This is a genomic window from Candidatus Marithrix sp. Canyon 246, assembly GCF_001723685.1.
In the GTDB taxonomy this organism is placed as follows: Bacteria; Pseudomonadota; Gammaproteobacteria; order Beggiatoales; family Beggiatoaceae; genus Marithrix.
The window spans coordinates 1-56,719 of record NZ_MCBX01000038.1 but is presented as its reverse complement, the minus strand read 5'-3'; the positions used below and the strand labels follow the sequence as shown (position 1 = coordinate 56,719).

Sequence of the window (56,719 nt, the reverse complement as noted above, 5' to 3'; positions counted from 1 at the left end):
TGCATTAGAAATTTTACCCATTCATCAATGCTACGCTCTTGCTTTAAAGTTTGCACTAATTCAAATAATTGATCAATTACTGCAACTAGTTTACCTAAAATAAGGGCATCATCGCCTTCAATATCATTAAATGGTAAAATACCTTCAAACATCGAATCACTTGGTAAAGCATAACCTAACAACAATCTTTTTAAACCAGCTCGCCATGTATTTTCATCAAAAGCTGGTAACTGCATATTAGTTTTATGCTGTTTATCTATGCCCCAACGTATTTCTGTTTGCTTAATCCAATGCCTAATCAGTTCTAAATCTAAAGCTACAAAATCAAATCTTTGTTGTACCGTCTCAGTTTCCAACACGGTTAAAACTTGAGTTACTGAAAAACGACTTTGCCCTAATTCTAAAATCGCAAAAAAGGCATCAACTAAGCTAGATTCAGCGCGTAAACTACGATCTGCAATACTAAAAGGGATTTTTTGAGCTTGATCTGGAATTGTATTGAATACTGCTTCAATAAAAGGAGCATAAGTTTCAATATCAGGCATCATTACCACAACATCTTTAGGCAATAAAGATCTATCTTCTTCAAATAGCGCAAGTAATTGATCATGCAAAACTTCCACTTGCCGCATTGGGCTATGACAAACATGAATTTGAATTGAATTATCAATAGGATATTTTGTATTTTCACGCAAATGTAAAATATCAGATTGAATACAACGTAATAAAGTCTTGTTACTAGGCTCCTCAAAATTTTCATGTAATTCGTGCGGATAATCAATTAACATCTCAATAAAATCACGCCCCATTTTACCCATAGAAGCTAATAAAGTTTGCCCTTTTTGCAAATGTTCTTGTTCTTCTATTGATTTATGAGCAATATCTCTATCAGAGACAATATCGCCCCAATATTCTTGACAAGGATTTAGTAAAAATATATGGACATCAATAAGGTGTGCAACTTTTTCAAAAACTTCTAAGTGAAAAGGCGGTAATGCAGGAATGCCGAAAACTGAGAACCTTTGTGGTAATCTATAAACATTCTCAGAATGCTTTAAACTCTCAAAAAAATGCCCCTTTAAATTAGCGCGATGCTTATTACCATGACGCGCCACTAATTCGCGCCATAAAATAGCTTGCCAAACAGCCTGCGGATTTTTTCGTAACTTTACAGGCTGAGCACAATCTTCCCAATCGGCAATCCATCGTGGGCGATAAATTAAATATTGATCAAAAATATCAGCAATACGCCAAGCTAATTGAAATTGTTTAATATTATGTGTATCAGCATCTAAATAAGATTTGACTTCAGCAAATTCAGGCTGAGACAAATATTTAGGTAAAATTTCCATTAAACTCCACAACATAACCTCTGGTTCAAATTTAGAAGTTTCAGAAAAGCGCGTAAACAAACGCCACAACATCAGATTAGGGAAAGGAAATGAACCATTAGCCCAAACACCTAAATGTCTAGCTAACTCCATAGAAATCCATCTTTCCATGCCTTGACTTTGCACAACCACGGTTTCTTGCGCAAAGGGGTTTGAGAGAGGATCCTTAATAACTTCAGCCAGTGCTAAAGATAAGTGTTCTAAGCGATTACTGGTGTGAATGTGTAGCATTATTGATGAATATATAAATTAATTAAATTATTAGTTTTAGCTGTACAATGAAGAATCATTGCACTATCATCACGCCAATCCCCTAGCACATAACGAGTCGCATCATGCCCATTTACAGTAATATTATGTATTGCTGGGCGATGGGTATGTCCATGAATTAGTTGATAAACATTGTATTTTTCTAGGGTTGATATTACTGCTTCTGGAGTCACATCCATTATAACTTCAGCCGTGGTTTTGGTTGTCGCTTGACTTTCACTACGCGCTTGTTGAGCTATTAGTCGTCGTTGAGCTAATGGTTGTGCTAAAAATTGTGCTTGCCATTGAGGATTGCGCACTTGTTTACGAAATGCTTGATATTTTACATCTAATGTACATAAAGTATCACCGTGCATAATCAAAGTTGGAACGCCATATAAGTCAATTACACAAGCATCATCATCTAGTAATTTACAATTTTTAATAGCGGCTTGGCTTAGTAAAAAATCTCTATTGCCGTGCATTATAAAAACTGGAACACCATTATCAGTTAAGTCATTTAAAGCTTTTAGGGTTTCTTGATCTTCATCATCACCTAAGCAAACTTCAAATAAATCACCTAATATATATAAAGCATCAGCTTGTAAGGCACGAGTTTGTAAAAATTTTAATAATTGATTAAATGGAATTGGATGTTTTGGATTCAGATGTAAATCTGAAATAAAGAATGTTTCTGACATGATATATGATTTCAACGCTTGCGCGTTGAAAGTAATTTTTAGCTAATTAGTTCTGCTTTTTCAATTTTGATCTCATCACAAGGTACATCTGAATGTGGGCTACAAGTTGTAGTTTGGACTTCTTTGATTTTATTAACAATATCGATACCTTCAACAACTTCTCCAAATACACAATAACCCCAACCTTGAGGATTTTTGCCGCTAAAATTGAGAAAAGTATTATCAGAAACATTAATGAAAAATTGGGCAGTGGCTGAATGTGGATCAGATGTTCTAGCCATAGCAAGAGTACCAATTTTATTACTTAAGCCATTATCAGCTTCATTTTCAATTGGTGGTTTAGTGGCTTTTTCTTTCATTCCTGATTCCATACCACCACCTTGAATCATAAAACCGTTAATAACACGATGAAATATAGTGTTATCATAAAATCCATCTTTGACGTAATTTACGAAGTTCTCGACGGTTTTAGGTGCCTTGTCAGAATTAAGTTCAATAATGATATCGCCTAAAGTAGTTTGCATTTTGACTTGCATAGAATTCAATTTACCTATTATCAACTTGAAAATATATAGTATAACGAAATATATAAAATATATTATAATTTTTTTACTAATTCATGGATAATAAACAAGGTAATTTTCAGTCAGGCTTATTGTTGGCAATTATAGGCACTGCCCTGTTTTCTATTAAATCAATTTTTATAAAACTAGCATACCAAGAAGGTGTGGATACAACTACCTTGCTTAGCTTACGTATGCTAATTGCCTTGCCATTTTATTTGTTAATACTTATTTGGTTGCTGAGAAAACCAGAGACTAAAAAACCGTTACCTAAAGAGTTTTTAGCTATTTTTGGCTTAGGTTTTATTGGTTATTATCTTTCTTCTTATTTAGATTTGGCAGGTTTGAATTATATTTCCGCGCAATTGGAACGTTTAACGCTTTATACTTATCCTATAATGACGGCTTTGCTGAGTTGGTTATTTTTACGTGAAGTCATTACTAAACGTCTAATGTTTGCTTTAGTATTAACTTATACTGGTGTTTTACTACTGTATTTTCATGAGTCTATGCTAACAGGAATTAATGCTAGTATAGGTGTGCTATTGGTAGCAGCCGCTGCTTTGAGTATGTCTTTTTACCTTGTTTTAAGTAAAAAAATAATTACTAAATTCGGTAGTAGGTTGTTTACCAGTATTGCTATGCTATCATCGACGGTTTTTGTATTGATTCATTTTTTGCTAACAAATGAAATTGAAAATTTATTAATCAATAATAGTGCTTGGGTATATGTATTTATGCTAGCAATTTTCAGCACTGTGCTACCTAGTTTTATGGTTAGTGAGGCAATTGCTAGAATTGGGGCGGCTAAAACCACTATTGTTGGAACCGTAGGTCCTATATTTACTGTGGTTTTGGCGGTATTTTTACTTGGTGAGCCGTTTGGTTGGATTCATTTGGCTGGTGTATTGTTGGTGATTTTTGGGGTTAGTTTGTTGGGTAAGAAGTAAATAAATAACTCATGTTACGCTTTGTAGGTTGGGCTGACGAAAGGAAGCCCAACGGGTGTGCTGGAATTGTTGGGCTTCCTTTCGTCAGCCCAACCTACAGGGTATATCAATAGAAGAACTGTTAATCCCCACCAAGATAAACCGATAATTAATCAACAACTTCCAAATCAGGCATATCTCGATACACCCCAAAATCTGCCCCCGTCTCTGGTGTCATTCCTCTTAAAAATAAATAATAAACCCCTCCAAAGTGTTGTTCATAATTATAGTTTGGTAAGCGGCTTGATAAGTAGCGGTGTAAGGCTGTTGTGTATATGCGGTATTGTAGGATGTAGTTTTCTCTGGCTATTATTTTATTTAATGCGCTGTGGTGGTAGTTGCCTAGCATGTGCGATTTGTAGTCTATTAAATAGTATCGCCCTTGGTATTCAAATACCATGTCTATATAGCCTTTCATAAATCCACGTTCTGGTAATGTTGGATAGAAAAATTCTAGTTCGTTTAGTCGTTTGTCGCGGCTGATTTTTGATAATGTTAAATCATTATCTGGTATTAGCGGCGTGTTTGTTACATTGTTTATTAGCTTTATTATTGTGTCTTGCCATTGTTCTACTTCATAACCAAAATTGCTTAATTGGGTAGTAATGACGGTTTCGCTAGGTGCTTGAAAGTCTATATTTTCAAACAGACTGTGCATAAATTGCCCTGCTTTTGCTCCACGTGGAAAGTTGTAAATATGTGTTTTATCAGCAATTATGTCATAATTTTGTGGTTGGGTATAATTAGGCTTATTTGATAATGAGCTAAAACTAGAAATTTTCCATTCTTTATTTATTTCGCCTGAAAACTTACGATTTTTTAATTTATTATCTTTTTGTGGAGAGTCTAGTTTTGGTGGAACATCTAATGGTAAGTGTGAGATTTCTAATTTATCATTGCTTTTTAGTTGTTGCCATAGAATATTGTCTTCTACTTTTTCTACATCAATATCTGGATGTAATAAATGCGCAAGTGCTGATTTGCCTGCATCTTTAAATGCTCCCCATACTAAATAACAGCGATGTTTGGCGCGAGTTACTGCTACATAAAATAGGCGTAAATTTTCTGCTCTTTCTTCTTCTAAGGCTTGTTCACGGTGCCGCTGTTGATTTTTAGAACCTAAATCTAAGGTTAATTCATTATTTTCATCATGAAAAACAAATTGTTCATCTTTGCTATGATGTAAATAGCCATCCCAAATAAATGGACAAAATACTATCGGATATTCTAAGCCTTTGCTTTTGTGAATGGTTACAATTTTAACTCGTTTTTCATCACTTTCTAAACGTAATTGTTGTTCTTCATTATTAGTGTCTGGTTGTTGACGCTGTTGTGATAACCATTGACAAACACCACCCATACTCAGTTGTTGCTTCATAGTTAATTCTTGTAAAATTTCAGCCAGATGTAATATGTTAGTTAAGCGTCTTTCTCCATCTGGATAATTTAATAAGCGTGTTTGCACTTGTTCCTTTAATAAGAAACTATGGTACATTTGAATAAATCCAACATTTTGCCACTGATAATTATACTCTTGAAATCGACTTAGATATTGTTGCCATGCTCTATCATCATTCATCAATTGATACAATTCATTGCCAGAAACTCCTAACATATCTGTAGTCAAAGCGGCTTTAATTAAATTTTCATTACTCGGATCAGCAATAGCTTGTAATACCAATTCTATTTCAACCACCTCATCAGAAGTAAATAAATTATCGCGACTATATAAGACACTTGGTATTTGTAACTTGGTTAATACTTGTTGCATGTATCGCGCTTGTTTATTGGTGCGAACTAAGATCGCAATATCTCTAGCACGTAATGGTTCTGTTCCTATCATAGCTTGTTCTTGTTTTGCTAACATTAGTAACCTAGCTATTTCATTGGCAACAGAATTTGGAATTTGTGTATTACCCCAAGCTTTGTTTATTAATTTATTTGGCTGACAATCTATCTCGTTTCTGGAAACAAACCATAATTGTAATGGTGGTAAAGTTTGATTTTCTATTTTTAGATAAGCTACACGTTTAGATGCTTCCACTGGTTGAAAGGGTATGTCTTTAAATATAAATGCTTGCTTATTTTGTTTGAATATTTGATTTACTGCGTCAATTAAATCTGCTTGAGAACGCCAATTTTCAACTAAAGTATAACGGCGTGTTGCATCATCCTTGGCTTCTATGTAAGTAAAAATATCAGCACCCCTAAAGCTATATATAGCCTGTTTTGGATCACCAATTAAAAATAAAATACTATTATCGCTACCAAAGACTGTGTTAAATATTTCATATTGCACACGATCAGTGTCTTGAAATTCATCAATTAAAGCGGCGTTAAACTTGTTATGTATTAGGCGGGTTAAATGATGCCCATGCCCATTAGGTTCTTTTAATGCTTTATGGAGATTTGTTAATAAATCATCAAAAGATTGGAGATGAAATTGATATTTTTTCTGCGCTAAAGCTGTTTCAGCTTCTGCAAATAATTTTAGTTTTAAAGCAACCAGACGCTGTTCAAAATGAGAAGCTAATATTTGGTGGCTATCATATAATTGTTGACATAAATCAAAGAATTGATGCTGAGGTGGATTGCAATTTTTTTTGACAGCTTGAGCAATTTCACTACAAGTAAATCGAATAAAAGGATCTGGTAAATTGATAGAAATTGATCGCGCTGTTAGATATTCATTTAATTTTTGACACCAAAGTGGTATATATTTCAGTGAATATTTGTTGCGCTTTAAATCTTTACTATTGATTAATAGTTGTTCAACTTCTTGTTTAGCAGAAGCTAGCCATAGTTGTTTTACCTTGTTAAAGGATTTATAAAAAGCGGCTTCTGGTGATTTTGGTGAATCAATTGTTTCTGACTTTGGAATCTTTTTTAAAAATGGTTGGTCAATATATTGACCATAATTAATGATTTTTAATAGACTGTTAGGGTTTTTATATTTATTTTGTTGTAGATAAGTAATAAATAAACCTGAAGCAGCATAAAAGTTTTGTCGCCAAAAATCTTCTACAATTTCACGTAATAATGGAGATTGATCACCAATAAGTTCAGTTTCAAATAAGACACCACTTTCAAGAGCATAATCTTGTAACATTTGCCGACAAAAACTATGAATAGTAAAAATAGCGGCTTCATCAAAACCACGTAAAGCATTATCTAGACGAGAAATAGCTTCATCTTTATAATCAGAAAACTTATGAATTAATTCAGCTAAATCCTCATCATCATCATCAATCTCACCTGTTTTAAAAGCCTCACGAGCCTCATGCAAACGCTTACGAATACGATTACGTAATTCTTCAGTAGCGGTTTCAGTAAAAGTCACCACTAAAATTTTATCAATAGTCAAACGCTTTTCCAAAATTAGGCGTAAGACTAGAGTCGTAATTGTATGAGTCTTGCCAGTGCCTGCGCTGGCTTCTATTAGGTTTATATCTTGTAAGGGAATTGTTAGGGGTTCTAGTTTTTCTATGGTGGTGTTTTTCATTGGCTCAAATTAAAACATTATACTTTTGTCTGAATTTTTATGCTGGTTTAGCCGCTGCTTCAGTAGTGGGTAAATTGTATCATCTGCGAACAAAAGCTGTTCAAAGTTTTGGTAATCTACTTTAGTTGTGTCATTCATAATTGCCTTCGTTGAACTTGATAACCATAGCTAGCAATGTTGCCGCTTATTTATCTGACTGGCAAGTTTATCATTTTCATGATACTAGTGATACATTCAGCGCGTTGCCCCTTTCTTTCATGATTTTATTGGATGAACCTGAACTGGGTTTACATCTATATGCAATGCAATTATTGGCAGGTATGATGCGTAGCGTCGCAGATAAAACTCAGATTATCACTTGTAGTCAAAGTGTGACATTTGCTAATCAATTTGAATGGCAAGATTTAATAATTGTAGAACAACAACAAGTTTAGATCCTATTCGCAATGAACTTTCGTTTATGTTACAACATTTTATGATTTGTATGGTTTCAAGCGTCGTTCTATCAGAAGTGCAGAAGAATTAGAACAACAGATTCTTGAATTAGCAGATAAGAAACGACAACAAAGACTGATTCCATACATTCAACAGTATGAATTTGAAGTTTCAGCCGCTGCAAATAATTTTAGCACCAAAGTGGTTTGTTGTGATTTTGATGAATGAATTGTTTCTGAATTTTTATGCTGGTTTAGTAACAACTACAGAGATTGTATATAAGCAGGGATAAAAATTCTTACTTTACAATAATATCCTTACTTATACTCATTCCAGCGGCGGATGCCAACCAGCTTCAATCCAGAAACTGCGAGAATGCAATAAAACAGGGCGATTAAGTTTTAAAGCAACCACTGTCACTCGCCCTATTGGTGTTACTCCAATAATATGTATTCCATTACTATGCCAACGAAAATGCTCATTCCAGTTTTGCTTATTAGGGTTGAAAAAACGAACATTTGTACCAGTTGTAGGATCTATAGCAGCTATACGACTGCCTTTTATCAGATTACAATCCCAACAAGCTAGACATAAATTATCTAGTGTGGTAGTTCCACCCAATGATTCAGGAATAATATGTTCAACAGTTAAACTAATACCAATCAGACGTTGCTGACTTTTACAATAACAACACATATCATGCGACTGTTCTGCAACCTGTTGACGTAATTTCGCAGAAATATGACTCTTACTCATGTTTTTTGTATTAAAGGAGATACATCATAACCGCGTTTTTTTAATAACGCCGCTGCTTTAGCACGCACTAACATCATACGATTGAATAAATCTGATAATAATTGTGCTTGTTGATTTTCAGAATCAGTTAAACCAACACTTTGTTGTTTTTCAACTAGTTCTTGCATATGATCCGTCTTTTCTGATGAAACATTTATTTGAGCAGCTTGCCATAATTCACTATCACAAAATAAATCCAGTTGAGTTAATTCCTGCTCAATATCATTTGCTAATGCTTCTTTTTGCCAATATTCAGTAACAACAGCAACTAATTCTTCCGCGATTGAACGTCGCATTAATTGCGACTGCCGCTCTACATGACTATAAATAGTAGCTGGCAAATTAATAGTGATAGTTTTTGGATTAATACTATTAGCTAATTCCATCTATTACTCCTATTTTAATACTTAATTACATTATTGATATTGAGTTTATCAAATTCAATCATTCTATTTTTTTGACAAGGCATTTCATTGTCATAATGCACTCCTCACTACACACTACAGTGACTATTATTTTTAAGCATTTAAAAAATCATTTAGACTGATACTTTCTTTATAACGAAAACCGGCTAATCTTCCCATTGTTTAATGATTCACCACTAATTAATGACATCATATTTTCTCTTTCTGTACGCGCTTCAATTAACTGGTTAGCGACATCTGTTGCAATTTCCAATGTTTCCGCAATAGTGTCTCCTTGAGCAACTAAACCTTGTATGTCATCTGAAGTGGCTAAATATACACCTTCTGGTAATTTTTCTATGTGAAGCTTGATTAATTGTTCCATTTTTTTTATACATTTAAATTAATTTAATGTTTAAGAAATTGAAAATTCGTTGTATTTATTATATCAGATCAATAGTACAACTTATTAGTTTTAATTCCCACCAACTTCCAAATCCGGCATATCTCGATACACCCCAAAATATGCCCCCGTATCTGGTGTCATTGCTCTTAAAAATAAATAATAAACCCCCTCCAAAGTGTTGTTCATAGTTGTAGTTTGGTAGGCGGGTTGATAGTTGATTTACTGCGTCACACAACCTGCTTGAGAACGCCAATTTTCAACTAAAGTATAGCGGCGTGTTACATCATAACTAGCTGTCATGTAAGTAAAAATATCAGCACCCCTAAAGCTGTTTCAGCCGCTGCAAATAATTTTAGCACCAAAGTGGTATATATTTCAGTGAATATTTATTGAAGGCTTTATAAAAAGCGGCTTTTTGTGATTTTGATTTTTAAAAATGGTTGATCAATATATTGACCATTAGTTGTAATGATAAAAACCTCTTGTTTGAATCATTGTGTATAAAAACGGCGATAAATTACTTGTTAGCTGTAGTATTTCCAGCAAGTAGAAATACTCTTCCAATTAGTCATTTAAAACTCGTGCTCTTCAACTATGAAAGCTGAAGACTTTGAGTGATCAATAAAATTACTTTCATCTTCAAGCAACGCAGCACCCAACTTCTGACCTTCAGGAGAACTCATACCTTCTATAAGTACTTGTTCTGACTCAAACCAGACTTCAGCAACACCATCATATTCAGGCAGCATTCCTCTAGAAGCTCTTAAACCTTCATTCAGCGGCGTATCTAATGTGTGGGATTGAACATATTTTTTTGCCCCCATTGCATCAGCATTTTTCATAAAGAAAGGACCATGCTTATTCATCCAATAGTCTTTGAATTCTTCTCGGGATATATCTGGATGTCGAGTTAGGCACATGACAAATTTGATCATTTATTACTCCTATTGTTGTTTACTTGAATTTTTATCAATTTATTTAGAATTTTCCATTACTGTTTTTCCACTCACTACAGGGTGGAATAGCTTCTGTCGTATCCCAGTGCTCAATAATTTTTCCGCCTTTCAAATGAAAAAGATCAAAGAAGGAGGAATGAGTTTGATTAACATAACCTTCGCAAACAGATAAAACAAAGCTACCTTCTGCTAAAATACGATGGCATTTCTTATATTCAATAAAAGCAGAAGTATCATTACTAGAACGGGATAGAATGCGTTTTAATTCAACTAAATTATCCCCCAAATTTGGACTATGTTCCGTATAGTTTTCTTGATTTATGTAACCATTTAATTTATCAAAATTACCTTGAATTAATATCTCTTCAACGAACGATTTGATAAAGCTACGATTACTTTCTGTCATTTCATGATCTGTCACTTCAGTTTTACCATCAACCATTGAGTGACCAGAGCTATTAAGCTCTTTTCTTTTCTGAATATTATCCCAATGCTCAACTGCATATCCGCTTTCAAAGCGAAAAATTTCAAAACCTATATTACGTGTGGCAAAGTCATACTCAGTATGGGCGAAAACAAAATCACCATCTTCAAATACTCTGACAATATTGACTCGTGGCGATGTTTTAGAAAGACGCTTAAATAGTTCAGCTAGACCTTCACTTCCTTCATGAGTTTGAGGGTTATGCTGGATGTACTTTTCTTCGTTGACAACAGACACGGATGAAGGATCACCAGTCTCGATGCCTTTCAATAATTTGCATATTTTTTCTTTGTTATTTAAGGTCATTGATACTCGATACAGTTTATTAGACAGAGTTTGCATTCTCTACCACAAGTATGATGCTGTCCATTAATTTTTGGTGTTTTTGAAAGTTTCAGTATTAAGTGATAAAGGAGTTGTTACTAGCCATTTTCTCGGCAGATTCTTGATTTAGAGAATAAGAAGATGATGATTATTTTGACAGCTAACTACTTATTATAAGGTATATTTGCCTAGATATTAACCGACGATTCATTTAATACAGCCTTAAAGCAATATACTAATCCTATTTAACTTTTATGTCAAGCAAAAATTCTAACTTACTGGTTTTGCATCTTCTTCATTAGGACCAAAATTCCAAGCTTCCGCATAAGCGGCACCATTGCCCCATAATTTTTCTGCTAATATTAAATAACCATTTAGCGGCTCTAATACATATTATGTATTAGGCTGGATTGCAATTTCACTACGAGTAAATCGAATAAAAGTATCTGATAGATTAAAGCTTTTTGAAAAGCCTCACGCAAACTACTACGAATACGATTATGTAATTCTTCAGTAGCGGCTTTGGTAAAAGTCACAACTAGAATTTTATTAATAGTCAAACGCTTTTCCAGAATTAGGCGTAAGACTAGAGTTGTAATTGTATAGGTTTTGCCAGTGCCGGCGCTGGCTTCTATGGTGGTGTTTTTCATTATAGTTAGTTTTAATAATTTTCAGCGAGATAATAGCAAATTGATTATAATAACTATGAGTTCAAACAAACTAAAATGGAAAATAAAAAATGAGTTTTGAAATATTAATTGCAATTGCATCCGCTTTTGCTGCTATTGTCGCTTCTAGTTTAGCCCTAATAGGGCAAAATAAAGTCGCAAAAATGAATGCTACTATCGCTGAAAAACGTGATGAAAACTTACATAAACAACAAGCCAAATTAATTTTATCTAAATATCGTGAACCATTGATTAATTCAGCTTATGAATTACAATCTAGGATTTTTAATATCTTGCGTTTAAAATTTTTAGATAAGTTTTATCTAAGAGGAAATGAACGAGAAAAACAATATGCAGTAGAAAATACTATTTATGTCATTGCCCAATATTTGGGATGGATAGAAATTATTAGACGAGAAATTCAATTTTTAGATTTAGGTGAACTAGAAACTACTAAAAAACTCTCTAATCTGGAAAATCATATCTGTGAATTATTTTTAGATACCAGACTCGGAACAGTGCTAAGAATTTTTAGAGGTAATCAAAGAGCTATTGGTGAAATTATGGAGTCAAATAGTCAATGTTTAGGCTATGCTAAATTTGTGCAGAACCAAGATCCTGATTTTCAATATTGGTTTGAACCTTTAAGAGAAGATATTGAATTACTTGCAAAAGAACTAGATAAACATAATACCAGATTAATAGAACTTCAACACGCCTTAATAGATTTAATAGACTTTTTAGATCCTGATTATATCAGGTATCCGCAGCAACGAAGAGGGAAAATTTAATGACAACAGTAACCAGCAGTCAAGCTAGCACCAAACTACCAGAGTTAATTAATGAAGTTGCCAATTACCATATACCACTATTAATTACCAGCCAAACAGCAAATGCTGTATTAATTTCTGAAGAAGATTGGTCTGCGATTCAAGAAACATTGTATTTATTATCTATTCCGGGGATGCCAGAATCCATTAAAGAAGGATTAGAAACTCCAATTGAGGAATGTTCTAAGGAATTAAACTGGTGAGTTGGCAAATAGTTTTTACTAAACAAGCTCAAAAAGATGCTAAAAAATTAACTAATCCGCATTTACGTAAAACTGTAACTACTTTATTGGATATTTTAGCTAAAAATCCATTTCAAAATCCACCGCCTTATGAAAAATTAGTAGGTGATTTGAAAGGAGCTTATTCAAGAAGAATTAATATACAGCATCGCTTAGTATATCAAGTATTGATCAAAGAAAAAACAGTTAAAATTATACGAATGTGGTCACATTATGGGTAACATATAATATGTGTGGAATATGTGGCGAGTTTCGCTTTGACGCTAATAAGTCTGATCTTCAAACTCTATCTAAAATGATGGATCGTTTAGCTGCTAGAGGCCCTGATGATCATGGGTCTTTTTTTGATGGGGCTATTGGTTTAGGGCATCGGCGTTTGTCGATTATTGATTTATCAAGTCGTGCCCATCAGCCTATGTCTGATCAGGATTTAGGCTTATCCTTAGTATTTAATGGTACTATTTATAATTATCGGCAATTGCGGCGTGAATTAATTCAGTATGGTCATCAATTTGTTTCTGAAAGTGATACTGAAGTTATACTGAAATCTTATGCACAATGGGGTGAAGATTGTGTTAGTCATTTTGATGGAATGTTTGCCTTTGGTTTATGGGATAGTCATAAGCAACAATTATTATTAGCCCGTGATCGTTTAGGAATTAAGCCTTTATATTTTACTGAAAATGCAAATAGTTTACGCTTTGCATCAACATTACCAGCCTTATTAGCCGCTGGAGATGTAGATACCAGTATTGATCCCATAGCTTTACATCATCATTTAAGCCTTCATGCAGTAGTTCCAGCACCGCGAACTATTTTACAAGGTGTTCGCAAATTAGCCCCGGGTACAATTTTAATTGTTAATTCTAAGGGTAAAACTGTAAAAAGATATTGGTCATTATCCGCCAATCGCCCAGAAATTGCTTTAAGCGAATCACAATGGATTGAAGCTACACATGCCGCGCTTAAAGCAGCAGTTGATAGTCATCGCCTTGCTGCTGATGTGCCAGTTGGAGTATTATTATCTGGTGGTTTGGATTCCAGCTTATTAGTTGCTTTATTGGATCAAAATGTTAATACATTTTCAATTGGTTTTGAAGATGCTCCAAAAGAGCGTGGTAGTGAATTTGAATTTTCAGATCAAGTAGTTGCACGTTATAATACCAATCATCATCGCTACACAATTCCTAATAATCAAGTTTTAACGCGCTTACCAGAAGCCATAGCAGCAATGTCTGAACCGATGGTGGCACAAGACGCTGTAGCATTTTACTTACTAGCCGAACAAGTATCAAAAACAGTAAAAGTAGTACAAAGTGGGCAAGGAGCAGATGAAGTATTTGCAGGTTATTTCTGGTATCCACTAATGCAAGCAGCACAAGGTTCTGATTTAGAAAGATTTAAAGGCTTTTACTTTGATCGAACTCATGAAGAATTTTTACAAACAGTTAATCCAGATTATCATGGAGCAGATCATACTTCGCAACTAGTAACTGACTTATTAAAAGGCTCAGAAACATTCCTAGACAAAGTGCTGCGAATGGATGTAACCACCTTAATAGTAGATGACCCTGTAAAAAGAGTAGATAATATGACGATGGCATGGGGTTTAGAAGCGCGAGTACCATTTTTAGATCATCATCTAGTAGAACTAGCGGCAACCATGCCAGCAGAATTAAAATTAAAGGAAAATGGCAAATACCCACTAAAAGCTATCGCACGTAAATTACTACCAGCGGCAATAATAGATCGCCCCAAAGGCTACTTCCCAGTGCCAGCATTAAAATATGTACAAGGAGAATTTTTAGAAACAATGCGCGAAGTTTTGACATCACAAGCATGTCAACAGCGGCAACTATTTCAAACTGATTATATAAATAAATTACTAGCGGCACCAGAATCATATATGACTCCCTTGCAAGGGAGTAAATTATGGCACTTGGCGTTATTGGAAATGTGGTTACAGGAACATATATTGTAAGGATTAATGAGAGAAAATAAATTTTTTAAAGGAACACATGGCACCTGTTCTTCCAATGCTAAGTCAATTATTACTAATGGCTTTAAATATTCTAATATTGGTTTGAGAGGTGGAGGTATATACTTTTGGGGTTATATTTTAGATGATCTTGAAGTTTACGCAAAGACTCTAGCTATAGCTTGGTGGCGATTTGCAAAGAAAAAAGGTGATTATGCTAACGCAGTTTCGTCCAGTTGTTCGGTTATTTTTGCTGATTTTAAGGTTGATAATCAGGATATTTTAGATTTTGAAGATCAGCAAATAAAAGAACAATTTATCGTGTATTCACAAAAGGTTTACCAGAGAATTAAAGTAATAAATCCAGATGAAACAATCTCAACAATATATGATATGTTTATAAGTGATGTAGAAAAATCTATGGGAAAAACATTTAAAATAATTCACGTAAAAGTTCAAGCCCCCAAAACTTATAAGAAAGTATTACCAATGGACTTAACTGGTCAACCGTCGTGTTATGTGGTAAAAAATTTAGATTGTATTGAAATAACGAGATTCGAGGAGTTCTATGATGAACAGTAAGATTATTTTAGAATCTATAGATTCAATGTCTGATGAAGAATTACAAGCAAAATATGAAAGTCATAAACATGGATCAGTTGGAAGAGTATTTATTGAAGCTAAAGAATTTTTACCCTTTTTTATGAATCAAAGTGTTGAGGAACATATCGCGCAGGTTAATGACTTATCTATTTATTTTGATCTTAATCAACCAATTAAAACTAATACTAAATCAATTGGTAAGTGGAAAATATTTCCAGTAACTAATGATAATGTATATATGCTAGCAGTGTAATGATTAATAAAGAAAACAAACAGGGATATGAAAATCATCCTATTCAATTAATAACCTTAAAAGTTCTGGAACTTTCTATAAAAGTGATTCCTGAATCTATTCAATTTGAACAACCAATTGTAGAACAATTTTCACTTTTTCATGGATGTAGCGAATATAATCATGAAGATAATACAATTGGAGTTAGAATTGGGGTAGAAATAGGCGAAGAGCTAAAAGAAGTTCCTTTTAAACTTAGAGTAGAAATTTTGGGAGTTTTTAAAGTAGATGAGAATAAATTTCCCTTAAATTTTCTTGAAAAATGGGCAGAAAATAATGCTCCATTGATTCTCTACCCTTATTTGCGAGAACATGTATTTAGCCTTAGTTCTCGCGCTGGATTTGATGGTACACTTTTACCTTTATTTCAAGTACCTACTTTTTTTAAATGAAAATAAACCAAACAAAACCAGCAATTGGCTTATTAGGCGGTACTTTTAACCCGATTCATAATGGTCATTTACGACTAGCTTTAGAAATATATGAAAGACTTTCATTAGCAGAAGTGCGTTTAATTCCTTCTGCGCAACCACCTCATCGAGCCATTCCTAGTGTTAGTAGTAAGCTGCGTTTAGAGATGGTGCAAGCAGCAATAGCAGGTGTAAATGGATTAATTGCTGATGATCGTGAGTTGCAACGCGATGGTCCATCTTATATGGTTGATACATTATTTAGCTTACGTGCAGAATATCCTGATAATCCTTTGTGTTTAATCTTAGGCTCTGATGCCTTTATGAATTTAAATTCATGGTATCAATCGACACAAATAATAAATTTAGCTCATATCATAGTTGTGCGTCGCCCAAATACTGTATTAACTATACAAAATATCAATCAAACTAATCAATTAAATCAATTATATACTAGCAAAGCAGGAAAAATTTGGGTAGAAGAATTGCCAGATATGGCTATTTCAGCTACGCAAATTCGCGACTTAATTGCCGCTGGTAACAATCCAAATTACTTGTTACCACTTGCAGTTTTAGACATTATTAACCATAATAGGATATATCGTTAATATAGATTATATATCATTCAATATGAAGACTGAACAATTATTAAGATTAACACAAACCGCTTTAGAAGATAAAAAAGCTAAAGATATTAAAATCTTAGATGTACGTAAAATCAGTAGCTTTACTGATTTTATGATAGTTGCAACTGGCAATACTGCTAGACATGTTAAAGCATTGGCTCAAAACGTCATCGCCGAAGCAAAAGCCAATAAATATCGCCCTTTAGGTGAAGAAGGTGATAATACTAGTGAATGGATATTGGTTGATTTAGGCGATATTATCGTTCATTTAATGCAGCCTGAGACTCGTGATTTTTATCAATTGGAAAAATTATGGGCTGATATGAGTGCCTAAACAATCTGGTTTTGCCCTTATGTTGCTATTAACATTAATCGTTATATCAACAACAAGTTTTTTGGTAGTCAACATTGATCCTTTTCAATTTAAGCTGAAAAAGCAAAAACAGACTATTAGGGCATTAGCACAGGCTAAACGAGCATTATTAGGATTCGCGCTAACTTATGGTGATGTCAAACAAGGGCAAATGCCCGGTTATTTACCTTGCCCTGATAAAACTGGTAATGGTAGTGCAAATCCACCTTGTTCAAAAAAAGGTGAAAATGTAAGTGGGCAATTGCCGTGGCGAACTTTAGCTTTGCCACCGCTAGATTTAGACTATACAGTTTCTGGCAAATATAAAGATAATCCTAAACAGATATTAAATAATACTGACACTAAAATAATTGCCACTATTGTTTCCAATACGCTAAAAAATGATCATTCAATAAAACTCGAAATTAAACCTGACAGGTTTTTAAAACCTGTCAGGTTTGTCTCGGCAATTATTACACCTAAAGACTTTGAACCAATATATCAAGGAATGAATGACTGGGTAGGAGAGAAAGTTTTACAGTGTTTCAAACAGAAAGGTAAAAAATGTTTGAATGATGGGCAATGGAAATGGTGGAAAATATGGAAACAAAAAGTATTTGTTAAAACTAATAAAATTCTAACAACTTCAACAACAGTTATAAATCTTCCAATAATAGTATTAATTACAACCAAAGAACAAAATAACCAACTCTTCAATTATTTGGAAGCAAAACACCTAGATGAAAAAATACTTACTACTGATTTTGAGCTTGATATTTATTACTAATTGTGGCGCAAAACGCATTACAATTGGTGCTAAGCCAGAAACACCAACAAATAAACAAACTCGCATTGCAGCAGAAAAAGCCAAACAAGAAGCACAAGAATTTGCCCGCAAATGCGAGAGAAAAACCATGTCAGACCCTACTGAATGCAAGGTCAAAACTTATCGTCGTTGGTTATTTAAAGTTCATTAAAAATCGGCAAACCTGACAGGTTTTAAAAACCTGTCAGGTTTATAAATTCTTATAAATCACCAGAATGTTCTGATAAATAATTAGCCACACCGTCTGGTGTATCACTCATACCAGCTTCACCTTTATTCCAGCCAGCAGGGCAAACTTCGCCATGTTCTTCAGTAAATTGTAAGGCATCAATTAAACGTAACATTTCATCAATGTTGCGCCCTAATGGTAAATCATTTACTACTTGATGACGAACAACACCTTCTTTATCAATTAAAAATGAACCACGATATGCAACTGCACCATCAGGTGTTTCTACATCATAACTTTTTGCTATATTATGTGTTAAATCAGCAACTAAGCTATAACGTACTGGTCCAATACCACCTTGATCAACTGGAGTATTACGCCAAGCATTATGAGTAAAATGTGAATCTACAGATATACCTATTACTTCAACATTACGTTCTTGGAAAGCTTCAAGACGCTTATCAAAAGCAATTAATTCAGTTGGGCATACAAAAGTAAAATCTAAAGGATAGAAAAATATAACTGCATATTTACCTTTAACAGTTTCAGAAAAATTGAAAGTATCAACAATTTCACCAGAACCTAAAACGGCTGGAGCTGTAAAATCAGGTGCTGCACGCCCTACTAAAACGCCCATATTAAAATCCTATTAAATTTAAAAATTACTATATTGGCATTAATTATAATAAGACAAGTAATGGCTAATAATTTAAACTATAGTTTTTTAATTAGGGGTTATATTAATGAATGATAAATATCATGGTTTTATTCGCACGCTTCACTGGCTGATGTTTGTGCTATTCACAATAATGTTTGTGCTTGGTTTTGTGATGGTAGAATTTAAAGAAAGTCAACCGTGGGCTATGTATAATTTCCATAAATCCACAGGTGTTTTATTATTTGGGTTGGTAATAATAAGACTGCTAGCAAGATGGATTACTGATGTACCACCACTAGCAGCAGAAATGTCTGCAACAAATCGTCGCATCTCTAAATCTGTGATACATTTTATGTATTTGTTAATGGTTATACTACCTATAAGTGGTTACGCATTATCAAATGTAGCAGGTTATCAAGTGAGCTTTTATGGCTTAGAATTACCACAAATATTTCCTAAAAATGAAGAATGGGAATCAATTCCCGAGATGGTTCATGAATATGGTGCATATATTTTCTTAGGATTTATTGGCTTACATTTGCTAGGTGTAATTACACACCATATAAAGAAAATAGAAATTTTACGTCGAATTACTTAATAACTTTCTTCATCTTCCATAGATTGCATAATCTGATAACACAATTCAGAGCAACCTTGCCCTGATATAGCGGATATTTCAAATACACGCCCTTGCCAATTTAGTGCATTTACAATCGTTTCAGCATGTTGTTGTTGTTCCTCGGCTGGTAATAAATCTACTTTGTTTAATACTAGCCAACGTTCTCTTGCCGCTAATTCAGGATTATATTTTTCTAATTCACGGGTAATTTTAATTACATTTTCTACTGGATCAGTATTATCTATTGGTAATATATCTACAATATGTAATAGCAAATTGGTGCGTGATAAATGCTTTAAGAATCTTATTCCTAAACCAGCTCCTTCAGCGGCACCTTCAATTAAACCGGGAATATCTGCAATTACAAAGTTACGATCAACTTCAATTGAAACTACCCCTAAATTAGGATGTAAGGTAGTAAAAGGATAATCAGCAACTTTAGGTCTAGCGGCAGATACAGCGCGAATAAAAGTTGATTTACCAGCATTTGGTAAACCTAATAAACCCACATCAGCCAATACTTGTAATTCTAAACGTAAAGCTCTAGTTTCACCTTCTGTACCTTTGGTAATACGACGAGGGGCGCGATTTATACTACTTTTAAAATGTGTATTACCTAAACCATGTTCTCCACCCTTGGCTACTAATACTTTTTGCCCTGCTTTAGTTAAATCTCCCAAAAGCTCTTCAGTTTCCAAATCAAAAGCAACAGTTCCAACAGGAACTTTAATAATTAAATCATCACCTTTTTTACCTGTACATTCAGCACCTTTACCATGTTCACCTTTTTTAGCTCGAAACAGACGCTTATAGCGAAAGTCAACCAAAGTATTTAAATCTGCTTCAGCTTCTAAATAAATACTACCACCATCACCACCATCGCCCCCATTGGGACCACCGTATTGAATATATTTTTCGCGTCTAAAACTTAAACAGCCATCACCACCATGACCAGCTACTAGTTCAATTTTAGCTTCATCAACAAATCTCATACTATGCTTTTTTTCCTATCCCCCTTTAATGGGGGTGAGAAATAATTATACTGTAGCTGCTACTGGAATAACACTAACAAATTTACGGTTTTTAGGCCCTTTAATTTCAAACTTTACTTCGCCATGAGCTTTAGCATAGAGAGTATCATCTTTACCTTTACCAACATTCAAGCCCGGATGAACTTTAGTGCCACGTTGACGTATTAAAATATTACCAGCTAAAACTTTTTCACCACCAAAACGTTTTACACCTAATCGTTTTGATTCTGAATCGCGTCCATTGCGGGTACTACCGCCAGCTTTTTTATGTGCCATTTTATTTTCCTAGATTAATTAGCAGTAATATCAGTTATTTTAACATCGGTATAAGATTGACGATGTCCCATTTGTTTACGGTGATGCTTACGACGTTTAAATTTAATAATAGTTATTTTCTTTCCACGCCCTTGTGCTTCGACGGTTCCAGTAACTTTACCACCAGCTACTATAGGTGAACCGATTTTAATATTTTCTCCTTCAGCTACCATCAGCACTTGGTCAAAATCGACATTGCTACCGACTTCTGCTGGAAGTTTTTCTATTCTGATAGTTGAACCCTGAGCGACTTTATATTGCTTGCCGCCTGTTTGAATAACAGCGTACATATATTTGATATTCTCTTATTTTAATGTCAAAAGTTTCTAATTATAAACTATTTTAATTTTTAAAACAAATAAATATTCATCACCACAAACTGTGATAAAATAATTTCATGAAAAACGTAACAAGATTATTTATAATTTTAGGAAGTCTAAATGCAGCATTAGCAGTTATGCTGGGAGCATTTGGCGCACATTTGCTTAAAAACCAACTGAGCGAAAATTTGATGGCTATATTTCAAACTGGAAATCAATATCATTTTTTCCATGCTTTAGGATTATTTGCAGTTGCATTTATTGGATCACAGACTAATTCTAAATTGGTCAAATGGTCTGGTTTTTTGATGTTTGCTGGAATTATACTATTTTCTGGCAGTTTGTATATATTAAGTATAACAGGTATAAAATGGTTAGGAGCAATTACGCCAATTGGCGGAATTGCATTTATTGGAGCTTGGATTCTATTGGCTATTGTTGGAACTAAACCTGACAGGTTTTAAAAACCTGTCAGGTTTGTCAACACAGCTTCACGTTCTAGTTCTAATTCTTGTTGATTTTTGTCTAATTGTTTTCTACTAAATTCATCAATTTCTAATCCTTGAACAATCGAAATTATTCCATTGTCTATTGTTACAGGATATGAGTATATTAATCCTTCTTTAATACCATAGCTGCCATCACTTGGTATTGCCATACTGACCCATTGGTCTGTGCCTTTTACCCAATCACGCATATGTGATATAGCTGCATATGCGGCAGAAGCTGCACTTGATTTGCCTCGTATTTCAATTATACTAGTTCCGCGTTGTTGTACGCACGGCATTAAATCATTAATAAACCAATTTTGATCTACATTGGTTGTCGCATAACGAATATCCGTATATTGGGAAGCTGAATGATTACCCCAAATAATAACATTGTTAATCTCAGCCACATTCACTTGTAATTTGTTTGCTAATTGATGTAATAAACGGTTATGATCAAGGCGTGTCATTGCCGTAAATTGTTCAGGTGCTAAATCAGGGGCGCAACGCATTGCAATATAAGCATTAGTATTGGCTGGATTACCAACTACCACTACTTTTACCTTAGAATTGGCATAATTATTTAACGCTTTACCTTGTACCTTAAAGATTTCTGCATTGGCTTTGATCAAATCTGCTCTTTGCATATCCTTAGTACGTGGTGCTGCACCAACTAGAAAAGCATATTCGACATCAGTAAAAGCCGTTTTTACATCATCTGTTATTATGATGTCATATAATAATGGATAAGCACAATCATTAAGCTCCATGCCTACACCATTTAAGTGCTTAATTATAGAAGGAAGTTCTAATAGATGTAAAATAATAGGTTGATCAGATCCAAATAATTCGCCGGAAGCTATGCGAAATACTAATGAATAAGCAATTTGCCCCGCGCCGCCTGTTACTACAATACGTACTGGTGGTTTCATGATATATTTTTGATTTTTCTAAGCAGGTGTTCTGCGGCCAAACGCCCAGTTTGCGCTGCTCCATTCATAAATCCTTGGTGCTCATCGCTCAGATGCTCACCAGCGAAAATCAAGTTGCCTGCTGCGACATCTTGCCCCTCTTTTTCATCCTCTATATAAACATAATCTTGGATAAAATTGGTATATTGGCCGGGCTTAAAGCAGGCATAACTTCCCTTTACAAACTCCTTAGTAGGCCAGTGCATTCGCTTGGCTTGACCATTCGACTGAGCTGATATACCGGGGATGAACTTCTCTGTTTCTTGGATAAATTTTTCTGCTTGTTCCTTGGGTGTACCATTTATGGAATGTAATCCAACATCTCCACCAAGGAAATAGGTAATAACCCCCACCTCACTCGACTGTAACTCTGTCCCTTCCCATGACGTTTGGAAAGTGTCTTCAGTGTACCCCTTACAACTCACACCTTGCTGTTGCCAAACGCGGTGCTTAAACCCTGCCATCACTTTTGCGTTGTGTCCATAACCCACTTCCTTAATAAAACGGCGCAAGCCTTCGGGCAGCTCTACACCAACTTCCAACTGACGGAGAATCGTGAACGGTAGAGCCAAGATCACAAAGTCAGCCTCTACATCCAAACCTTGGAATGTCAAATTAAAGCCATCGCCACGACTGTGAATGGCTTGCAAAGGTTTGCCAGTTTGGATTTGAGTTTCTACTTCCTTGGCAAGCGCATTTATCAGTTGTTGAGTTCCACCTCTTATTTTGAAGCGTTCATCTGAATCGCCAAGTATTTTTACTCCATCTTTTCCAACTATTGGAATTTGCCAAAGCAAACTCAAGCTTGACATTTCTCCCATTTCGAGACCCATCTCTGTAATCATAACTTGATCAATCAACTTGCGCGGCCAACCATCAACGCCTAAACCATCCAAGTAAGTAGCCATAGAAAGTTGGTCCAACTCCACACTGGCATTTTCCCAATCTTCGTCTAGCCGCTTTGCATCAACAGTCAAGCGTTCCACGATTGGTGACAATTCTTTAATGAGAGTATCCTCTGAGAGAAGCTGACCATCAAAGAAAAAATAATCTTTAGGTCTGGCATCACCAAGAGCATGTCTGTCATCCAAAGTCAGATTGAATTCCTTAATTAGCGAAAGCATATCCTTATGAGAACTGTTGACAAATTCTCCCCCTAAGTCAACCCACGTATCAGGCGCGAATTCATCCGTCATGGTAAACATACGTCCGCCGACTCGGTTCGAGGCTTCATAGAGTGTGGCTTGATACCCAGCTTTTTTCAGTTGGTAGGCGGCATTCAATCCAGCCAAACCAGCTCCAACAATCACTATTTTTGGTTGATCATCTGTTGAATCAAATGGACGGCAAGCGGGAAGTAAGGTACCTGCTCCAACTACAGCAGACATCTTCAGCAATTGACGACGGCTTATAGTTTGCTTGCTGCGTACACTCCTCCCTTGTTGCTGATTCGCCACTTGCGTAGCGCGTAACAAGCGGACAAATTTCTGGAATATTAGCGTGTGGGCCATTTGCTTTTCTCCTTCAGTTGGTGAGCATTTTAAACTTTTAGCGTAAAATTTTTAATTATAAACTATTTTAGTTTAAAAAACCAATGTTAAATATAAATTCCAAAACAGTTTGTATTTATAATCCTTGTACTATTGATATTCTACATATATACTGTATATCCTTTTAATTCAAAATACTTTAACTATGATGATAGGTAATACAGTTCAAGAACAGCTTGATAATTTTATGGATGGTTTAAAACGTCGCAACCCACATGAGCATGAATTTCATCAAGCGGTTTATGAGGTTGCGGCAAGTATTATTCCATTTATTTTTCATAAATCAGTTTATCAACAAGCGAATATTTTAGAACGCTTAACTGAACCAGATAGAATCATTACTTTTCGTGTTTGTTGGGAAGATGATGAGGGTAATATCAGAGTTAATCGTGGCTATCGGGTTCAACATTGTAATGCAATTGGACCATATAAAGGTGGTATTCGTTTCCATTATGATGTCAGTCGTAGTATCTTAAAATTCCTTGCCTTTGAACAAACTTTTAAAAATAGTCTTACCGGATTACCAATGGGAGGCGCAAAAGGTGGGGCTGATTTTAATCCCAAAGGTAAATCTGATCGCGAAGTGATGCGCTTTTGTCAAGCATTTATGACTGAATTATATCGTCATATTGGTCCATTTACTGATGTTCCAGCCGGTGATATTGGAGTTGGTGCTAGAGAAATTAGTTATTTATTTGGACAATATAAACGGCTTGCGAATGAATTTACTGGTGTACTTACAGGTAAAGGCTTAGCTTTTGGTGGTAGCTTAATTCGTAGTGAAGCCACTGGTTATGGTGCAGTCTATATTATGCAAGATATGCTGAAATACCATCAACAAACTATAGAAGGCAAAACTATTGTGGTTTCAGGCTCTGGTAATGTTGCACAATATACAGTCGAAAAAGCCATAGAACTAGGTGGTAAAGTAGTTACAATGTCTGATTCTAGCGGATTTATTTATGATCCTGACGGAATTGATCAACAGAAACTAGATTTTATTAAGCAATTAAAACAAGTAAGACGTGGACGTATTTCTGAATATGCAAGCGAATTTAAAGTAAAATTCTATGAAAAACAAAAACCTTGGTCAATAGCTTGCGATCTTGCGTTTCCATGTGCCACTCAAAATGAAATTAATGCTGAAGATGCAGCAACTTTAGTAAAAAATGGTTGCTTAGCAGTCTCAGAAGGAGCCAATATGCCAACTGAACAAGCTGGCATTAATCTTTTCCAACAATCGAAGATTTTATATATTCCTAGCAAAGCGGCAAATGCAGGTGGTGTAGCAGTATCTGGATTAGAAATGACCCAAAATAGTATGCGCTTATCATGGTCAAGAGAAGAACTAGATCAGCGGCTACGTAAGATTATGCAAGATATACATGATAAATGTGTTGAATATGGAAAACAAGAAGATGGAACGGTAAATTATCTAAAAGGGGCTAATATCGGTGGTTTTATTAAAGTGGCTGATGCTATGTTGGCATATGGTGTTATATAGATGATCGACAGCCTTCAATTGAAATAAGATTTGTATGTTAGTATGTATTTTTTTACCATCCATATTTAAATATTATATACTTTTCATGATCAAAACCATTAGTTTATTTTTAATAACAAATTTTGCAGTTTTATTGGTACTCAGTTTTAGTTTACAAATTTTTAATGTAGCTAATATGGGCTTTTTTCTTATTTTAGCATTAGTTATTGGTATGGGCGGCTCGTTTATTTCTTTAGCTATGTCTAAATCAATGGCTAAAAGAAGTACTGGAGCGCAAGTAATTGACTATCCTAGTAATAATTCTGAACGACGCTTAGTTGAGATTATAGAATCTATTGCTATAGGCGCGGGAATTGCTAAACCTGAAATTGCAATTTATGATTCACCTGATATTAATGCTTTTGCAACTGGTATCAATCGTAATGACGCTTTAGTCGCAGTTAGTAGTGGCTTACTTGATAATATGACTGAAGAAGAAGTTGAAGCTGTATTAGCACATGAAATAAGCCATGTAGCCAATGGTGATATGATTAGATTAAGCTTAATACAAGGTGTTTTAAATACTTTTGTGATGGTATTTGCGCGAATTATTGGTCAAATAATTGATCGTGTCGTGTTTAAAAATGAACGTGGTGTTGGTATTGGTTATTACCTCAGTATTATGATTGCAGAAGTTGTGTTAGGTGTGTTGGCTAACATCATTGTCATGTGGTTTTCACGAAAACGTGAATTTTATGCAGATGCTGGTGCAGCAAAATTAGTAGGTAAACATAAAATGATTGCGGCTTTAGAACGATTGCAAATGGCACATAGCGGTGCATTACCCGCACAATTAACAGCCTTTGGTATTAATAGTAATAAAGTTATGGGATTATTTCTGAGTCATCCGCCACTAGAAGCTCGTATTGATGCCTTAATGCAAGAACGTTATCTTAGAGATGCTTTACTTAAAAGCTAGAATTATGATAAAATAAAAGATTTATCTTTGGCAAATAGGAATTTGAATAATGAAATTATTACCCAAGCAGATACAACATCTAAAACAATATGTTGGTATTCCGGTTGGTTTTGATCAAGGCTCATCTTTTACTGCTTTAGCATATGCAGAATTAGATGATAAAGATGTATTAAATATAAAGGTTATTAATAAACCTTCTCATATTGCTTATGGTGTTAGTCCAGTTGAAATGCTTTTGGGTGAAGAAGATTCTGGAGATTCTGAAGTAACTGTTTTCCCTAATGATGAACGAGAAAGTACTTTTACGGTGGGTCGTGAATCCTTCGCAAGTGAGAATACCATTGGTAGTGAACGTATAGCACGTATTAGACCTGCTATGTTCCAACATTTTGCGGCTCATTTAGCTCCTTTTAGCAAGCAAGAGCTTTTCGTTACCCAAAGTATGCCAACTAACTTGTATTATCAACGCAATGTCAAGGATGGGTCAAAACGTCGGAATGTTTCATTAATCAATGCAGCTCAAGATGCCATTATAGCACCAACAGAGATTATGGTTGCAGATGAGAAAATAATGCCTGCTAAAATAAAGCATAGTACCGGCTTTGGAGCTAATGACGGCAAAACTAAAATCTTTGGCATGGTCACTATCTCCGAAGCAACAGCTCATGTTTGGAATCGCATTTTGTGGAGTTCTGGATTTGATGGTAATGCTATTGTAAAAGGAGTTTTAATGCCTAAAACTGATTATTTGGTTTTAGATATTGGTGGCAATACTACTGATTACAGTGTTTTCAGACTTTCTAAAGGTGATATTCAATATGATTTAGATCATACTGATGCGGAAGATAAGCATGGATTGTTTTTGGTAAGGAAACATTTGCAGGTTATGATATCAGCAGCTTGCAGTGAAAATGAACAACTTAAAAACATTCAAATATCTGATTCTCAAGTTGAATTTGTTCTTGAAAATGGCTTTATAGTAATTCAAGGTTACAAGATTGATTGCGCCAAGTTCATTAAACGAGCTTATGATCTAACAGCGCGAGAAATTTATACTTTTGTAAATACAAAATGTCCAAATTCTGTTGGTGGAGTATTATGTGCTGGTGGTGGCAGTTTGGCGTTAAAGGATTATATTGAAGGCAAATATCCTCATGTTACACCTGCTTGGTTTAGTAGCATTGAAATTTTAGATAAACCAGAAGTTTCTACAGCTGTAGGTTGTTGGAAACATTCTGCTTTTAGAGTATTAAGTATTGCACGAAAATATCTTAATTTGCCTTCACTTACTTTGATTGATTTGTATCGTGCTTTGCAGGATAATAAGTAACAATGCCTAGTACAAAGAAACGTTCATATCTACAATTGAAGGTAACTATCAGTGAAACCACACCTACTGGTTTAGTGGTATTAGATGCCTTATTGTCTGATGATCCTCAATTTTTAAAGCAATATGGACTTGGACCCAAGATGACCAGAGCTAATAAGTTGTTATGGTTAGCGTATTTGGGATTAACTCAGGGTCATAATCCGAATCAAATAAAAATTCCTGAACCGGTTAATGATGATTTTGATTTACCTATAACTGAACTAAAAATTACTAAAGCAGATGAATACGAAGATGAAGATATTTTAGATGAAGATGCTTTAATGGGTGGATTAATTTAGATTAATCTTCTCATACCAGTCAGGTTTTGAAAACCTGATTGGTATGATTTTTAACAAAGTAAAAATTATACTAATATTTACTAACCATCCATAAGGATAATATATGAGGCTATTATATATATTTAGCTTATTGCTATTTACCAACTTCGTGGTAGCCGAGGAAGGAATTATCAATGAGGCTAAAATTCGTCAATTGGCTGAACAAGCATGGGCTTTAAAAAATTTAGATAAAAATCACCAAGCTGAGGATATTTATTTAACATTGTTAGAAGATCCTGATTTACCATTGGATATTTCTTTAGATTATATGGATTTATTAGTAGGGCAATTACGCTATCGAGAAGCTGCTCAATTTTTTAGGTATCGCCCTATGCGCCCACCTAGTAATGATATTCAATTAAATAATCGTTATGCTTTTAAGCAAGCTGAACTTCTGGTAGCCGCTGGCAAATATCAAAAGGCTGTTAATTGGATTGAACCATATAAAGAGTTTAAAGGTAATCGCGTTTATTCAGCTTATTTTTATATGATGGCTGGTGAGTTAGATGAAACTAATCGCTTATTAGATCATCTAAAAGATAATATACAATATACACCGCATGAACAGAAAAAAGCTAATTGGTTGCGCATGGAAAAAGATCGTTTTTGGCATCGACGTGTCAGTGCTGGTATGAGAATTATTGATAATCCAGCATATGGTCAATTAACACCTATACAAGCTAAGTTTAAATCTCCAATCAAAAATAATTGGGGGCGTGTTGGTTTAGATTATTATAGTTTAGATAGTAAATATCATTTAAATTTAAATCTTGATCGCGTAATCGGTTTTAAAGATAAATATCAATTGGCTTTGTTGTATAGTGAAAATCAATTAGGTTTTAAAGCTGGTTGGAAAAAGCGTCGCGGTAATTATCAAATCAGTGCGAATGCGTTTTATCGTGATATCGAAACTGAAGTAACAGTGTTAATGAAAGATTTTGCTTTAAAAGATGGCTTGGAAATAAAAGCTTATTATAAGCCTAGAAACAAACTTATTTTAGGTGGTAGTTATAATTACACCCGTTATAATTTACCAAACGGCGATTATATTGGCGAGATCAACACTATACACCCTTATTTGGTATATATTGCTAAAGATAAAAGTCCAACTTTGCAACATGGAGTAGGATGGTTAAACATTACTGGGAAAGGTGATACGACTTATATTCCTCATAAGTTTGATATGTTTTATTATGCTATTTCGGGTTTACATTATTTCGGATTGAATAAAAGTATGATTAATTATGGTTTATCATTTGGTTATATGCAAGGTGAGAATTTCAGCGGCTTTGCCATAACACCAAGTCTAAAAATGCGTTATAGCCTTGCTAGAGATGCTGATTTACTTGGTGGTGTTGAATATCGTAAAGATAATTTAACAGGTGACGCGGAAACTAGAGCAAATCTTGATCTTGAATGGAGATTTTAGATGAAAAAATTTAGAGCCTTTTTGCCTTATATTGAGGCGGCTATTGTTTATGGCTTGTTGTTTTTTTATGTCTTGGATTTTTTGCCTCTTAATATTACACCGTATTTATTTATATTTGTAGGGATTATTTTTGCCCTGTTTTACGGCGTTCAAGGTATGATCATAGCTGTTGCTGGATTTTTATTCGCTTTGGGGAAAATGCACGATTTTATTTTAAATCCTATTACTGTAGAAGACTGGTTAATTGCAGTTATTGGTATGTTATTGTTTTTTATAGTAGGTAATCAAACAAGTTCAATTCGTAGAGATTTAGAAATACAACTTGATGCCAATAAAATGGCACAAACACGGATTCAAGAATTATTTTCACAATTAGTATCTATTGATACTTCACATAAAAAGTTTTTAGGTGAATTGTACTTTCGTGTTGATCGCCCATCTTATCTTTATCATGAATTAGGTAAGCTTGGTCAACATTTTAATGATGAAATGCAATTATTTGCGAAATTGTTTTCTTTGCTGTATCGACATCAATTTGTTGAAGGTGGAGTTGTTTATAAATTACATGAATATCAGGATTTAGAATATGATACTAATTATGTAGCTATGTTTCGTTATGGCTTGTCTTTGTTTCCTGATACTATTGAATTAAAGGATTCTCCACAATGGTTTAAATTATTACAAGCAGAAAAAGAAATCATTTCACCAAAAGTGATTGATAAGAAATTTATTATTTCGATTCCAATTATTCTAAAACCATCAGATAAGATGCAATATGTAATTGTGATAGAACGTATTCGACAAACTATGATTACTTCTGAGACTACTCATAGTTTGAAGATTACAGCAATTATTATTAAATTTATTTTAGAAGAACAAGTGTATTTGGCAAATCGCCCTGATTATAGTTTATTTAAACATGTAATGGTATTTCGCCCGGGTGTTGCTGAAAGAATTCTTAAAGAACGCTTGGAATTATTTACGAATGCTGAGTTACCATATAAATTAACTTATTGGAAGCTGGATGAATTACCAGAAGATTTGGAAAAAGTTGCTAATAAAATCCATGCAGCCTCGCGTCAATTTGATGAACAATTCGTCATTGGTGACAAGCTATTTATATTATTTGCTTTTTCAGAAGTATTTACTCCGATTAAAACTCGATTTAAAAGATATTATCCAACTATAGAACTAAAAGAAGTTACAAATGTTAACGTTAAACAACTTAATTCTAGCGACGATTTTCTGTCTTTGGGCAATTAATGAAACTTTTGTCATTATCTTTTTATTAGATAATAACTTATTTGAATTTATCATTGCACATAGTATCGGTATATTACTGACTTGGTGGTTTCTATTAAAGCTTAAAGAAAGTTCTAAGGAAATTGATGAGGTTATTGGTAAATATTTAATGATGGGTTTATTAATTATTGCTTGTATTCCATTAATTGGTCAGGCGGCAATTTTAATCTTTGGTTTCAGTTTTAAATATGCACCAACCAATCCTATAGCACGCGAAGACTATGATATAGTTGATAGAGCCGCTTTAGAAAAAGAAGCTTATGCTATTCAAGAAATGTATTATAATTTACCAACTTCTGAAATTATTGCTTTAATTTATGGACGTATGCCGTTTGAAGATACCATGAAAACTTTAAGCTTATTGGACAAATTAGGCTGGACAGCACATAAAACCCGCCTATTGCAAATGATATTAGAATACAATAAACACCCACTTGCGGGTATTGGTGCTGCACGTATTCTAAATGAAAAGAAAAACAAAATTTTCAATCAAATAGATGAATTGGAAAAATTATCAGAAGTGCCGTATGTTCGACTAGCTAGTTTATATTATGACATATATGATTTAGGTTTAGTTGATGCTCAAGTGGGTGTTTTCTATCTAAAGGGGGCATGTGAACGTATTGATAAAGCTTTAGAAGTAGATGCTTATGATTTTTCAGCTTATAATCGAGGTATTCGATATTATTTGGATAATCAACATATTGAGAAGGCAGAAGATTTATTAAATCAGGCAATGGGGATTTTTAAGAAAGAAGAACATCCACCTACATTTGCTGAATATCAAAAAGAAATACAAAAATTCCAAACACCTTTAGGGAATTATTTAGAACAATTATGAGTGAAGTAGCAGATATTTGCCTTATTATTGAGGGTAGTTACCCTTTTGTGACTGGAGGTGTTGCTTCTTGGATGCAGCGTCTTATTAAGTCTTATGAAAATGAGTTTACTTTTGCAGTAGTAGCTTTGGCGGCTGGCAAAAAAACTGAAAAGGATCTTCGTTATCCATTACCAGATAATGTAACCTTCATGAAAGGGGTTGATTTATTTGATTATTCAGAGATAAGGGATGCTGAACCGACCAAATTTAGTCGCGCTGAGCAAAAGGAAGTTTATGAGCAAATTGGTCAATTGGCTCATATTAATTTTGCTAAGGGTAAATTAACTGAGGAGCAGCGTTGTTTATTTAGGGATATTTTGCAGAAGCATAAAGAAGGCTTTTTTAAACATTTCCTTGCTAAAGAAAGCGGCTTAGAGTTATTGACTGAAATTTATGATAAAAAGCGTAGCAAAGAGGGATTTATTAAGTATTATTATAATTGGCGTAATATTCATTTAGCTATTTGGCGCGTCTTTATGCTTACTAATATTCTCCCAGAGGCGAAACTTTATCATGCTCCAGCGACAGGTTTTTCTGGTTTTCTTGCTTGCATGATGACTGAATTGTATGATAAGCCATCAGTTATTACTGAACATGGTATTTATATACAAGAGCGAGATATGGATTTAAGTGTTGCTGAATGGTTAGATGAAGAGTATATGCGTGATATGTGGCGCGACTTTTTTAAAGGTTTGACCAAGTTTCAATATGAAACAGTAACGCGCTTGATCACTCTTTATAATGGTAATCGAGAATTAGCGGCTGAATATGGTGCTGATCCAGAAAAGGTAGAAGTAATACCAAATGGTATTCAGATAGAACGCTTCCAAAAAGCTAGACGTACTCGTTTAAGAGAAGGAGAAGATCCAGTAATTGGGATAGTAGGGCGTGTTGATTCAGTGAAAGATATGAAAACCTATCTAAATGTATCAGCGATTATTAAAAATGCAATCCCTAATATACAATCATATGTAGTTGGACCAACTGAAGAAGTTGAATCATATTATAAAGAATGCTTAGCTCTACGTGAATTACTAAAAGCAGAAGACTATGTAACATTTACTGGACCAGCAGATGTGGTTGAATATTATAAAATATTTGATATATTATTACTAACTTCAGTGAAAGAAGCAATGCCACTAACAGTTATGGAAGCGATGGCATCAGGTTTACCAGTAGTAGCAACCAGAGTTGGAGCATGTGATGAATTATTAAATGGCTCTGGTGATGATAAATTGGGAGTTGCTGGTTATGTAGCAACAATTATGGATAGCCAAGATATTGCGATGAAAACCTTAGAAATATTAAATAATCCAGAACTAGCAAACCAAATGGCACAAACTGGTATTAAACGGATTGAAACTTATTATTTAGAAACCATGCTGGAAGATGCTTATCGTGAAGTTTATAAGAGTTTGATGTAATTTATAACCATGCAAAAACTAGGAATATGTTTTGCATGTTTTTACAACTCAACCATGAGCATTAAGCGTAATTTGTTTATTTTGACCATTTTGAAATAAAGTTTATTAGATAGGAAAATAAGTTTAAATGAAAATAAAACACTTTTTTAGTATTACATTAGCAATGACTATAATGCTGGCGAGTATCGCTAGTAATGCTAATGAGCAAAGCAAATATGATATTACATTCACAGAGTTTGTTGTAGAAGAAGTAGAGTGGCTAGAATCATGGAAGTCTGAGTATCTTTTTTATGGATATAATCCAATTCAAAACACATATATGTGTCTTCCTAATGATTGTAAGTCTCAACAATTAGCAGGTAAATCTGAGAAAGTTGATCTGAATGTTAAGATGTCAGAACTTACAGTCAATGATTATGTTTATATCATGGTTTTGGAGGCTGACAGCAGAAAATGGAATGTTTTTAGTAAAACTGAAGATAACCATGAAACAAGTTTTAATTCTTGCAAATTCCGCCACAAAAATAGGGTATGTTTAAAAATTCCTGTCCAATATCTGCTTGATAATCAAGATCGTTGTTTAATGATGGCAACAAAATCTGAAGCAGACAAAATATGTTTATCCTATAATATTGATAAGATTAAACCACCAATACTCCATTCTGACTTTGAGCAAAATATCAAAGATCTTTCAGCATTATCTGATTTAGAAGGCTTTGGCTCTAAAAAATTATTGAAATTATTTAAGAAAGATGCTCGCTATAATAAGGAACAAACAGTTCTTTTATTTGATTTTTCAATACTGAATGAATCAGTTTCATCAGTTGATTTTTATGCAGATGACAAGCAAATTTCGGAATTACCAACAAAAATAGCCAAACCAGTATTAGACCATCTAGCTAATAAATATCCTACAGGTTTATGGTTAATAAATGCTAATGATAATAAAGTATTAGCAGCTTATGATGCAGATAAACTAATTAGCAAAGAATCTTCATCCACTATCACTGTAAATTGGCCAACAGATATAAGCAATGAATCTATCAATAATTGGTTGAAAAAGCCGAATCACACAATTACTTTGTATTATAAAATAGGTAATAGAACGATTGAACTAGGTTCAAGTGATAATATTGATACTGTTTCTAAAAGCTTAAGCTTGCCCGGTCGTTACACTTTGGGTACTCATTTGAATATTTCTACAGTGAAATTATCAGGCATCTTTGCTTTGCTGAACGATAAAATCTCAGGTAGTTCTATAAATTTTAGTTATTATGTAAACAATAAAATTGATGCAGAGTTCACAAATTTGGAAGGCTATAAACACCAATGTAGCAAGGTTAGCAAAACCATCCCAGAGTGGTTTAAGGCAGACAAGGTGAGATTACAATGTCCTCGTTTAGCCAAAAGCTTGATTGTACCAGAGTTTAAGAATGGTGAAATACAGTTAAACGCTCAAAACCAAGAATTGTTTTTGAAACTAGGTATGGAAAACATCTTAATCAATGCTCGTGAGTTAGAATTACCAAAAGATCGTACTTTAACACTGATGCCTCCAAAGCAAGCACTTTCAATCTATTACTTAAACGAACCGATTTCAATTAAGTTATCAGATCAGCAATATGATTATATTTACACAGCCAAGTCAGTACCAGAATTGGATGGTTTGACTGAGATTGATATAGATGTTCCTCAGAAACTACGTCAAGTAGAAACTTTTCAAAACCGCAACAATCCGTGGATTCCTGAACAACTAAACTTTCTATGTGATGGTAGTCAATCTGATAGTTCTCTATGTGGAAAAACTTGTATATTCAATGATAGTCAAGTGATTTGCGAAGGTAAAAAGATCAATATGCCATTTAAAAATTTAAATGGTTATATCATAACTAGCAGATTTATGGGAGATACTTGGAATACAAACCCAGTTAGATTGGAAGAACAATCACTAAGAGATTTCTTTTGTGGTGCTTGGCAGCGGTTATTTTCATTGGATAATCGCAAAGGTGAGCGTAAAGATATTTTATGTGAATAATTTGCTAAATTAAACCTGTCAGGTTTGTTGTTCACGGAGAAACTTCAAAATTTGCAATACAATTCATATTTGTATTCATAGGTATGGTAATTTGTGAATTGGTACCGCTACAATCTCCGCTCCATTGTTTAAACACAAACCCCGGTTTTGGATTGGCTGTTAAGCTAATTGTGCCTCCACCAATTGGTGTTATTTTGGTTGTTAGTGTCGCAGGATCGTTGTCTTTTATAGTTATTGTTGATGATACCACCGGGTGAAGGTGTAGTTGTTTGTTGACATTTGTCAAGGAATTTTTGCATTATAGTTTTACGATCATTGTTTGATAATGCTTCTAATGGAAATCCTAAAAATGTTGTTAAATAACTGCTATTGTTTTTATTAACAGCAGCATCTCCTATATTGCCTACAAATGCAACTTCTGCATTAGCTTTAGCTGAAATTGTATCAGTATAATTTGCAAAGGGTGGGTTTAGTGTTAAACTAGCAATTCCATTAAATATTGAGCCACTGCCTGTCACCGTAGTTTGTGATACATCATCAACAATTGAATTGACTCCAAGATAATCTTCCATAAATTGCGTCTGCTTTTTTGCCCAATGGTAATCTTGGCTACTTATCATCATACATTGAATACCTGTACTATTTATCCTCATTATTCTCACCAAGATAAGTTTGCACTAATGGTTGAATTTTTTCAATCAACACTCCTTGATTATTACAACCTCCAAGGTGATGCAAAGCAATGACTTTATTTGAAGAACGCGCTAATATCGGCGAACCTGAACTACCACCTGTGGTATCACATTTATATCCAGTATCATTATTTATAGTGGCTATATCAATTCTACAAACATTAGCAGTATTTTGATCGCTTTCAATGCCAAATTCTTTCGGATTACCAGCTCCATGTTGAGGAATATATATTTCTTCATTTAAAATTGGAGTTCGTGCATCTAATTCTAAAAAACCAAAAGATTGAATGGAGGCGAAATTTTTCACTGAAAATAAGGCAAAATCAAGTGTAGTATCATCAACAAATAACTGTTCACCAGTTACAATAGTAGGAGTATTAGCATTGCCGCTGCCACAAGCAGCTCGTTGATAATTAAACCAAACTTCAGTGGCATTAACATCAGCTTGACTAGTAATGCAGTGTTCATTGGTAAATATGTAATTATTAGGGCTAACTCGCCAAGCTGTACATAAAGTAGTGTTATTGATTAATAATCGCGCTACAGCATTAGACTTATTAAATTCTGTTGGATGTGAAGTTTGATAACAAGCTACATCAGTACGTTCATTAGTGCCACAAGTTGATTCCGTAATCAGAGCTTCAACTTCATGCTTTGGCAAACCGCGTGCAACTTTATCTATTACAATACCAAGATTGGCGATATTATTTAATTGTTGAGGAGTACGATGTAATTCAATAATCGCAGTATCGCCGATAATAGACAAAGCCCAAAAACCACCAAAACTATCAGTAGTAAAACCAGCACCGGGATAAGTATATACTTGTTTATTATCTGGACTTGATATAGTAACAGAATCACCGGCAGCTAATGTTGCCTTAGATACATGAAGCTTAATATAACTGGCACCGGGATAACTAATAGTTTTAGTCAAATTAGACTCTTGCAAATAATTAATTTGAGTATTAATTTGTTCTAATTCACCAACCTTAATTGGATTGGCAGCAAAACTTAATTGAGAAGTCAATAATAATGCTAACCAAAATAAATACTTACTTAGATAATTCATATTACATATTCCTTAGTAAATAAAAGGTAATTTATGCAATATTTACTCCTAAGAGTATTTGAACTATGATATGATTTTGATTGTTAATCAATATAACAAAAAAAATATAAATATAGGACATATCATGAGACTTTTAAGGTTATATATTCATAATAGTGGGGTATTCAAAAATACCTTAATAGATTTTACTCATAATGGTGAACCTCAAAATTTAATTTGTCTAGCTGGTGTTAATGGTTCCGGTAAAACTACTGTGATGGAATTAATTTTCAATCTAATCAATTTCATAAATCCTGATTTATCTCTACAAAACATATCTTTCGATAGATTACGAGCGAACGTTTTAACTTGGACAGAATTTGCCCAATTGGATATTTTAATAAAAGATAAAGTTTTATCATTAGTTTTAGGAGACTTAAACAATATTCAAATCCATAGTGAATATATTGGAAAACAAGGCTTTATCATAGAAAATGAAATAAAGACTATGATAAAAGACTTTGAGGATAATTTTGTTAAAATTCCGGAAGATTATGATCATTCACAGATTCAAGGTCTAAATATTTATCAAGAAACAATTGGTTTACAATTAGTAAAATCGTTTTCTGAAAGAAAAATTGATTATAAAGAGGGGAAAATAACTAATGACATACAACAAAATATACCCTTTATTTATTTTTTTAATTCGCATGATAGAGAAATACAAGATATTCACTATAGTTCAATTCCTCAACAAAAACTGAAATATGAAATAGCTCATAGATATAATCCTAATAAAGATGATCTTACCAGAACACTAGTTTTTTATGACTATGCCCTTTCAAAAAAATTTAACGAGTTAAAAGCTTGGATTAATAAGCATGTTCTAGTTGGCAAAACTATTAAAGAAATAGATAGAATTAACTTTCAAGTAGTTATTGAAACCAAAGATGGCGAAAAACATGGACTTGAACTATTAAGTTCTGGTGAAGAAAGTCTATTGATTATAGCAACTCAACTTTATTTAAGAGCTTCGCAAAATGCAATTTTTTTGATAGATGAAGTTGATCAAAGTCTTCATCCTGAATTTCAAGAACAAGTAATGAGACTTCTGAAACAACTACAAAAAGATACAGATTGTCAAATTATTATTTCATCTCATTCTGAAATAATTTGGGATCAGTTTAAAGATAAAGGTTTTATCAGCTTAACAGAATTGGTGATATAAGATGAGTTTACAATTTAATAACACTATTAGTGATAATAAATACAACTTTATTGATCAAAGTTTACGGCAAGTTTTTAAAACAGCGGTTGAAAAAGCTGGTAGAAAAAAGATTATTTTTGTAGAAGGTTATGACGATGAAGTGATTTATAGCATTCTATATGAAGATAATTTGGACAAACTATATTTTATAGATACAAGTTTTACAACAGCGGATCTTAAAGGCACTGGTGGTTGTGAAAAAGTTAAACAACATTTAAAAGATTTTGTTAAACATTTACCCAAAGAAAAACGTTTTTATGGCATTATTGATAGAGATTTAAAAACCGATCAAGAAGTAAAAGAGGAAAAACAACAAGTTTGTTATGATGGTAGATTGTTTATTTTTTTTGAGGCTTACACTTTAGAAAATTATTTTATAGATTCAGATATTTTATATGAGTTTTTAGTAGGGCAATCGATAAGCCACAAAAAACTTATACCTCTGATAAAAAATGGAAAAGAAAACTTAGAGCAACAAATTATTCAGGCAATTTTAAGCTGTTTAACATATATAGCGGCTGCTAATTTAACCATCCGTTATTTTGACCCTTCTAAAAGCTTTTTAGAAGAAACTATTTCTTGCGAAGAAGAGAACATTAAAAATAGAATACTTCAGAAATTAAATCAATTTCAGAAAGATCAAATCTTATCCAAGTTCTTAGAATTTAAAAAAGAATTAATTGAAAATAATGAAGCTCTAAAATTTGCCAGTGCCAAACTATATTTTGCCAGCCAATTTAACCGGAAATTAAAAAAACAGACTCAGGTTAATATTCAACTAAATAACCACAAATCTGAATTAGCTCGTATTTTGAAAGAAAAGCAACTTCCTAAAGATTTTCAAGATTTATTTGACCATCTTGAAATTCAATAATAAGTTGTGGTTCTTGTTCAGCGGCAAGTTTGGAGCTAATAATTTTATTATTAGTATTTTTGACAATAGCATAGCCACGCTTTAAAACCTTTTTAGGATCGCTTTGTAGTATCTGTTGCATAAAAGATTGTATATTATGGCGAGCTTTATTTAATTGAATTTGGCTGTTGTGATGAATCTTGGTTATTAGGCGTTCATTTTCGGTTTTGGCACGGTATAGTTGTTCGCTGACTAATTTATTCAGCATTTGCCAATCTTGTTTGGCATTCTGCGCATTTTGAATAATTCTACTTGCAATATATGTAATCACTAAGCTAGGTGTATGACAAGTCTTATTTGCCACTTCATCTAATAAAGTTTGGTCTCGTTCATGCCCTATACCAACAATTACAGCTAATGGTGCGGTACAAATTGCCTTAGCAATCTCATATTCATTCAACTGAAATAAGTCAGCTTTAGCACCACCTCCGCGTATCATAACTACTGCATCAAATTGTTTTTCCTTATGATCTTGTTTTATTAATTCAAAAGCGGCAGTGATTTCAGTCAACATTTGTTGCCCTTGAAAACTAGCATTGTAATAATGAAATTCACACAAATCAGCTAATCCTTTAGCTTGACTTTTAAAATCTCCTAAACCTGCTGCTTGTGGTGGCGCAATTACTGCGACTTTACAAAATTCTATTGGAGTTTTAATTGTTTGATTACAATCATAAAGCTTCTCTTCTTGTAATCGCATTCTAATACGATTCAATTTTGCTGCCATTTCACCGATAGTGAAATTAGGATCAATATCTATAACATCAAGCGAAAAACCATAACGAGTATGAAATTCAACACGAACTTGTAATAACAACTTCATTCCAGCCTTAAAAGGCATACCAGTTTGTGTTTCAAAACGTTTTAATAGTTCCTTAGCTCTATGATTCCACAAAATAGCACGCACTTTGGCAAGTTCTTGCCCTTCATTATCATGATCAGATAATTCCATATATAAATGAACATGATGTGAGACACTAACCAACTCAGCGCGTACCCAATAACGATCATTAAGTTGCGTATTGACAGTGCTTTGAACACTTAACATTAAATCATAAAGACTAAAAGGCTGATCATTATCAACTTGCTTAGACAACCATTTACTAAATGGATCAAGATCAAGTCCAACAGGAACAAACCATTGTTTTTCCTGCCAATCAAACTTTGCACCTAAGCGTTTAACTTCATCCTTTTCAGAAAAAGGACAATCTAAAAATATTGGTTCTTGAGATTTCACGAATAATAATTTGAACTGTGAGATGAAATTTGTGTATTTTAGACCTGACAGGTTTTTAAAACCTGTCAGGTCTGATGGTTCTATGAAAACTTACAACTTTGAAATATCAGCAATTTGCAAAAATAAGTTTCTTATTTGTTGCAAAAATGCTAGACGATTTATACGTACTGTTTGATCTTTGTCCATTACCATGACATTGTCAAAAAACTTGTCTGTTGTTTCCCTTAAACTGGCTAGGTGTTTTAGGGCAGTTTCATAGTCTCCGGTTTTTATTAGGGGGGCTATTTTTTGTTTTACTGTTTCTAATTTGTCATATAGGTGTCGTTCTTCTATATGTGTGAAGTAGGTTTGGTCTGGTTCTGATGGGTATTTTTCTTTGGCTTTTTTGAGGATGTTATGAATCCGTTTGTTGGCACTGGCTAGGCTTTCTGCTTCTGGTAATTTGCGGAAGGCGGCTATTCCTCGAATTCGTTTGTCTATGTCTAATGGTGATGTTGGGCGGCATGTTAATACTGCGTCTATGGTTTCTAGTGCAAAGCCTTGTTCTTGGTAGTAGCCGCGTAAGCGTTCTAGCATGAAGTCAAATACTTTGGTTTGACTTGGTTTTAGCAATTCTTGCAAGTCTATTTCTAGCTTACATTCTATTATTATTCTTAATATTCCGATAGTTGCACGGCGTAATCCAAATGGATCTTTGTCTCCCGTTGGAGCTTTACCAATTCCAAATATTCCTACTAATGTGTCTAATTTGTCGCTAATTGATAATGCTTGCCCTAGGCTAGTTTTTGGTAGCACATCTCCGGCAAAGCGGGGCAGGTATTGTTCACCTATTGCTGCTGCTACTGCTTCAGTTTCTTGGTTGTTACGGGCATAGTATTCTCCCATAATTCCTTGTAATTCTGGAAATTCTGCTACCATGCCTGTCATTAAGTCGCATTTAGATAACATGGCTGCACGAACTGCTTGTAGTTCATCTGCGCCTATTTGTTTGGCAATTGTTGCTGTTAGTTGAGCTACGCGCTCGCTTTTGTCATATAGGCTGCCTAGTTGTTTTTGGAAAATTACTGTTTTTAGGGCTTCTATATGACTGTCTAGGCTGTTAGTGCAATCTTGTTGCCAGAAAAATGCGGCATCGCTTAGTCGTGGGCGAATTACTCGTTCATTTCCAGCGCGAATTACTTCTGGTTGTTGACTTTTAATGTTGCTTATGGTAATAAAACTGGGTAATAATTTTCCTTCTGAGTCAACTATATGGAAATATTTTTGATGACCCTTCATTGCTGCTATCAAGGCTTCGGCTGGTACTTGTAAAAACTGTTTATCAAATGAACCGGTAATTACAACTGGATATTCTACTAGGCAAGTGACTTCATTTAATAAGTCATCATCAATAACAGCTTTTCCTTCAAGTGCATTAGCAGCTTCTGTGACTAATTTACGTATCATGTCGCGACGCTTAGTAAAAGAAGGTATAACAAAACCTTGGTTTTCTAAGCTAGATACATAATCATTAGTATCATTTAAAACAATATCTTGAGGATGATGAAAGCGATGTCCTCGTGTTTCACAGCCACTAGGAATTCCAAATATTTCGGCTTCAATCACATCAACACCAAATAAAATAACCAGCCAATGTACTGGGCGTACAAATTCATAAGGTAAATCTGCCCAACGCATCCGTTTTGGAATTGGTAAAGCGGCTAGGGAATTTTCAATTATAGTTGGTATTAAGCTGGCAGTTGCTTGTCCGTGTTGAGTCTGTTTATATATTAACCACGCGCCTTTTTTGGTTTCTAATTTTTCTAATTCAGATACATTGACTCCGCAGGAACGGGCAAATCCTAAAGCGGCTTTACTGGCTTCTCCTTGGGCATCAAAAGCAGCTTTTAAAGATGGTCCACGTCTTTCTGTTTCTCGATTTGCTTGTATGCGTGCTACTGCCTTGATTATTACAGCTAAACGGCGTGGAGTTGCAAACGCACTAATGGATTCATAAGCAATTTCTTGTTTTTGTAAACCCTTAGCAATGCCTTCTGCAAAAGCTTTAGATAAGTTTGGTAAAGCTTTAGGAGGTAATTCTTCGGTACCAATTTCTATTAATAAATCACGAGTATCTGACATGTTAAGCATCCTTTGCAGTCATTGGGAAATTTAAGGCTTCACGACGATCATAATAAGCTTTTGCTACTGCGCGTGCTAAAGTTCGTACTCGTAAAATATAACGTTGCCGCTCGGTAACAGAGATAGCATTACGTGCATCTAATAAGTTAAAGGTATGAGAAGTTTTAAGCATCATTTCATAAGCTGGTAATGGTAGATTTTTTTCGATTAAATTAGTGCTTTCGCGTTCATAAACATCAAAAAAATGAAATAAGTCATCGACTGGGGCATATTCAAAATTATAAGTTGACATTTCGACTTCATTCTGATGAAATACATCTCCATAACTAACTCCATCAGTCCAAACTAAGTCATAGACACTTTCTACGCCTTGTAAGTACATGGCTATACGTTCTAAACCATAGGTAATTTCACCGGTAACTGGTTTACATTCTAAGCCGCCGACTTGTTGAAAGTAGGTGAATTGTGTAACTTCCATGCCATTGAGCCATACTTCCCAACCTAAGCCCCATGCTCCAAGAGTAGGAGATTCCCAATTATCTTCTACAAAACGAATGTCATGCACTAAGGGATTAATACCTAGTTTTTTTAATGAATTTAAGTATAATTCTTGAATATTCAGCGGTGATGGTTTTATAACCACTTGAAATTGATAGTAATGTTGTAAGCGGTTAGGATTTTCACCATAACGTCCATCAGTTGGACGACGTGAAGGTTGCACATAAGCGGCACTCCACGGCTCTGGACCAATAGCCCTTAAAAATGTAGCTGGATGAAAAGTTCCAGCCCCTACTTCCATATCATATGGTTGCTGTAAAACACAACCTTGTTCAGCCCAATAATTTTGTAGGCTCAGAATTAATTCTTGAAATGTGGTTTTTGATGACACTTATGTTTCCTTTGGTTTTTATGTTAATATAATTGATGTTGCATTTATCAATTGCAACATTAAGGTGATTTTACCAGTTTGACGTGGTGTGTGTAGGATGAAATTGATATTATATAAATATAATCCAATTATATATTACCAAGCAAACAAAGATATTTTGCGTTAGGTAAAACTAATACCAGACGAAAATTATTTATCTGTTTTACTATTCGTAATAATTTAATTCGTGTCATTTCAGCACGCGATATGACTAGAAATGAAAAAAGGAGATATAGTCTGTTATGAAAACCTTACCTAGTTTTAAAACTGAAGAACAAGAACGTGATTTTTGGGCTGCACATGATTCTACCGAATATGTGGATTGGGATAAGGCTGAACAAGTTTCTATGCATAATTTGAAACCCTCAGTTGAAACGATTTCGATTCAATTACCCGAATCAATACTTGATGGGCTGAAAACCTTGGCTAATAAATGGGATGTATCTTATCAAGAATTGTTGAAATTTTTTTTGGCTGAACGTGTAGAAAAAGAACTTTCTAGTTTTTAATAATACAGGAGTACAAAGCGCAACTTTGAATTTTTACCCCAAAAAAAACTACATAGATTGCATATAAGCACGGATGTAATAGCTGCTAAAATTTATTCTGTAGGTTGGGTTAGATTTTTTTGCAAAGCAAAAAAACGTAACCCAACATTTACTACAAAATATATTATTTTATGGCACATTCTTGTTGGGTTACGTTTTTTTACTGCGTAAAAAAAGCTAACCCAACCTACAAAAGAATTCTATAATGATATTATATAAATTCCAGCAATAAACATTAAGGAGAATTATCATGAAAAAAATAATCCTACTCATAATACTAATAACACCTAACATTTTAATGGCTAATCTTTGTGATCAGGCTAATTCTTTAGTTAAGCGTTCTTATTTTTTGCAGCCGTCGCAAGAGAAAACTTTATTGAAATATGCTTTGGATCTTTGCCCTAGTCATGCTGTTGCTCATAATAATTTTGCTAATTTGTTAGAAAATCAGCGTCAATATGATTTGGCTTTGTCTCATTATCGTCAAGCTCTAAAATTTAATCCACAATTATTTGAAGCTTGGGTTGGTATTGCTGATGTTTTTTATCTTCAAAAGCAATATGCTCTTAGTTTGGAGGCATATTTACAAGTTTGTACCAAATATTTTCATGCTCGTAAACGTGTAACTAAATTATTAGAGGCTAATCGTTATCGTAATGTGGAACAAGGCGAAATTATAACTACAGAAAATTTAGCTTTACTCTATAACAAGCAACGATTAGAAAAAATGGCTAAATTAACAAAACAATGTGAAAGCAAATTTAAATCAATAAGCACGTCAGGCGCAACCAAAGCTATTTTAACAACTGTCATAACTTTTAGAAATCTGCAATTTGAAACTGGTAAGTCTGATTTAAGTTTAATATCAAGTAAACAATTGAATTATATTGCTAGCACTTTAATTATTGAAAATGTTAATAAAATTGCAATTTATGGGCATTCAGATAATCAACTTTTTACTGGTAGAAGCACAGAAGAAAGTAAACATTTAAATTGGCAATTATCAGTAAATCGCGCTAAGTCAATTAAACAAGCATTAGCTTTAGGCGGTGTTGAGATTAATCGTATGAAAACTGCTGGTTATGGAAACACTCGCCCAGTAGCAGTTGGTGAATTTGATGCTGCTTATACTAAAAATCGGCGAGTGGAAATTAAGCTTGGTGATTGAATAGCACTAACTATTCGTTGTTATTACTATTGGTTGTACTTAACATAGAATCTTGAGTACAACCAATAGCCCCAAAAAAACTACATAGATTGCATATAAGCAAGGATATTCCTAAAAAAAATCGCCCTGCCGGGGGCTTCCACGCTAATAAATTCTGATTAGTGAAAACTAATCAGAAAAAGAAACGAGATTATAATTTTAAAAAAATTAAAAGGGTAAAAGTGATAAAGTTTAAAGGGTTACGAGCATGGAGACCCGGAAGCCCACGCTGTTGTTGCGGAACGACGGCTTGAACCTGCCGCGGAAAGCCGAGCGCACGACCCTCGCGAAGTAGTTCCACGAGCCGCCGCGAATGGACAAACTATTTCCAGTTGTAACGCATTGTTTTTCATTGCCATTATATGGATTATCCCATTCTGAGCAAGTCCACTCCCATACATTTCCTGAAGTATCATATAAACCAAATTTATTAGCAGCAAATGAACCTACTGGCGATGTATATTCAAAACTATCTCCACAATCAGAATTACAGTTCGCTTTATTGTTACCAATCTCATTACCCCACCAATACTTAGTCTGCGTACCAGCCCTAGCTGCATATTCCCATTCAGCCTCAGTAGGCAGACGATAAGTTTTACCTGTTTGATTACTAAGCCATTTTGAATAAGCTGTTGCATCATTCCAAGAAACATTAATTACTGGACGATTACCACGCCCCCAGCCTCTATCACTAGGCTTTTCTCTACCAGTAGCATCAGCAAACTTATCATATTCAGCAAAGGTAACTTCATATTTACCCATAGCAAAGCTATCAACCGAAACATCATGTTGCTTTTCATCTGAATATTCACCACCCATCCTAAAAGAACCAGCCGGGATTCTAACCATCTCTGGAGCAAAACCACCATCTTTTAAACGATCTTGAAAGACTTTACTTTTTACTTTCTTAACTCCAATTCAGATATTCTTTTCAAAAGCTCAGAAGAATTATCAACAACTTTAGGCTTTACTGCTTGAGGATTAAAAGAAAAAGGATCATACAACTGAGTATAAAAGCCCGGCTCCTGCTGCTGATTAGTCTCATTTACAACAGCCGCACCAACTTTCTTAAACATCCCCTCAACAGACAAATTAGGTTCCTGTATAAACCTTATTAAATGCTTAACATAAGGACTATTACGCTCACCCAAACCACTCAGGAATAGCCTTCATACCCTTATCATCAGATTTATTACTTGCCTTAATTTTCCGCGCCTTACGACAAGCATCCAAAACCAAAAAATTCATATGATTACCAGCCTTCTGCATCTCATTCAACACATAACTAACAGCAATAGTCTCAGCAGTCTCATCAACATCATAAGAAACCTCAATCTTATTACCCAAAGGAATCAAATGATTCTTACCCGCATAATCAACACCATGCCCAGAATAATAAAACAAACCAACCCCCTTATTAATAAGTAACTTATCACGAAACTGACCAATAGCATCAAACAACTCAATAACCTCAAATCCCAACTTGCGCAAAACCACCGCCAAATCCTTAGCATCATTAACAGGATTTTCCAAAACCGGAAAAATATGATTAGTATAATGAGAATTACCAATAACCAAAGCCGTGCGCTTATGCGACAATTCAGGCGGAGGAAAATCAACAACCGGCGAACTAGCATCATCATTACAAGCACTAATGATAGTGGCTAAAATTACAATAATTGAAAGGTTTTTTAACACACAAAGTTCCTATTTTTAATTTTACATCAATCCCATATCAACAACATCTAAACTTAAATATGGATTATAATACGGATCACCCTTTCTAAGCCATGTATTCCATTTTTCAACAAAAATTTGTCTATCTTGTTCCAGCCATTCTATTTGTTGCCATTCACTAGTAGCTACAAAACGCGCAAATGGTGTATAAACTATACGTTTGCCGCTAGTTAAAGCCCGTAAAGCAAAATCTAACATTGCATAAGCACCACTATAATCCGTATTTAAGCCACCTAATTGTTGCCACAAAGAGCGTCTGATTACACAACAATTTACTTGTGGAATGCTTACATTATGTACAATTGCGGTAATCGCCATATAAGCCGGAGTATTTTCAGGGAATCCTTCATATAAAGCTAAAGGTATTCCATTATGACGCTGTACTAATCCTGCATGTATCAATTTTCCTTGTTGATCAACTACTTTTCCTGTTACAATACCAACATCTTCAATTTCTAACCAAGAGATTAATTCTCTTATAGATTCTTGATCATAATCAAGTTGCCCTAAAATTACCAAATAATCAGCTTCACAAGCTTGATTAATCTGATTCAACTGTAATATTTGATAAGATTTAGATTCTGATACCTGCAAACGTACTCGATAATGTCCTCTCCATAACTCTTTGTTTTCACTAACATCAGCGGATAAAGATCGCCGTTCTAAAGCCTCTTCTAAGGCTGCAATTCCAGCCTGATAAGCATAATCTTTGGCATTATGTTCCAGTGCCACTGACTGTTCATGTTGTCGCCAATGATATAATACTTTGGCAAGATGTCGTACTTGTGGTTGTAATTCAGCGGCACGTAAAATCAAATCATAATCTTGTGAACCCTCTTTACCAACGCGCACACCTCCCAATTTTTCCAATAAATCGCGTCGATAAACCAATAAATGAAATAAATAATTACCAGATAATAAAGTTTCAGGAGACCAATCTGGCTTAAATAAGTGCATAAAGCGTTTGTTATTGGGAGACAACATATCACGATCAGAATAAACAATATCAGTAGTTGGATATTTGCGTAATAATTTTACAACTTCATACAAAGCATCAGGCGCAAGACGATCATCATGATCCAAAAAAACCACATATTCACCATGCGCCATAGCTAAAGCCTGATTAGTGGCATGACAAATACCTTGATTTTCAGAAAAACGATGTAAATGCAAACGCGGATCATCCTTAACAAGCTGCTCTAAACATGCAATAGTAGCAGGATTATCACTTCCATCATCAACCAAACACATTTCCCAATTTGGATAAGCCTGAGTTTGCACAGAATAAACACACTCAGCCAAATAATCAGGAGCAGTATTAAAAACCGGAGTAATAACACTTAATAAGGGGCGTTGTTTCCAACATTGAGCTTGATTACGCAACAGTTGCCAATCATATAAAGTTAAAAAGCCATGATGAAACAACCAAGCTTGATACTCAATCCACTCACCATAAGCCCAAGACTTCAAATCAGCTTCAGTTGGAGTGTCGATAATAGGTATTGATTTTTTAAAAAACATAATGTTAGACAGCCATTTTTAAAACCGCCAAAATTGAAGCAAGCGCGATAGTTATAAAGAAAAATTTGATAGAAATGATCATAAATAACTTCATGTAATGATGATACACATAATCTTCTATCACTTCCTGTAAACCAATTACAGTATGATAAAATAAATTAATTAGTAGCAAAATTAACAATTCGCTATTCCAAGCAGAAGCTATCCAAGAAACTAAAGCGGCATGATCAGCTTTATGAATATAAAATATAATTGAACTTACAAACCAAAGTATACTCAGCACGGTCATAATTTGGGTTTATTTATCATAGTAAATCCATTATTAGATATAAGATAATACGTTTATTTTACTATTAATTCCCATACAACACAAACGCCGCCCAATATTTAGGATTACTATAACGCCCACCTTTTTTAATAAATTCGCGTTTAGTTGCCGCTAGTGCTTTTATTTGTTTTATACCAGCCTTTAATTTTTTAAAAAAGCTGGTAACAAATTCTACTGTTATTTCATCAGATATTGACCACAGTGTAAACAATGTATTCTTATTGCCGGCTGGATTATTTACTTGCCCTAATACAATTGCTGATAATTCAGGAATTTGGGAGTTTAGATAACCATGTGATGACAAAACTAAATAACGGTATTTGGCTAAGATGCCTTGTTTATTTAACTTTTGTAATGTGGTTTCAGTTGCGGCATTTTGTTTATAAATTCGCACTGAATCATAAAGCGGGGCACCCATTGCCAATAATGTTCCTCTATTCTTAATCTTTTTATATTGTTGTTGGCGTTGATGCAACATTTTTAATACTGATAAGGATTGTACATAACTAACATCATGATTAGCAATTACTTGTTTGCCATTAAAATGCAAAGTATTAATGTATAAACGGGAAAGATTAAAATATTCATCTATCCATCCTTGAAATATAACTTGACTATTTTCAGCAGATAAATTCTTAGTTCGCAAATCTTCTATGCGGATAACTAGTTTTTCAAAATGTTTAATTGCTTCTTTGATATTGCCTTTTTCTTTATATAAATAAGCTAAATTGCTAACAGATGATAGAGTATCAGGATGGTTTTCGCCTAATACTGCTTTACATATGTGATAACAATTTTTATATAAAGATAAAGCTTCATTTAATCACCCTAATTTATAATAAAGGCTTGATTATACATTCCTAAATCGCTGTAAGTACTAGCTAAATTATTAGTAATCATTAATCTTCGTTCATGCTTATTTGCTAAATACTTAGATAAAATTTCAGCCTTTTCCAGCAAATCTAAAGCTGTTTTTTAATTGTCCTAAGTCTTGATAAACAGTAGCTAAATGGCTCATTATAATAATTGTATCAGAGTCTTTTTTTCCAAATTCTGCTGTAGAGATAGGATAAATTGACTCAAATAAATCTAAAGCTTCAGCAAATTTATTTGAATTTTTATATATCAATCCTAAGTCATTAGCAAGTAATAAAGTGTCTTTGTGTCTGACACCTAATACATTAATTCTAATTTCTAAGGCACTTAAGCTTTGAGCCTTGGAATTTATTCCTAGACGGTGTTTGATAATGACAAAATGCTAGTATGTAACATCAGTTACTTAATCTTGCATTATACATTAATATTATTAATTATATCACAAATAATCTCAATCAAGCTAATGGCTGCCGATAAACATGCCTTGTTGATTGCTATTGAGGATTATAGTCAAACGCCTTTCAATTCGCTAAAAGGTCCAATAAATGATATTTTTATCATTCTTAGCAATAAACAAGCCACTCATACTGGTATTGAAAATGGCTTTAAAAAGTTAATTCAGCGCGTTCAAGCTAATGATTTTGTTTATATATATTATTCTGGTCATGGTTCACAAACTCTTGATTTAAATGGTGATGAACTCAGTGGTAAAGATCAAACTTGGGTGTCTTATGCTGCCCGTAGTAGTAATAACGTTGTGTTTAAAACAATATCCAAAATTACAAACTCATATGGGTATTCGCATTGGTGCTGCTAGAGAATATGAATCTGCAATTGAATTACCAATGGAAACAAATAAATATTATGGAGTCTTTACGTGGTATTGGATGCAGAATTTACAGCAAGCACAAGCCAATGATACTTGGAATAATATTTTTAAACGAACAGCGGAAATCAGATCAAGATTATTATTCATATCTGATAAATATCAGCCCAAAGCATGGCATTTACACTATTTTTCCTGATCCTTACGCACGAATGGAATCAGTATCTGTAGGGTCGGTTATCACCGACTCTACAAGACTCAACAGCAATTATCCAAATACCAACTCATTTTTCCTTGTTCATTCTTACCAGCAAAACTAAAATCAGCCCATAAATATGAAGTACCAGTCAAGGTTTCATATTTCGCTTTGTCAAAATGTAGAGATAAATCAGCATTAATTTTGGAGTTATATCGCTATAATGTCCACCTGTAACAACATGAAAAAAATTTCCACTAGGAGAAGAACAGGTCACTGTGTGATTTGGTTTTAAACCACAAAATATATATTTGGTACCATCCTTATCATCATTCCCTTTACCATCTGGATCACCAATAAGGGCAAAATGCACTCAGAGTGCTACCTGCTTGAGCAGTAGATGACAAAGCTATATATATTATAGCTAATAAATAATATAATTTAATTTTCATTAAAGTACTACCTTTTTAGTTAGATTAAAAAATTTTTACTACATAATCTATAGAATGAGCCACTAAAAAAATTATTCGACTTAAAATTTTAAAACCGCCAAAATTGAAGCAAACGCGATAGTTATAAAGAAAAATTTAATAAAAATGATCATAAATAGCTTCATATAATGACTATGCACATAATCTTCTATCACTTCCTGTAAACCAATTACAGTATGATAAAACAAATTAATGAGTAGCAAAATTAACAATGTGCTATTCCAAGAAGAAGTTATCCAAGAAACTAAAGCGGCATGATCAGCCTTATGAATATAAAATATAACTGAACTTACAAACCAAACTAATAAAGGAATTAAAGCTAGCGCAGTAACACGTTGCAGAATAAACTTAGCAGTTCCATCTTTAGCAGAACCTAAAAGACGTACACGAGATAATGGAGTTCTTAAATTATTCATAAAGCCAACCACCATGCTAAAGCGGTTAAAACAAAACTTGCTAGCAAAACCAATTTACCACTAAGATAAACCATCTTAATATCCATACCCAAACCAATATCCCAAAACAAATGACGAATACCATTACATAAATGATAAAACAAAGCAAAAGACCATCCAAATAAAAACAATAAACCCAAGAAAGAACCTAATAAATCTTGTGCCTGTTGATAAGCTTCTGCACCAGAAGCAGCGGCAATTAACCAATAAGCTAAAACCACAGTGCCTAATGATAAAAACACACCGCTTAAACGATGCAAAATTGACATCAAAGATGTTAATTGAGGTTGATAAATTTGTAAATGAGGTGATAAGGGGCGTTTATTTGCCATAGTAAATCCATTATATTATCTAATAAAAAATGCTTATTCTACTATGCGATTATGATAAAATGTGTATTTTTTGTGTTAGATATATATTATGAAATATTTAATTTCCAGCTTATTATTTTTTTCCATTTTATCTCCCTCAGTATTTGCCAATACTACGGTTAATATTATTCATATCAACGATCATCATTCTCATGTAGAATCAGAACCATATAAATTAGTTTTTGGTGAAGTTCAATTAGGTGGATTAGCCAGAGTTGCTACTAAAATTAAACAACTTAGAAATACTTTAAAAAATCCTCTAGTATTACATGCTGGTGATGCTTTACAAGGTACGATTTTTTATACTTTATATAAAGGTGATGTTGATGTCGCTTTAATGAATTTGATTGGTTTTGACGCTTTTGAATTAGGTAATCATGAATTTGATGATGGTGAAGCCGTATTGGCTAAATTTATTAAACAAGCAAATTTTCCTGTAATTGCCGCTAATATTGATGCTTCTCAAAATAATGAAATCGCAGGTTTATTTAAACCTTATCTGATTAAAGATATTGAAGGTGAAAAAGTTGCTATTCTTGGTATCAATACACTAAAAACTGTTCATAGTTCTAATCCTAATAAGAATGTTATTTTTAAGGATGAAGTGGAAACTGCTCAGTATTTTGTAGAAATGCTGGAAAAGCAAGGTATTAATAAAATTATTGTTTTAAGCCATTATGGTTATCATCAAGAGATGAATCTGGCAAAACAGGTTGCAGGTATTGATATCATTGTTGGTGGAGATTCTCATACCTTGTTAGGTGATGTCAAAAGTTTAGGTTTAACAAGTGAAGGTGATTATCCCACAATAGTTTTATCACCTCGAAATGAACCAGTCTGTATTGTACATGCTTGGCAATATTCTTATGTGGTTGGTAAGTTAGAAGTAAAATTTAATAAAAAAGGTCAAGTTGATAAATGTCAGGGTAATCCAATATTATTAGTAGGTTCTAAAAATAAAATAATTGCCAATAATCCCAATATTGAAACTGTAAAAGAAGATCCAATAGTTGCCGCTAAATTAGCTGAATATAGCAGCAAAATAGAAAATTTACGCAAACAAATTATAGGGCAAGCGGCAGATAATTTATGGCATATTCGCGTACCGGGAACACATCCAACAGGAGTAGAATTACCATATGGTAGTTATATTGCCCCAATAGTAGCAGAAGCATTTTTTCAACAATTAGACAAGGTAGGTTTTGAGCCTGATATTGCTATTCAAAATGGAGGTGGAGTACGTACAAATTTATTCAAAGGTAATATTACAATAGACAATGCTTATAATTTATTGCCATTTAATAATACATTATATCTGTTAAATATGAAAGGCTCTGAAATTAAACAAGCATTAGAAGATGCGGTATCACATATTTGGGATCATGGAGGTTCAACAGGAGCTTTTCCCTATGGTTCACATATTCGATATACAATAGAAAAAAATAAACCAACTAACCAACGATTTACACAAATTGAAATAAAAAACAAACAAGGAATATGGCAAACAATAAAAGCAGATAAATACTACAAAGTAGTAACAAATTCATTCTTAATAGATGGCAAAGATGGTTATAACACCTTTGCTCAAGTAAAAGGAATAAATACCTATTTTAATTATGCTGAATCCTTTGTTGATTATGTAAAACAAATAAAAACTTTAAAAATTCCAAAGGAGTTTGGTGTAATATATAAGTGATGTTAGGCATTACGTTGCCAAGCATATTAATTGAGGATTTGGAATTCAAGAATAATGAAAACATTAAACATACAAATAGAAGATTCGCTATATGATGCGCTATTAGAAATATTAAAAAATTTACCAGAAACTAAAATTAAAATACAAGAAATAGCTTCTACAAGTAATTTTAGTTTTGAAGAATCTATGGACTATACCCTGAAAAAAAATAAAGAACTGTATAAGCGTTTATCTTGATGAAACTATTAACACTAGAACAGATTTTAATATTACACAATCGAGTTATCGAACAATCTGGTGGTTCTATCGGTATTCGCGATAAAGGTATTTTAGAATCTGCATTGGCGCAACCTTATATGAGTTATGACGGACAAGAACTTTACCCAACATTGATAGAAAAAGTATCTGCATTAGGTTTTTCATTAATTAACAATCATCCTTTTATTGATGGCAATAAACGTATTGGACACGCGGCAATTGAAGTCACATTACTAATGAATGGTTATGAAATACAAGCTGATGTTGATACACAAGAAGCCATAATATTAGCAGTTGCTGCCAGTAAAATGGGTAGAGAATCCTTTTTGAAATGGTTGCAAAATCACATTTATTAATAACTACAGAGATTGTATATAAGCAAGGATGTCTGTATATTAAATCCCTGTAGTTACATCATATTTCTATGTTAGGCATTACGTTGCCAAGCATGATATTTTTCAACCCATTTCAATACTTTAGCTGGTGTATGGGCGCGTTTCCATTCCCCGGCTGCGTATTTATTAGCTTCTGTCAGGGTGGGATATATGTGAATTGTTCCTAAAACTTTGTTTAATCCAATTCCCCATTTCATAGCTTGTATATATTCGGCTATTAAGTCTCCAGCATGATGTCCAACTATTGTTACTCCTAAGATTTTGTCTTTGCCCGGTTTAGTCAGTACTTTTACAAATCCATGTGCTTCTTCGTCGGCTATGGCGCGATCTAAGTCGTCAATTCCATATTTTGTTACTTCATATTTGATACCTTGCCGCTTTGCATCTTGTTCATTTAATCCGACACGTGCTACTTCAGGATCAGTAAATGTTGTCCAAGGTATTACGGAGTAGTCAACTTTGAATTTCTTGAATTTGCCAAATAGGGCATTTACAGCGGCATACCATGCTTGATGAGCAGCAGTATGGGTAAATTGATATGGTCCAGCTACATCTCCACAAGCATAAATTGTAGGGATATTTGTTCGCATATATTGATCAACTGCTACGGTGCCACGCGCTGTTAATTTAATTCCTAATTTTTCTAAGCCCATAGTATTAGCAGCTCTTCCAACAGCAACTAGGATTTCATCAAAGGCTATGGATACTTCTTTGCCTTCATGTTCACAAATTAGTTGTTTTTCTTCGACTCGTAGAGCTTTGTGAGAAGTTAATACTTTAATCCCTTCTTTTGCAAATTTGGCTTCAATTATTTCTGAAACTTCGGTATCTTCACGCACCATAATATGCTTAGCACGTTGAATTTGAATTACTTTTGACCCTAAGCGTGCAAAAGCTTGAGCTAATTCACAACCTATTGGTCCACCTCCTAAAATAACCAAGGTTTTTGGTAAAGTTCTGAGGTTCCAAATTGTATCAGAAGTTAAATAACCACTTTCTTCTAAACCGGGAATTGGAGGTACAAATGGTCTGCCGCCGCTGGCAATAATGATATTTCGGGTTGTGATTTGTTTGCCGTTGACTTCTACTGTATAAGGTGAAGTGATAGTTGCTTCGCCTTGAATACAATCAACTCCTAATTTGCTATAACGTTCAACAGAATCATGAGGTTCAATTTGTTTAATAACGCGCTGAACTCGTTCCATTACTTCAGCAAATTCAAACTCGACGCTAGCATTTTTAAAACCATATTCTGAGGCTCGTTTCATATAAGATAGCATTTTAGCAGAACGCAACAGTGCTTTACTAGGAACACAACCAGTATTTAAACAATCACCACCCATTTTATGCTTTTCGATTAAAGTAACCTTAGCTTTCACCGCAGCAGCAATATAGGAACTGACTAAACCACCCGCACCTGCGCCAATAACCACTAAATTGGTATCAAAATGTTTAGGTTTTTTTAGATACTCGATAAACTTTTTAGCAATCAAAGGAAATACACCTAATAAGGCAAAAGATAAGATAATTTCAGGGGATACAATTCCAGCTAATGAATCAAGTTGAGCAATTTGAGTTCCTGCATTGACATAAACAATAGTACCTGCAAACATACCAACTTGACTTACCCAATAAAATGTCCATGTTTTAATTGGAGTTAAACCCATTACTAAATTAATGATAAAAAATGGAAAGGCTGGCACTAAACGTAAAGCAAATAAATAAAAAGCCCCATCTTTTTTAACACCTTCATTTATAGAAGCTAATTGTTGCGTAAAGCGACTTTGTATCAAATCTTTAAACAAATAACGTGAGACTAAAAAGGCTAAACTAGCACCAATAGTGCTAGCAAATGAAACCAGAATTGTGCCTGTAACTACACCAAAAATTGCACCAGCAATCAGCGTCATCAAAGCCGCACCGGGTAAAGATAAGCCAGTAACAAGCACGTAAACCGCAAAAAATATCAATATAGTTTGCCAAGGATTGGCTTGATAATAATCCAGAATAGCAGCTCGTTGCTGATTAAAATATTCCAGACTTAAATATTGTTGTAAATCAAAAACAAAGAAGAATGTTATTAGAATGGAAATTAAAGCAAAGATAAAAATCTTACTGGTTTTCATATTTTATTTAACTTAAAAAATATTGTAGGGTGGGTAGAGCGATAGCGAAACCCACCAAGAAAGTCACAATCATCAGGCTGTCTCTTATACACATCT

Annotated in this window: 66 protein-coding genes and 2 pseudogenes (1 of these 68 cut by a window edge); 35 read left to right on the top strand and 33 right to left on the bottom strand. The window is 34.0% G+C overall.

The window, feature by feature from the left end; genetic code table 11:
- The 3 genes in view from recC to BHU68_RS12910 are tightly spaced (at most 38 nt apart) and all read right to left on the bottom strand, a layout consistent with a single transcriptional unit that may run on beyond the window.
- A protein-coding gene (recC, locus tag BHU68_RS12920) for an exodeoxyribonuclease V subunit gamma (RefSeq protein WP_083234220.1) crosses the window boundary here: on the bottom strand, window positions 1–1,622 show its 5' portion. Its footprint begins 1,561 nt before the window's first position; only the first 1,622 of its 3,183 coding nucleotides appear in the window; the start codon lies at window positions 1,620–1,622; the stop codon falls past the left edge of the window.
- Entirely contained in the window at window positions 1,622–2,341 is a 720-nt protein-coding gene (locus BHU68_RS12915) for a UDP-2,3-diacylglucosamine diphosphatase (RefSeq protein ID WP_069472449.1), read from the bottom strand. Before BHU68_RS12915 ends, recC begins: the two co-directional genes overlap by 1 nt.
- A gap of 38 nt (window positions 2,342–2,379) precedes the next feature.
- Window positions 2,380–2,877 (bottom strand): peptidylprolyl isomerase, encoded by a 498-nt coding sequence (locus BHU68_RS12910; protein WP_069472448.1) that lies wholly within the window; start codon window positions 2,875–2,877, stop codon window positions 2,380–2,382.
- Between the two features lie 83 nt (window positions 2,878–2,960).
- Here BHU68_RS12910 and BHU68_RS12905 point away from each other — a divergent pair, with 83 nt between their 5' ends.
- Window positions 2,961–3,854, top strand: coding sequence for a DMT family transporter (locus tag BHU68_RS12905; RefSeq protein ID WP_069472447.1), 894 nt, complete (start codon window positions 2,961–2,963; stop codon window positions 3,852–3,854).
- Window positions 3,855–4,002: 148 nt separating this feature from the next.
- Here the strand turns inward: BHU68_RS12905 and recB are convergent, their stop codons facing one another.
- Window positions 4,003–7,395 carry an exodeoxyribonuclease V subunit beta gene (recB, locus tag BHU68_RS12900; RefSeq protein ID WP_069472446.1) on the bottom strand — a complete coding sequence of 1,131 codons (3,393 nt, stop codon included), beginning with the start codon at window positions 7,393–7,395 and terminating at the stop codon, window positions 4,003–4,005.
- A 155-nt stretch (window positions 7,396–7,550) separates the two neighbouring features.
- Between recB and BHU68_RS12895 the strand changes: the two genes are divergently transcribed.
- Both BHU68_RS12895 and BHU68_RS12890 read left to right on the top strand, forming a co-directional pair.
- On the top strand, window positions 7,551–7,829 hold the full coding sequence (locus tag BHU68_RS12895; protein ID WP_141700088.1) for a hypothetical protein: 279 nt from the start codon (window positions 7,551–7,553) through the stop codon (window positions 7,827–7,829).
- A 31-nt stretch (window positions 7,830–7,860) separates the two neighbouring features.
- Window positions 7,861–8,058: pseudogene (locus BHU68_RS12890) on the top strand (hypothetical protein); the annotation flags it as partial.
- Between the two features lie 99 nt (window positions 8,059–8,157).
- Here the strand turns inward: BHU68_RS12890 and BHU68_RS12885 are convergent.
- The 6 genes from BHU68_RS12885 to BHU68_RS12860 form a co-directional block, all read right to left on the bottom strand.
- A complete protein-coding gene (locus BHU68_RS12885; protein WP_069472443.1) occupies window positions 8,158–8,586 on the bottom strand; it encodes an HNH endonuclease in 429 nt (142 codons plus the stop codon).
- Window positions 8,583–9,011, bottom strand: a complete 429-nt coding sequence (locus BHU68_RS12880) for a hypothetical protein (protein WP_069472442.1) — start codon at window positions 9,009–9,011, stop codon at window positions 8,583–8,585. The genes BHU68_RS12885 and BHU68_RS12880 overlap by 4 nt, the downstream gene beginning before the upstream one ends.
- Window positions 9,012–9,180: 169 nt before the next feature.
- Window positions 9,181–9,414: a type II toxin-antitoxin system HicB family antitoxin gene (locus tag BHU68_RS12875; RefSeq protein WP_069472441.1), complete on the bottom strand. Its 234-nt coding sequence runs from the start codon at window positions 9,412–9,414 to the stop codon at window positions 9,181–9,183.
- 593 nt (window positions 9,415–10,007) lie between these two features.
- The gene (locus tag BHU68_RS12870; RefSeq protein ID WP_069472440.1) at window positions 10,008–10,370 is read right to left on the bottom strand and encodes an EthD domain-containing protein; all 363 of its coding nucleotides are present in this window, start codon (window positions 10,368–10,370) and stop codon (window positions 10,008–10,010) included.
- Window positions 10,371–10,413: 43 nt separating this feature from the next.
- The gene (locus BHU68_RS12865; protein ID WP_216092643.1) at window positions 10,414–11,217 is read right to left on the bottom strand and encodes a nuclear transport factor 2 family protein; all 804 of its coding nucleotides are present in this window, start codon (window positions 11,215–11,217) and stop codon (window positions 10,414–10,416) included.
- A 365-nt stretch (window positions 11,218–11,582) separates the two neighbouring features.
- On the bottom strand, window positions 11,583–11,849 hold the full coding sequence (locus BHU68_RS12860) for a UvrD-helicase domain-containing protein (protein WP_069472438.1): 267 nt from the start codon (window positions 11,847–11,849) through the stop codon (window positions 11,583–11,585).
- 89 nt (window positions 11,850–11,938) lie between these two features.
- On the opposite strand from BHU68_RS12860, the gene BHU68_RS17775 reads away from it, so the two are divergent.
- Genes BHU68_RS17775 through BHU68_RS12805 form a run of 11 tightly spaced genes read left to right on the top strand, consistent with a single transcriptional unit; the run spans window position 11,939 to window position 18,177 of the window.
- Window positions 11,939–12,658, top strand: a complete 720-nt coding sequence (locus BHU68_RS17775; RefSeq protein ID WP_216092644.1) for a hypothetical protein — start codon at window positions 11,939–11,941, stop codon at window positions 12,656–12,658.
- Window positions 12,658–12,900 carry a type II toxin-antitoxin system Phd/YefM family antitoxin gene (locus BHU68_RS12850; RefSeq protein WP_069472437.1) on the top strand — a complete coding sequence of 81 codons (243 nt, stop codon included), beginning with the start codon at window positions 12,658–12,660 and terminating at the stop codon, window positions 12,898–12,900. The genes BHU68_RS17775 and BHU68_RS12850 overlap by 1 nt, the downstream gene beginning before the upstream one ends.
- Window positions 12,897–13,160: a Txe/YoeB family addiction module toxin gene (locus BHU68_RS12845; protein ID WP_069472436.1), complete on the top strand. Its 264-nt coding sequence runs from the start codon at window positions 12,897–12,899 to the stop codon at window positions 13,158–13,160. The genes BHU68_RS12850 and BHU68_RS12845 overlap by 4 nt, the downstream gene beginning before the upstream one ends.
- An 8-nt stretch (window positions 13,161–13,168) precedes the next feature.
- On the top strand, window positions 13,169–14,920 hold the full coding sequence (locus tag BHU68_RS12840; RefSeq protein WP_069472435.1) for an N-acetylglutaminylglutamine amidotransferase: 1,752 nt from the start codon (window positions 13,169–13,171) through the stop codon (window positions 14,918–14,920).
- A gap of 6 nt (window positions 14,921–14,926) precedes the next feature.
- Window positions 14,927–15,499: a hypothetical protein gene (locus BHU68_RS12835; RefSeq protein ID WP_069472434.1), complete on the top strand. Its 573-nt coding sequence runs from the start codon at window positions 14,927–14,929 to the stop codon at window positions 15,497–15,499.
- Window positions 15,489–15,773 carry a hypothetical protein gene (locus BHU68_RS12830; RefSeq protein ID WP_069472433.1) on the top strand — a complete coding sequence of 95 codons (285 nt, stop codon included), beginning with the start codon at window positions 15,489–15,491 and terminating at the stop codon, window positions 15,771–15,773. Before BHU68_RS12835 ends, BHU68_RS12830 begins: the two co-directional genes overlap by 11 nt.
- Window positions 15,773–16,204, top strand: a complete 432-nt coding sequence (locus BHU68_RS12825) for a protein-export chaperone SecB (RefSeq protein WP_069472432.1) — start codon at window positions 15,773–15,775, stop codon at window positions 16,202–16,204. The genes BHU68_RS12830 and BHU68_RS12825 overlap by 1 nt, the downstream gene beginning before the upstream one ends.
- Window positions 16,201–16,830, top strand: a complete 630-nt coding sequence (nadD, locus tag BHU68_RS12820) for a nicotinate-nucleotide adenylyltransferase (RefSeq protein ID WP_069472431.1) — start codon at window positions 16,201–16,203, stop codon at window positions 16,828–16,830. Before BHU68_RS12825 ends, nadD begins: the two co-directional genes overlap by 4 nt.
- A gap of 22 nt (window positions 16,831–16,852) precedes the next feature.
- Window positions 16,853–17,182, top strand: coding sequence for a ribosome silencing factor (gene rsfS, locus BHU68_RS12815; RefSeq protein WP_069472430.1), 330 nt, complete (start codon window positions 16,853–16,855; stop codon window positions 17,180–17,182).
- A 19-nt stretch (window positions 17,183–17,201) separates the two neighbouring features.
- Window positions 17,202–17,987: a hypothetical protein gene (locus BHU68_RS12810; protein WP_141699540.1), complete on the top strand. Its 786-nt coding sequence runs from the start codon at window positions 17,202–17,204 to the stop codon at window positions 17,985–17,987.
- Window positions 17,971–18,177, top strand: a complete 207-nt coding sequence (locus tag BHU68_RS12805) for a hypothetical protein (RefSeq protein ID WP_069472428.1) — start codon at window positions 17,971–17,973, stop codon at window positions 18,175–18,177. Before BHU68_RS12810 ends, BHU68_RS12805 begins: the two co-directional genes overlap by 17 nt.
- 49 nt (window positions 18,178–18,226) lie before the next feature.
- Here the strand turns inward: BHU68_RS12805 and BHU68_RS12800 are convergent, their stop codons facing one another.
- Window positions 18,227–18,832, bottom strand: coding sequence for a peroxiredoxin (locus tag BHU68_RS12800; RefSeq protein ID WP_069472427.1), 606 nt, complete (start codon window positions 18,830–18,832; stop codon window positions 18,227–18,229).
- 106 nt (window positions 18,833–18,938) lie between these two features.
- Between BHU68_RS12800 and BHU68_RS12795 the strand changes: the two genes are divergently transcribed.
- Window positions 18,939–19,451: a cytochrome b gene (locus tag BHU68_RS12795; protein ID WP_069472426.1), complete on the top strand. Its 513-nt coding sequence runs from the start codon at window positions 18,939–18,941 to the stop codon at window positions 19,449–19,451.
- Here the strand turns inward: BHU68_RS12795 and cgtA are convergent.
- The 3 genes from cgtA to rplU are packed head-to-tail and all read right to left on the bottom strand — an operon-like array spanning window position 19,448 to window position 21,108.
- Entirely contained in the window at window positions 19,448–20,464 is a 1,017-nt protein-coding gene (gene cgtA, locus BHU68_RS12790) for an Obg family GTPase CgtA (RefSeq protein WP_069472425.1), read from the bottom strand. The genes BHU68_RS12795 and cgtA overlap by 4 nt on opposite strands.
- 45 nt (window positions 20,465–20,509) lie before the next feature.
- A complete protein-coding gene (gene rpmA / locus BHU68_RS12785) occupies window positions 20,510–20,779 on the bottom strand; it encodes a 50S ribosomal protein L27 (protein ID WP_069472424.1) in 270 nt (89 codons plus the stop codon).
- Between the two features lie 14 nt (window positions 20,780–20,793).
- A complete protein-coding gene (gene rplU / locus BHU68_RS12780; RefSeq protein ID WP_069472423.1) occupies window positions 20,794–21,108 on the bottom strand; it encodes a 50S ribosomal protein L21 in 315 nt (104 codons plus the stop codon).
- 107 nt (window positions 21,109–21,215) lie between these two features.
- On the opposite strand from rplU, the gene BHU68_RS12775 reads away from it, so the two are divergent.
- Complete coding sequence (locus BHU68_RS12775) at window positions 21,216–21,602, top strand: DUF423 domain-containing protein (RefSeq protein WP_069472422.1); 387 nt, start codon at window positions 21,216–21,218, stop codon at window positions 21,600–21,602.
- Here the strand turns inward: BHU68_RS12775 and BHU68_RS12770 are convergent.
- The gene (locus BHU68_RS12770; RefSeq protein WP_069472421.1) at window positions 21,599–22,558 is read right to left on the bottom strand and encodes a malate dehydrogenase; all 960 of its coding nucleotides are present in this window, start codon (window positions 22,556–22,558) and stop codon (window positions 21,599–21,601) included. The genes BHU68_RS12775 and BHU68_RS12770 overlap by 4 nt on opposite strands.
- Window positions 22,555–24,108, bottom strand: a complete 1,554-nt coding sequence (locus BHU68_RS12765) for an FAD-dependent oxidoreductase (protein ID WP_069472420.1) — start codon at window positions 24,106–24,108, stop codon at window positions 22,555–22,557. Before BHU68_RS12765 ends, BHU68_RS12770 begins: the two co-directional genes overlap by 4 nt.
- Window positions 24,109–24,292: 184 nt before the next feature.
- On the opposite strand from BHU68_RS12765, the gene gdhA reads away from it, so the two are divergent.
- From gdhA to BHU68_RS12720, 9 genes are all read left to right on the top strand, one after another.
- Complete coding sequence (gene gdhA / locus BHU68_RS12760) at window positions 24,293–25,651, top strand: NADP-specific glutamate dehydrogenase (RefSeq protein ID WP_338140383.1); 1,359 nt, start codon at window positions 24,293–24,295, stop codon at window positions 25,649–25,651.
- A gap of 88 nt (window positions 25,652–25,739) precedes the next feature.
- Window positions 25,740–26,609, top strand: coding sequence for a protease HtpX (gene htpX / locus BHU68_RS12755; RefSeq protein ID WP_069472584.1), 870 nt, complete (start codon window positions 25,740–25,742; stop codon window positions 26,607–26,609).
- A 49-nt stretch (window positions 26,610–26,658) separates the two neighbouring features.
- Entirely contained in the window at window positions 26,659–27,939 is a 1,281-nt protein-coding gene (locus BHU68_RS12750; protein ID WP_069472419.1) for a hypothetical protein, read from the top strand.
- 2 nt (window positions 27,940–27,941) lie between these two features.
- The gene (locus BHU68_RS12745; RefSeq protein ID WP_069472418.1) at window positions 27,942–28,277 is read left to right on the top strand and encodes a hypothetical protein; all 336 of its coding nucleotides are present in this window, start codon (window positions 27,942–27,944) and stop codon (window positions 28,275–28,277) included.
- 103 nt (window positions 28,278–28,380) lie between these two features.
- Window positions 28,381–29,745 carry a hypothetical protein gene (locus BHU68_RS12740; protein ID WP_069472417.1) on the top strand — a complete coding sequence of 455 codons (1,365 nt, stop codon included), beginning with the start codon at window positions 28,381–28,383 and terminating at the stop codon, window positions 29,743–29,745.
- Window positions 29,746–31,008: a hypothetical protein gene (locus BHU68_RS12735; RefSeq protein WP_069472416.1), complete on the top strand. Its 1,263-nt coding sequence runs from the start codon at window positions 29,746–29,748 to the stop codon at window positions 31,006–31,008.
- Entirely contained in the window at window positions 30,953–31,888 is a 936-nt protein-coding gene (locus BHU68_RS12730; RefSeq protein WP_069472415.1) for a hypothetical protein, read from the top strand. Before BHU68_RS12735 ends, BHU68_RS12730 begins: the two co-directional genes overlap by 56 nt.
- On the top strand, window positions 31,885–33,351 hold the full coding sequence (gene pelF, locus BHU68_RS12725) for a GT4 family glycosyltransferase PelF (RefSeq protein WP_069472414.1): 1,467 nt from the start codon (window positions 31,885–31,887) through the stop codon (window positions 33,349–33,351). Before BHU68_RS12730 ends, pelF begins: the two co-directional genes overlap by 4 nt.
- Before the next feature lie 127 nt (window positions 33,352–33,478).
- Window positions 33,479–35,386, top strand: coding sequence for a hypothetical protein (locus tag BHU68_RS12720; RefSeq protein ID WP_069472413.1), 1,908 nt, complete (start codon window positions 33,479–33,481; stop codon window positions 35,384–35,386).
- 31 nt (window positions 35,387–35,417) lie between these two features.
- On the opposite strand, the gene BHU68_RS18440 is transcribed toward BHU68_RS12720, so the two are convergent.
- Genes BHU68_RS18440 through BHU68_RS12710 form a run of 3 tightly spaced genes read right to left on the bottom strand, consistent with a single transcriptional unit; the run spans window position 35,418 to window position 37,147 of the window.
- On the bottom strand, window positions 35,418–35,636 hold the full coding sequence (locus BHU68_RS18440) for an InlB B-repeat-containing protein (protein ID WP_445082190.1): 219 nt from the start codon (window positions 35,634–35,636) through the stop codon (window positions 35,418–35,420).
- The gene (locus BHU68_RS12715; RefSeq protein WP_141698810.1) at window positions 35,551–36,009 is read right to left on the bottom strand and encodes a hypothetical protein; all 459 of its coding nucleotides are present in this window, start codon (window positions 36,007–36,009) and stop codon (window positions 35,551–35,553) included. The genes BHU68_RS18440 and BHU68_RS12715 overlap by 86 nt, the downstream gene beginning before the upstream one ends.
- A gap of 16 nt (window positions 36,010–36,025) precedes the next feature.
- Window positions 36,026–37,147, bottom strand: coding sequence for a trypsin-like serine peptidase (locus tag BHU68_RS12710; protein ID WP_069472411.1), 1,122 nt, complete (start codon window positions 37,145–37,147; stop codon window positions 36,026–36,028).
- Between the two features lie 124 nt (window positions 37,148–37,271).
- Between BHU68_RS12710 and BHU68_RS12705 the strand changes: the two genes are divergently transcribed.
- Both BHU68_RS12705 and BHU68_RS12700 read left to right on the top strand, forming a co-directional pair.
- Complete coding sequence (locus BHU68_RS12705) at window positions 37,272–38,354, top strand: AAA family ATPase (RefSeq protein WP_069472410.1); 1,083 nt, start codon at window positions 37,272–37,274, stop codon at window positions 38,352–38,354.
- Between the two features lies 1 nt (window position 38,355).
- A complete protein-coding gene (locus tag BHU68_RS12700) occupies window positions 38,356–39,267 on the top strand; it encodes a DUF4435 domain-containing protein (RefSeq protein ID WP_069472409.1) in 912 nt (303 codons plus the stop codon).
- Here the strand turns inward: BHU68_RS12700 and xseA are convergent.
- The 3 genes from xseA to glyQ form a co-directional block, all read right to left on the bottom strand.
- Window positions 39,224–40,543 carry an exodeoxyribonuclease VII large subunit gene (gene xseA / locus BHU68_RS12695; RefSeq protein ID WP_069472408.1) on the bottom strand — a complete coding sequence of 440 codons (1,320 nt, stop codon included), beginning with the start codon at window positions 40,541–40,543 and terminating at the stop codon, window positions 39,224–39,226. The two genes, BHU68_RS12700 and xseA, sit on opposite strands and share 44 nt — an antisense overlap.
- 90 nt (window positions 40,544–40,633) lie before the next feature.
- Window positions 40,634–42,664, bottom strand: a complete 2,031-nt coding sequence (gene glyS, locus BHU68_RS12690) for a glycine--tRNA ligase subunit beta (protein ID WP_069472407.1) — start codon at window positions 42,662–42,664, stop codon at window positions 40,634–40,636.
- Between the two features lies 1 nt (window position 42,665).
- Window positions 42,666–43,553 (bottom strand): glycine--tRNA ligase subunit alpha, encoded by an 888-nt coding sequence (gene glyQ / locus BHU68_RS12685; RefSeq protein WP_069472406.1) that lies wholly within the window; start codon window positions 43,551–43,553, stop codon window positions 42,666–42,668.
- A gap of 132 nt (window positions 43,554–43,685) precedes the next feature.
- On the opposite strand from glyQ, the gene BHU68_RS18435 reads away from it, so the two are divergent.
- From BHU68_RS18435 to BHU68_RS12675, 3 genes are all read left to right on the top strand, one after another.
- On the top strand, window positions 43,686–43,838 hold the full coding sequence (locus BHU68_RS18435) for a BrnT family toxin (protein ID WP_083234149.1): 153 nt from the start codon (window positions 43,686–43,688) through the stop codon (window positions 43,836–43,838).
- Window positions 43,835–44,101, top strand: a complete 267-nt coding sequence (locus BHU68_RS12680; protein WP_069472405.1) for a BrnA antitoxin family protein — start codon at window positions 43,835–43,837, stop codon at window positions 44,099–44,101. The genes BHU68_RS18435 and BHU68_RS12680 overlap by 4 nt, the downstream gene beginning before the upstream one ends.
- A gap of 289 nt (window positions 44,102–44,390) precedes the next feature.
- Window positions 44,391–45,308, top strand: a complete 918-nt coding sequence (locus BHU68_RS12675; RefSeq protein WP_069472404.1) for an OmpA family protein — start codon at window positions 44,391–44,393, stop codon at window positions 45,306–45,308.
- Window positions 45,309–45,539: 231 nt separating this feature from the next.
- On the opposite strand, the gene BHU68_RS12670 is transcribed toward BHU68_RS12675, so the two are convergent.
- The 8 genes and pseudogenes from BHU68_RS12670 to BHU68_RS17395 all read right to left on the bottom strand — a co-directional run bounded on the left by BHU68_RS12670 (window position 45,540) and on the right by BHU68_RS17395 (window position 50,119).
- Window positions 45,540–46,196: a formylglycine-generating enzyme family protein gene (locus BHU68_RS12670; RefSeq protein ID WP_069472403.1), complete on the bottom strand. Its 657-nt coding sequence runs from the start codon at window positions 46,194–46,196 to the stop codon at window positions 45,540–45,542.
- A gap of 50 nt (window positions 46,197–46,246) precedes the next feature.
- Window positions 46,247–46,498: a caspase family protein gene (locus BHU68_RS12665; RefSeq protein ID WP_069472402.1), complete on the bottom strand. Its 252-nt coding sequence runs from the start codon at window positions 46,496–46,498 to the stop codon at window positions 46,247–46,249.
- Entirely contained in the window at window positions 46,491–47,045 is a 555-nt protein-coding gene (locus BHU68_RS12660; RefSeq protein ID WP_069472401.1) for a caspase family protein, read from the bottom strand. The genes BHU68_RS12665 and BHU68_RS12660 overlap by 8 nt, the downstream gene beginning before the upstream one ends.
- Before the next feature lie 21 nt (window positions 47,046–47,066).
- A complete protein-coding gene (locus tag BHU68_RS12655) occupies window positions 47,067–48,605 on the bottom strand; it encodes a glycosyltransferase family 2 protein (protein WP_069472400.1) in 1,539 nt (512 codons plus the stop codon).
- 4 nt (window positions 48,606–48,609) lie between these two features.
- Window positions 48,610–48,894 carry a succinate dehydrogenase, hydrophobic membrane anchor protein gene (gene sdhD, locus BHU68_RS12650; RefSeq protein WP_069472399.1) on the bottom strand — a complete coding sequence of 95 codons (285 nt, stop codon included), beginning with the start codon at window positions 48,892–48,894 and terminating at the stop codon, window positions 48,610–48,612.
- Window positions 48,895–48,958: 64 nt separating this feature from the next.
- On the bottom strand, window positions 48,959–49,579 hold the full coding sequence (locus BHU68_RS12645; RefSeq protein WP_069472398.1) for a CHAT domain-containing protein: 621 nt from the start codon (window positions 49,577–49,579) through the stop codon (window positions 48,959–48,961).
- A gap of 15 nt (window positions 49,580–49,594) precedes the next feature.
- Window positions 49,595–49,744, bottom strand: a pseudogene (locus BHU68_RS18430) (tetratricopeptide repeat protein); the annotation flags it as partial.
- A 132-nt stretch (window positions 49,745–49,876) separates the two neighbouring features.
- Window positions 49,877–50,119 (bottom strand): tetratricopeptide repeat protein, encoded by a 243-nt coding sequence (locus BHU68_RS17395; RefSeq protein ID WP_256359141.1) that lies wholly within the window; start codon window positions 50,117–50,119, stop codon window positions 49,877–49,879.
- A 153-nt stretch (window positions 50,120–50,272) separates the two neighbouring features.
- On the opposite strand from BHU68_RS17395, the gene BHU68_RS12635 reads away from it, so the two are divergent.
- Window positions 50,273–50,626, top strand: a complete 354-nt coding sequence (locus BHU68_RS12635) for a caspase family protein (RefSeq protein ID WP_141698961.1) — start codon at window positions 50,273–50,275, stop codon at window positions 50,624–50,626.
- Entirely contained in the window at window positions 50,601–50,834 is a 234-nt protein-coding gene (locus BHU68_RS12630; protein WP_069472395.1) for a hypothetical protein, read from the top strand. The genes BHU68_RS12635 and BHU68_RS12630 overlap by 26 nt, the downstream gene beginning before the upstream one ends.
- A 529-nt stretch (window positions 50,835–51,363) precedes the next feature.
- Here the strand turns inward: BHU68_RS12630 and sdhD (BHU68_RS12620) are convergent.
- Together sdhD (BHU68_RS12620) and sdhC are read right to left on the bottom strand one after the other, a co-directional pair.
- The gene (gene sdhD / locus BHU68_RS12620; protein ID WP_069472393.1) at window positions 51,364–51,738 is read right to left on the bottom strand and encodes a succinate dehydrogenase, hydrophobic membrane anchor protein; all 375 of its coding nucleotides are present in this window, start codon (window positions 51,736–51,738) and stop codon (window positions 51,364–51,366) included.
- Window positions 51,735–52,109 carry a succinate dehydrogenase, cytochrome b556 subunit gene (sdhC, locus tag BHU68_RS12615; protein WP_069472392.1) on the bottom strand — a complete coding sequence of 125 codons (375 nt, stop codon included), beginning with the start codon at window positions 52,107–52,109 and terminating at the stop codon, window positions 51,735–51,737. The genes sdhD (BHU68_RS12620) and sdhC overlap by 4 nt, the downstream gene beginning before the upstream one ends.
- A gap of 88 nt (window positions 52,110–52,197) precedes the next feature.
- On the opposite strand from sdhC, the gene BHU68_RS12610 reads away from it, so the two are divergent.
- The 3 genes from BHU68_RS12610 to BHU68_RS12600 are packed head-to-tail and all read left to right on the top strand — an operon-like array spanning window position 52,198 to window position 54,458.
- Window positions 52,198–53,844: a bifunctional metallophosphatase/5'-nucleotidase gene (locus BHU68_RS12610; protein WP_069472391.1), complete on the top strand. Its 1,647-nt coding sequence runs from the start codon at window positions 52,198–52,200 to the stop codon at window positions 53,842–53,844.
- Window positions 53,845–53,898: 54 nt separating this feature from the next.
- Entirely contained in the window at window positions 53,899–54,081 is a 183-nt protein-coding gene (locus tag BHU68_RS12605) for a hypothetical protein (protein ID WP_069472390.1), read from the top strand.
- A complete protein-coding gene (locus tag BHU68_RS12600) occupies window positions 54,081–54,458 on the top strand; it encodes a type II toxin-antitoxin system death-on-curing family toxin (RefSeq protein WP_069472389.1) in 378 nt (125 codons plus the stop codon). The genes BHU68_RS12605 and BHU68_RS12600 overlap by 1 nt, the downstream gene beginning before the upstream one ends.
- Before the next feature lie 71 nt (window positions 54,459–54,529).
- Here the strand turns inward: BHU68_RS12600 and lpdA are convergent, their stop codons facing one another.
- Window positions 54,530–56,623, bottom strand: coding sequence for a dihydrolipoyl dehydrogenase (lpdA, locus tag BHU68_RS12595; RefSeq protein WP_069472825.1), 2,094 nt, complete (start codon window positions 56,621–56,623; stop codon window positions 54,530–54,532).
- Window positions 56,624–56,719: the final 96 nt, after the last annotated feature.

What these genes read in the sequence shown, in the direction of transcription:
- BHU68_RS12680 (WP_069472405.1), top strand. Translation starts at nt 43,835, where the DNA reads ATGAAAACCTTACCTAGTTTTAAAACTGAAGAACAAGAACGTGATTTT.
- BHU68_RS12835 (WP_069472434.1), top strand. Translation starts at nt 14,927, where the DNA reads ATGAGAGAAAATAAATTTTTTAAAGGAACACATGGCACCTGTTCTTCC.
- recB (WP_069472446.1), bottom strand. Translation starts at nt 7,395, where the DNA reads ATGAAAAACACCACCATAGAAAAACTAGAACCCCTAACAATTCCCTTA.
- rplU (WP_069472423.1), bottom strand. Translation starts at nt 21,108, where the DNA reads ATGTACGCTGTTATTCAAACAGGCGGCAAGCAATATAAAGTCGCTCAG.
- BHU68_RS12605 (WP_069472390.1), top strand. Translation starts at nt 53,899, where the DNA reads ATGAAAACATTAAACATACAAATAGAAGATTCGCTATATGATGCGCTA.
- BHU68_RS12600 (WP_069472389.1), top strand. Translation starts at nt 54,081, where the DNA reads ATGAAACTATTAACACTAGAACAGATTTTAATATTACACAATCGAGTT.
- BHU68_RS12800 (WP_069472427.1), bottom strand. Translation starts at nt 18,832, where the DNA reads ATGGGCGTTTTAGTAGGGCGTGCAGCACCTGATTTTACAGCTCCAGCC.
- BHU68_RS12795 (WP_069472426.1), top strand. Translation starts at nt 18,939, where the DNA reads ATGAATGATAAATATCATGGTTTTATTCGCACGCTTCACTGGCTGATG.
- BHU68_RS12865 (WP_216092643.1), bottom strand. Translation starts at nt 11,217, where the DNA reads ATGCAAACTCTGTCTAATAAACTGTATCGAGTATCAATGACCTTAAAT.
- BHU68_RS12905 (WP_069472447.1), top strand. Translation starts at nt 2,961, where the DNA reads ATGGATAATAAACAAGGTAATTTTCAGTCAGGCTTATTGTTGGCAATT.
- BHU68_RS12720 (WP_069472413.1), top strand. Translation starts at nt 33,479, where the DNA reads ATGAAAATAAAACACTTTTTTAGTATTACATTAGCAATGACTATAATG.
- BHU68_RS12635 (WP_141698961.1), top strand. Translation starts at nt 50,273, where the DNA reads ATGGCTGCCGATAAACATGCCTTGTTGATTGCTATTGAGGATTATAGT.
- BHU68_RS12825 (WP_069472432.1), top strand. Translation starts at nt 15,773, where the DNA reads ATGATTAATAAAGAAAACAAACAGGGATATGAAAATCATCCTATTCAA.
- sdhC (WP_069472392.1), bottom strand. Translation starts at nt 52,109, where the DNA reads ATGGCAAATAAACGCCCCTTATCACCTCATTTACAAATTTATCAACCT.
- BHU68_RS12630 (WP_069472395.1), top strand. Translation starts at nt 50,601, where the DNA reads ATGGGTATTCGCATTGGTGCTGCTAGAGAATATGAATCTGCAATTGAA.
- BHU68_RS17775 (WP_216092644.1), top strand. Translation starts at nt 11,939, where the DNA reads ATGAGTTTTGAAATATTAATTGCAATTGCATCCGCTTTTGCTGCTATT.
- BHU68_RS12700 (WP_069472409.1), top strand. Translation starts at nt 38,356, where the DNA reads ATGAGTTTACAATTTAATAACACTATTAGTGATAATAAATACAACTTT.
- rsfS (WP_069472430.1), top strand. Translation starts at nt 16,853, where the DNA reads ATGAAGACTGAACAATTATTAAGATTAACACAAACCGCTTTAGAAGAT.
- BHU68_RS12840 (WP_069472435.1), top strand. Translation starts at nt 13,169, where the DNA reads ATGTGTGGAATATGTGGCGAGTTTCGCTTTGACGCTAATAAGTCTGAT.
- BHU68_RS12910 (WP_069472448.1), bottom strand. Translation starts at nt 2,877, where the DNA reads ATGCAAGTCAAAATGCAAACTACTTTAGGCGATATCATTATTGAACTT.
- cgtA (WP_069472425.1), bottom strand. Translation starts at nt 20,464, where the DNA reads ATGAGATTTGTTGATGAAGCTAAAATTGAACTAGTAGCTGGTCATGGT.
- BHU68_RS12675 (WP_069472404.1), top strand. Translation starts at nt 44,391, where the DNA reads ATGAAAAAAATAATCCTACTCATAATACTAATAACACCTAACATTTTA.
- BHU68_RS12830 (WP_069472433.1), top strand. Translation starts at nt 15,489, where the DNA reads ATGAACAGTAAGATTATTTTAGAATCTATAGATTCAATGTCTGATGAA.
- BHU68_RS12730 (WP_069472415.1), top strand. Translation starts at nt 30,953, where the DNA reads ATGTTAACGTTAAACAACTTAATTCTAGCGACGATTTTCTGTCTTTGG.
- BHU68_RS12850 (WP_069472437.1), top strand. Translation starts at nt 12,658, where the DNA reads ATGACAACAGTAACCAGCAGTCAAGCTAGCACCAAACTACCAGAGTTA.
- BHU68_RS12610 (WP_069472391.1), top strand. Translation starts at nt 52,198, where the DNA reads ATGAAATATTTAATTTCCAGCTTATTATTTTTTTCCATTTTATCTCCC.
- BHU68_RS12710 (WP_069472411.1), bottom strand. Translation starts at nt 37,147, where the DNA reads ATGAATTATCTAAGTAAGTATTTATTTTGGTTAGCATTATTATTGACT.
- rpmA (WP_069472424.1), bottom strand. Translation starts at nt 20,779, where the DNA reads ATGGCACATAAAAAAGCTGGCGGTAGTACCCGCAATGGACGCGATTCA.
- BHU68_RS12670 (WP_069472403.1), bottom strand. Translation starts at nt 46,196, where the DNA reads ATGGTTAGAATCCCGGCTGGTTCTTTTAGGATGGGTGGTGAATATTCA.
- BHU68_RS12705 (WP_069472410.1), top strand. Translation starts at nt 37,272, where the DNA reads ATGAGACTTTTAAGGTTATATATTCATAATAGTGGGGTATTCAAAAAT.
- BHU68_RS12735 (WP_069472416.1), top strand. Translation starts at nt 29,746, where the DNA reads ATGAAAAAATTTAGAGCCTTTTTGCCTTATATTGAGGCGGCTATTGTT.
- BHU68_RS12770 (WP_069472421.1), bottom strand. Translation starts at nt 22,558, where the DNA reads ATGAAACCACCAGTACGTATTGTAGTAACAGGCGGCGCGGGGCAAATT.
- BHU68_RS12655 (WP_069472400.1), bottom strand. Translation starts at nt 48,605, where the DNA reads ATGTTTTTTAAAAAATCAATACCTATTATCGACACTCCAACTGAAGCT.
- glyS (WP_069472407.1), bottom strand. Translation starts at nt 42,664, where the DNA reads ATGTCAGATACTCGTGATTTATTAATAGAAATTGGTACCGAAGAATTA.
- BHU68_RS12880 (WP_069472442.1), bottom strand. Translation starts at nt 9,011, where the DNA reads ATGGAATTAGCTAATAGTATTAATCCAAAAACTATCACTATTAATTTG.
- BHU68_RS12775 (WP_069472422.1), top strand. Translation starts at nt 21,216, where the DNA reads ATGAAAAACGTAACAAGATTATTTATAATTTTAGGAAGTCTAAATGCA.
- BHU68_RS12915 (WP_069472449.1), bottom strand. Translation starts at nt 2,341, where the DNA reads ATGTCAGAAACATTCTTTATTTCAGATTTACATCTGAATCCAAAACAT.
- BHU68_RS12870 (WP_069472440.1), bottom strand. Translation starts at nt 10,370, where the DNA reads ATGATCAAATTTGTCATGTGCCTAACTCGACATCCAGATATATCCCGA.
- nadD (WP_069472431.1), top strand. Translation starts at nt 16,201, where the DNA reads ATGAAAATAAACCAAACAAAACCAGCAATTGGCTTATTAGGCGGTACT.
- BHU68_RS12765 (WP_069472420.1), bottom strand. Translation starts at nt 24,108, where the DNA reads ATGGCCCACACGCTAATATTCCAGAAATTTGTCCGCTTGTTACGCGCT.
- sdhD (WP_069472399.1), bottom strand. Translation starts at nt 48,894, where the DNA reads ATGACCGTGCTGAGTATACTTTGGTTTGTAAGTTCAATTATATTTTAT.
- pelF (WP_069472414.1), top strand. Translation starts at nt 31,885, where the DNA reads ATGAGTGAAGTAGCAGATATTTGCCTTATTATTGAGGGTAGTTACCCT.
- BHU68_RS12750 (WP_069472419.1), top strand. Translation starts at nt 26,659, where the DNA reads ATGAAATTATTACCCAAGCAGATACAACATCTAAAACAATATGTTGGT.
- BHU68_RS12810 (WP_141699540.1), top strand. Translation starts at nt 17,202, where the DNA reads ATGTTGCTATTAACATTAATCGTTATATCAACAACAAGTTTTTTGGTA.
- BHU68_RS12875 (WP_069472441.1), bottom strand. Translation starts at nt 9,414, where the DNA reads ATGGAACAATTAATCAAGCTTCACATAGAAAAATTACCAGAAGGTGTA.
- gdhA (WP_338140383.1), top strand. Translation starts at nt 24,293, where the DNA reads ATGATGATAGGTAATACAGTTCAAGAACAGCTTGATAATTTTATGGAT.
- BHU68_RS12860 (WP_069472438.1), bottom strand. Translation starts at nt 11,849, where the DNA reads ATGAAAAACACCACCATAGAAGCCAGCGCCGGCACTGGCAAAACCTAT.
- sdhD (WP_069472393.1), bottom strand. Translation starts at nt 51,738, where the DNA reads ATGAATAATTTAAGAACTCCATTATCTCGTGTACGTCTTTTAGGTTCT.
- BHU68_RS12740 (WP_069472417.1), top strand. Translation starts at nt 28,381, where the DNA reads ATGAGGCTATTATATATATTTAGCTTATTGCTATTTACCAACTTCGTG.
- BHU68_RS12745 (WP_069472418.1), top strand. Translation starts at nt 27,942, where the DNA reads ATGCCTAGTACAAAGAAACGTTCATATCTACAATTGAAGGTAACTATC.
- BHU68_RS12885 (WP_069472443.1), bottom strand. Translation starts at nt 8,586, where the DNA reads ATGAGTAAGAGTCATATTTCTGCGAAATTACGTCAACAGGTTGCAGAA.
- lpdA (WP_069472825.1), bottom strand. Translation starts at nt 56,623, where the DNA reads ATGAAAACCAGTAAGATTTTTATCTTTGCTTTAATTTCCATTCTAATA.
- BHU68_RS12715 (WP_141698810.1), bottom strand. Translation starts at nt 36,009, where the DNA reads ATGATGATAAGTAGCCAAGATTACCATTGGGCAAAAAAGCAGACGCAA.